The 57671-nt window shown below is 50.6% G+C and carries 53 protein-coding genes and 1 pseudogene (2 of these 54 running past the window's edge); 30 read left to right on the forward strand and 24 right to left on the reverse strand.

All coding sequences use genetic code 11. The features are described 5' to 3' along the window. Positions 1-505, reverse strand: partial view of a LacI family DNA-binding transcriptional regulator gene (locus tag OGV74_RS10525; RefSeq protein WP_003843961.1) — the 5' portion only. It extends 506 nt beyond the left edge of the window; 505 of the gene's 1011 nt are visible here — the first part of the coding sequence; the start codon lies at positions 503-505; its stop codon lies off the left edge, out of view. A 228-nt stretch (positions 506-733) separates the two neighbouring features. On the opposite strand from OGV74_RS10525, the gene pspE reads away from it, so the two are divergent. The 4 genes from pspE (at position 734) to tyrR (ending at position 5340) form a co-directional block, all read left to right on the forward strand. Next, positions 734-1051, forward strand: coding sequence for a thiosulfate sulfurtransferase PspE (gene pspE, locus OGV74_RS10530; protein ID WP_003020447.1), 318 nt, complete (start codon positions 734-736; stop codon positions 1049-1051). A gap of 142 nt (positions 1052-1193) precedes the next feature. Further along, positions 1194-2591, forward strand: a complete 1398-nt coding sequence (locus OGV74_RS10535; RefSeq protein ID WP_003020444.1) for a YcjX family GTP-binding protein — start codon at positions 1194-1196, stop codon at positions 2589-2591. Next, complete coding sequence (locus OGV74_RS10540; protein WP_008322369.1) at positions 2588-3649, forward strand: YcjF family protein; 1062 nt, start codon at positions 2588-2590, stop codon at positions 3647-3649. Before OGV74_RS10535 ends, OGV74_RS10540 begins: the two co-directional genes overlap by 4 nt. A gap of 146 nt (positions 3650-3795) precedes the next feature. Next, entirely contained in the window at positions 3796-5340 is a 1545-nt protein-coding gene (tyrR, locus tag OGV74_RS10545; protein ID WP_086504127.1) for a transcriptional regulator TyrR, read from the forward strand. A gap of 53 nt (positions 5341-5393) precedes the next feature. On the opposite strand, the gene tpx is transcribed toward tyrR, so the two are convergent. Further along, positions 5394-5900: a thiol peroxidase gene (gene tpx, locus OGV74_RS10550; RefSeq protein ID WP_003020437.1), complete on the reverse strand. Its 507-nt coding sequence runs from the start codon at positions 5898-5900 to the stop codon at positions 5394-5396. A 115-nt stretch (positions 5901-6015) separates the two neighbouring features. On the opposite strand from tpx, the gene ycjG reads away from it, so the two are divergent. After that, positions 6016-6981, forward strand: a complete 966-nt coding sequence (gene ycjG / locus OGV74_RS10555) for an L-Ala-D/L-Glu epimerase (RefSeq protein WP_003020435.1) — start codon at positions 6016-6018, stop codon at positions 6979-6981. Here ycjG and mpaA read toward each other — a convergent pair. Further along, positions 6956-7684 (reverse strand): murein tripeptide amidase MpaA, encoded by a 729-nt coding sequence (gene mpaA, locus OGV74_RS10560; protein WP_003840786.1) that lies wholly within the window; start codon positions 7682-7684, stop codon positions 6956-6958. The two genes, ycjG and mpaA, sit on opposite strands and share 26 nt — an antisense overlap. A gap of 184 nt (positions 7685-7868) precedes the next feature. On the opposite strand from mpaA, the gene mppA reads away from it, so the two are divergent. Further along, on the forward strand, positions 7869-9482 hold the full coding sequence (gene mppA / locus OGV74_RS10565; RefSeq protein ID WP_086504126.1) for a murein tripeptide ABC transporter substrate-binding protein MppA: 1614 nt from the start codon (positions 7869-7871) through the stop codon (positions 9480-9482). A gap of 37 nt (positions 9483-9519) precedes the next feature. On the opposite strand, the gene OGV74_RS10570 is transcribed toward mppA, so the two are convergent. Next, positions 9520-10083, reverse strand: coding sequence for a MarR family winged helix-turn-helix transcriptional regulator (locus OGV74_RS10570; RefSeq protein WP_286520782.1), 564 nt, complete (start codon positions 10081-10083; stop codon positions 9520-9522). A gap of 114 nt (positions 10084-10197) precedes the next feature. Between OGV74_RS10570 and OGV74_RS10575 the strand changes: the two genes are divergently transcribed. Both OGV74_RS10575 and OGV74_RS10580 read left to right on the forward strand, forming a co-directional pair. Further along, the gene (locus tag OGV74_RS10575; RefSeq protein ID WP_003020425.1) at positions 10198-10428 is read left to right on the forward strand and encodes a glutaredoxin family protein; all 231 of its coding nucleotides are present in this window, start codon (positions 10198-10200) and stop codon (positions 10426-10428) included. 66 nt (positions 10429-10494) lie between these two features. Further along, positions 10495-10779 carry a Rho-binding antiterminator gene (locus tag OGV74_RS10580; protein WP_003020422.1) on the forward strand — a complete coding sequence of 95 codons (285 nt, stop codon included), beginning with the start codon at positions 10495-10497 and terminating at the stop codon, positions 10777-10779. Here OGV74_RS10580 and OGV74_RS10585 read toward each other — a convergent pair. Further along, a complete protein-coding gene (locus tag OGV74_RS10585; RefSeq protein WP_048217816.1) occupies positions 10776-11546 on the reverse strand; it encodes a DeoR/GlpR family DNA-binding transcription regulator in 771 nt (256 codons plus the stop codon). The two genes, OGV74_RS10580 and OGV74_RS10585, sit on opposite strands and share 4 nt — an antisense overlap. 120 nt (positions 11547-11666) lie before the next feature. Here OGV74_RS10585 and OGV74_RS10590 point away from each other — a divergent pair, with 120 nt between their 5' ends. The 3 genes from OGV74_RS10590 (at position 11667) to OGV74_RS10600 (ending at position 13765) form a co-directional block, all read left to right on the forward strand. Beyond that, the gene (locus OGV74_RS10590; protein ID WP_086504125.1) at positions 11667-12050 is read left to right on the forward strand and encodes a VOC family protein; all 384 of its coding nucleotides are present in this window, start codon (positions 11667-11669) and stop codon (positions 12048-12050) included. Between the two features lie 211 nt (positions 12051-12261). Then, positions 12262-12669, forward strand: a complete 408-nt coding sequence (locus tag OGV74_RS10595) for a cupin domain-containing protein (RefSeq protein ID WP_199880208.1) — start codon at positions 12262-12264, stop codon at positions 12667-12669. A gap of 43 nt (positions 12670-12712) precedes the next feature. Beyond that, on the forward strand, positions 12713-13765 hold the full coding sequence (locus tag OGV74_RS10600) for an NAD(P)-dependent alcohol dehydrogenase (protein ID WP_286520783.1): 1053 nt from the start codon (positions 12713-12715) through the stop codon (positions 13763-13765). A 35-nt stretch (positions 13766-13800) separates the two neighbouring features. On the opposite strand, the gene OGV74_RS10605 is transcribed toward OGV74_RS10600, so the two are convergent. Further along, a complete protein-coding gene (locus OGV74_RS10605) occupies positions 13801-14832 on the reverse strand; it encodes a mechanosensitive ion channel family protein (protein WP_086504122.1) in 1032 nt (343 codons plus the stop codon). 244 nt (positions 14833-15076) lie between these two features. On the opposite strand from OGV74_RS10605, the gene OGV74_RS10610 reads away from it, so the two are divergent. Then, complete coding sequence (locus OGV74_RS10610) at positions 15077-15337, forward strand: DUF2534 family protein (RefSeq protein WP_003020403.1); 261 nt, start codon at positions 15077-15079, stop codon at positions 15335-15337. 48 nt (positions 15338-15385) lie between these two features. Here the strand turns inward: OGV74_RS10610 and uspE are convergent, their stop codons facing one another. From uspE to ogt, 3 genes are all read right to left on the reverse strand, one after another. Further along, positions 15386-16336, reverse strand: coding sequence for a universal stress protein UspE (uspE, locus tag OGV74_RS10615; RefSeq protein WP_003840808.1), 951 nt, complete (start codon positions 16334-16336; stop codon positions 15386-15388). A 151-nt stretch (positions 16337-16487) separates the two neighbouring features. Then, the gene (fnr, locus tag OGV74_RS10620) at positions 16488-17240 is read right to left on the reverse strand and encodes a fumarate/nitrate reduction transcriptional regulator Fnr (RefSeq protein WP_003020397.1); all 753 of its coding nucleotides are present in this window, start codon (positions 17238-17240) and stop codon (positions 16488-16490) included. A 194-nt stretch (positions 17241-17434) separates the two neighbouring features. Beyond that, entirely contained in the window at positions 17435-17950 is a 516-nt protein-coding gene (ogt, locus tag OGV74_RS10625) for a methylated-DNA--[protein]-cysteine S-methyltransferase (RefSeq protein ID WP_003020394.1), read from the reverse strand. Positions 17951-18175: 225 nt separating this feature from the next. Between ogt and smrA the strand changes: the two genes are divergently transcribed. Continuing rightward, complete coding sequence (smrA, locus tag OGV74_RS10630) at positions 18176-18739, forward strand: DNA endonuclease SmrA (protein WP_003020390.1); 564 nt, start codon at positions 18176-18178, stop codon at positions 18737-18739. 12 nt (positions 18740-18751) lie between these two features. Here smrA and OGV74_RS10635 read toward each other — a convergent pair whose 3' ends face one another. Both OGV74_RS10635 and OGV74_RS10640 read right to left on the reverse strand, forming a co-directional pair. Then, positions 18752-19984, reverse strand: coding sequence for a GGDEF domain-containing protein (locus OGV74_RS10635; RefSeq protein WP_086504121.1), 1233 nt, complete (start codon positions 19982-19984; stop codon positions 18752-18754). Positions 19985-20051: 67 nt separating this feature from the next. Next, positions 20052-22166 (reverse strand): putative bifunctional diguanylate cyclase/phosphodiesterase, encoded by a 2115-nt coding sequence (locus tag OGV74_RS10640; protein WP_286520784.1) that lies wholly within the window; start codon positions 22164-22166, stop codon positions 20052-20054. 411 nt (positions 22167-22577) lie between these two features. Between OGV74_RS10640 and OGV74_RS10645 the strand changes: the two genes are divergently transcribed. The 4 genes from OGV74_RS10645 to dbpA all read left to right on the forward strand — a co-directional run bounded on the left by OGV74_RS10645 (position 22578) and on the right by dbpA (position 26657). After that, positions 22578-23687, forward strand: coding sequence for a methyl-accepting chemotaxis protein (locus OGV74_RS10645; protein ID WP_016150306.1), 1110 nt, complete (start codon positions 22578-22580; stop codon positions 23685-23687). 153 nt (positions 23688-23840) lie between these two features. Then, positions 23841-24824, forward strand: coding sequence for a zinc transporter ZntB (zntB, locus tag OGV74_RS10650; RefSeq protein ID WP_086504119.1), 984 nt, complete (start codon positions 23841-23843; stop codon positions 24822-24824). 275 nt (positions 24825-25099) lie between these two features. Further along, positions 25100-25255 carry a proline-rich small protein YnaL gene (ynaL, locus tag OGV74_RS10655; protein ID WP_086504118.1) on the forward strand — a complete coding sequence of 52 codons (156 nt, stop codon included), beginning with the start codon at positions 25100-25102 and terminating at the stop codon, positions 25253-25255. Between the two features lie 28 nt (positions 25256-25283). Further along, positions 25284-26657, forward strand: coding sequence for an ATP-dependent RNA helicase DbpA (dbpA, locus tag OGV74_RS10660; protein ID WP_003843930.1), 1374 nt, complete (start codon positions 25284-25286; stop codon positions 26655-26657). Positions 26658-26750: 93 nt separating this feature from the next. On the opposite strand, the gene ttcA is transcribed toward dbpA, so the two are convergent. The 5 genes from ttcA to nifJ form a co-directional block, all read right to left on the reverse strand. Further along, positions 26751-27686 carry a tRNA 2-thiocytidine(32) synthetase TtcA gene (gene ttcA, locus OGV74_RS10665; protein ID WP_003833209.1) on the reverse strand — a complete coding sequence of 312 codons (936 nt, stop codon included), beginning with the start codon at positions 27684-27686 and terminating at the stop codon, positions 26751-26753. Between the two features lie 198 nt (positions 27687-27884). After that, positions 27885-28319, reverse strand: coding sequence for a universal stress protein UspF (gene uspF, locus OGV74_RS10670; RefSeq protein WP_003020369.1), 435 nt, complete (start codon positions 28317-28319; stop codon positions 27885-27887). Between the two features lie 81 nt (positions 28320-28400). Then, complete coding sequence (locus tag OGV74_RS10675) at positions 28401-28613, reverse strand: KTSC domain-containing protein (RefSeq protein WP_003020366.1); 213 nt, start codon at positions 28611-28613, stop codon at positions 28401-28403. Positions 28614-28759: 146 nt separating this feature from the next. After that, positions 28760-29884, reverse strand: coding sequence for a porin OmpC (gene ompC / locus OGV74_RS10680; protein WP_003020364.1), 1125 nt, complete (start codon positions 29882-29884; stop codon positions 28760-28762). Positions 29885-30250: 366 nt separating this feature from the next. Next, on the reverse strand, positions 30251-33775 hold the full coding sequence (gene nifJ / locus OGV74_RS10685) for a pyruvate:ferredoxin (flavodoxin) oxidoreductase (protein ID WP_061550118.1): 3525 nt from the start codon (positions 33773-33775) through the stop codon (positions 30251-30253). 274 nt (positions 33776-34049) lie between these two features. Here nifJ and OGV74_RS10690 point away from each other — a divergent pair, with 274 nt between their 5' ends. After that, positions 34050-34316, forward strand: coding sequence for a putative hemolysin (locus tag OGV74_RS10690; protein WP_003020360.1), 267 nt, complete (start codon positions 34050-34052; stop codon positions 34314-34316). Between the two features lie 13 nt (positions 34317-34329). Here the strand turns inward: OGV74_RS10690 and hslJ are convergent, their stop codons facing one another. Beyond that, positions 34330-34749 (reverse strand): heat shock protein HslJ, encoded by a 420-nt coding sequence (hslJ, locus tag OGV74_RS10695; RefSeq protein ID WP_003840829.1) that lies wholly within the window; start codon positions 34747-34749, stop codon positions 34330-34332. A gap of 112 nt (positions 34750-34861) precedes the next feature. Next, the gene (locus OGV74_RS10700) at positions 34862-35851 is read right to left on the reverse strand and encodes a 2-hydroxyacid dehydrogenase (RefSeq protein WP_003020354.1); all 990 of its coding nucleotides are present in this window, start codon (positions 35849-35851) and stop codon (positions 34862-34864) included. Between the two features lie 615 nt (positions 35852-36466). On the opposite strand from OGV74_RS10700, the gene OGV74_RS10705 reads away from it, so the two are divergent. The 4 genes from OGV74_RS10705 to OGV74_RS23290 all read left to right on the forward strand — a co-directional run bounded on the left by OGV74_RS10705 (position 36467) and on the right by OGV74_RS23290 (position 39942). After that, positions 36467-39106: a YdbH family protein gene (locus tag OGV74_RS10705; RefSeq protein ID WP_086504116.1), complete on the forward strand. Its 2640-nt coding sequence runs from the start codon at positions 36467-36469 to the stop codon at positions 39104-39106. Continuing rightward, positions 39103-39294 (forward strand): YnbE family lipoprotein, encoded by a 192-nt coding sequence (locus OGV74_RS10710; RefSeq protein ID WP_003020350.1) that lies wholly within the window; start codon positions 39103-39105, stop codon positions 39292-39294. Before OGV74_RS10705 ends, OGV74_RS10710 begins: the two co-directional genes overlap by 4 nt. Positions 39295-39301: 7 nt before the next feature. Next, positions 39302-39628, forward strand: a complete 327-nt coding sequence (locus tag OGV74_RS10715; RefSeq protein WP_003840834.1) for a YdbL family probable chaperone protein — start codon at positions 39302-39304, stop codon at positions 39626-39628. A gap of 122 nt (positions 39629-39750) precedes the next feature. Next, complete coding sequence (locus tag OGV74_RS23290; RefSeq protein WP_003020344.1) at positions 39751-39942, forward strand: hypothetical protein; 192 nt, start codon at positions 39751-39753, stop codon at positions 39940-39942. A 43-nt stretch (positions 39943-39985) separates the two neighbouring features. Here the strand turns inward: OGV74_RS23290 and azoR are convergent, their stop codons facing one another. Beyond that, positions 39986-40591, reverse strand: coding sequence for an FMN-dependent NADH-azoreductase (gene azoR / locus OGV74_RS10720; RefSeq protein WP_003020341.1), 606 nt, complete (start codon positions 40589-40591; stop codon positions 39986-39988). A 201-nt stretch (positions 40592-40792) separates the two neighbouring features. Here azoR and hrpA point away from each other — a divergent pair, with 201 nt between their 5' ends. From hrpA to aldA, 3 genes are all read left to right on the forward strand, one after another. Further along, on the forward strand, positions 40793-44695 hold the full coding sequence (hrpA, locus tag OGV74_RS10725; RefSeq protein ID WP_057064298.1) for an ATP-dependent RNA helicase HrpA: 3903 nt from the start codon (positions 40793-40795) through the stop codon (positions 44693-44695). 80 nt (positions 44696-44775) lie between these two features. Further along, positions 44776-45573, forward strand: a complete 798-nt coding sequence (locus OGV74_RS10730) for a YdcF family protein (protein ID WP_199880180.1) — start codon at positions 44776-44778, stop codon at positions 45571-45573. Between the two features lie 199 nt (positions 45574-45772). Next, the gene (gene aldA / locus OGV74_RS10735) at positions 45773-47212 is read left to right on the forward strand and encodes an aldehyde dehydrogenase (protein ID WP_057064302.1); all 1440 of its coding nucleotides are present in this window, start codon (positions 45773-45775) and stop codon (positions 47210-47212) included. Positions 47213-47253: 41 nt separating this feature from the next. Here aldA and OGV74_RS10740 read toward each other — a convergent pair whose 3' ends face one another. Continuing rightward, positions 47254-48180 (reverse strand): alpha/beta hydrolase, encoded by a 927-nt coding sequence (locus OGV74_RS10740; RefSeq protein ID WP_003840844.1) that lies wholly within the window; start codon positions 48178-48180, stop codon positions 47254-47256. Positions 48181-48306: 126 nt separating this feature from the next. Continuing rightward, positions 48307-49308, reverse strand: a complete 1002-nt coding sequence (gene gap / locus OGV74_RS10745; RefSeq protein ID WP_003020325.1) for a type I glyceraldehyde-3-phosphate dehydrogenase — start codon at positions 49306-49308, stop codon at positions 48307-48309. A gap of 189 nt (positions 49309-49497) precedes the next feature. Between gap and cybB the strand changes: the two genes are divergently transcribed. The 3 genes from cybB to OGV74_RS10760 all read left to right on the forward strand — a co-directional run bounded on the left by cybB (position 49498) and on the right by OGV74_RS10760 (position 51891). Further along, positions 49498-50028, forward strand: coding sequence for a cytochrome b561 (gene cybB / locus OGV74_RS10750; protein ID WP_003020322.1), 531 nt, complete (start codon positions 49498-49500; stop codon positions 50026-50028). 172 nt (positions 50029-50200) lie between these two features. Further along, positions 50201-50620: a translesion error-prone DNA polymerase V autoproteolytic subunit gene (locus OGV74_RS10755; protein ID WP_003020321.1), complete on the forward strand. Its 420-nt coding sequence runs from the start codon at positions 50201-50203 to the stop codon at positions 50618-50620. Positions 50621-50622: 2 nt separating this feature from the next. Continuing rightward, entirely contained in the window at positions 50623-51891 is a 1269-nt protein-coding gene (locus tag OGV74_RS10760; protein ID WP_057064304.1) for a Y-family DNA polymerase, read from the forward strand. A 122-nt stretch (positions 51892-52013) separates the two neighbouring features. Here OGV74_RS10760 and fdnI read toward each other — a convergent pair whose 3' ends face one another. Genes fdnI through fdnG form a run of 3 tightly spaced genes read right to left on the reverse strand, consistent with a single transcriptional unit; the run spans position 52014 to position 56610 of the window. Beyond that, the gene (gene fdnI, locus OGV74_RS10765; protein ID WP_003020312.1) at positions 52014-52667 is read right to left on the reverse strand and encodes a formate dehydrogenase-N subunit gamma; all 654 of its coding nucleotides are present in this window, start codon (positions 52665-52667) and stop codon (positions 52014-52016) included. Beyond that, positions 52660-53547: a formate dehydrogenase subunit beta gene (gene fdxH / locus OGV74_RS10770; protein ID WP_003836079.1), complete on the reverse strand. Its 888-nt coding sequence runs from the start codon at positions 53545-53547 to the stop codon at positions 52660-52662. Before fdxH ends, fdnI begins: the two co-directional genes overlap by 8 nt. 12 nt (positions 53548-53559) lie before the next feature. Continuing rightward, entirely contained in the window at positions 53560-56610 is a 3051-nt protein-coding gene (gene fdnG, locus OGV74_RS10775) for a formate dehydrogenase-N subunit alpha (RefSeq protein ID WP_286520785.1), read from the reverse strand. A gap of 175 nt (positions 56611-56785) precedes the next feature. Between fdnG and OGV74_RS10780 the strand changes: the two are divergent. Together OGV74_RS10780 and rclC are read left to right on the forward strand one after the other, a co-directional pair. Next, a pseudogene (locus OGV74_RS10780) lies at positions 56786-56961 on the forward strand (DUF4113 domain-containing protein); the annotation flags it as partial. Between the two features lie 175 nt (positions 56962-57136). Further along, positions 57137-57671, forward strand: partial view of a reactive chlorine resistance membrane protein RclC gene (gene rclC / locus OGV74_RS10785; protein ID WP_032932627.1) — the 5' portion only. It continues 65 nt past the right edge of the window; 535 of the gene's 600 nt are visible here — the first part of the coding sequence; it begins with the start codon at positions 57137-57139; its stop codon lies beyond the right edge, outside the window.

Consider the following 57671-nt stretch of genomic DNA (forward strand, 5'->3'; position numbering starts at 1 on the left):
GATAATTATCGGTGTCTACAGAATAGACATTAGTGTAGTCACCTTCAACCTTCCCGATAACCACAACCGGGACGTTGTATTTATCCAACCGAGCAAAAAATGATTCATCGGCAGGAGAGCTCAGCATAATGATCCCTTTGATCAACTTCTGCTTAATTTTGCTCTCACATTTTTGTAAATCATCTTCGGTGCTTCGCGACGTCTGCAATATGACATCAAAACCGACTTCTTCAGCCTTGGCAGTAATTGCATGCAATACTTCAGAGAAAAACGGATTACCGGCAGTTGTTTTTGCAGAACGGGTAGATATCACCATTATTGCATCAAACCCGGAAGAGGTAAGCGCGCGAGCAAGTTTATTAGGCTGATACTGTAACTCATCAATTGCGCGCAGCACCTTTTCAAGCGCCTCCGGCGAGATGTTGGTTTGCTTATTAAGCACGCGCGATACCGTGGATTTTGATACACCAGCGGCTCGTGCAATATCATAAATGGTAGGAGACATAGATCCCAAGCTCCGTCCGAGAGTCAATGGCGGACATATTATGGAGTTAAGTGGCGAATGACAACAATCTCGGAATGCGAGTAGAAAAATCAAAAGGCTAACCGCACTATGTGCGTGCTGAGGAACAATCATCCACGGGTGCGGACGATGATAATGCGGTCGCAATATTTTCTTAAGAACTGGCGTATAGTGTAGGGGTTAAATCCAACTATCAGTCAGGAAGATATTATGTTGAAGAAAAGCGTATTAGCGTTGGCACTGGTTATTGGCATGCCGGTTTATGCTGCCGAGCACTGGATTGATGTTCGCGTTCCTGAACAGTACCAACAACAGCATATTCAGGGGGCTGTCAACATCCCGTTAAAAGAGATCAAGGCGCGTATCGTAACTGAAGTTCCAGATAAGAACGATACCGTGAAACTCTATTGCAACTCCGGGCGTCAATCAGGGCAGGCGAAAGATATGCTGACTGAAATGGGCTACACGCAGGTGACCAACGAAGGTGGCATCAATCAGATAGCGCTTCCTAAAGTAGAGAATAAATAAACCGCTCGCATTCCTTCTGCTACAGGCGGTAAGAATTATACCGCCTGATACAGCTCAGGTAGTTGATAAGTAAGAATTGACCCCTATCTTTACTTCCTGTTTGTTATAATTTCTTCGGTTCCTTCAGCAAAACGGGATGGCGATGAAGCGACTTAAAAATGAATTCAATTCGCTGGTTAATCGTGGCGTAGACCGGCATTTACGCCTGGCTGTCACCGGACTTAGCCGGAGCGGTAAGACGGCGTTTATCACCGCAATGGTAAATCAGTTACTCAATATTCATGCCGGGGCGCGTTTGCCGTTGCTCAGTTGCGTGCGCGAAGAGCGTCTGCTTGGCGTGAAACGGGTTCCACAACGCGATTTTGGTATTCCGCGCTTTACCTATGATGAAGGACTGGCGCAGCTGTATGGCTCTCCGCCGACCTGGCCGACACCAACGCGCGGTGTGAGTGAAATTCGTCTGGCGCTGCGTTACAAGTCCAATGACTCTTTACTGCGCCACTTTAAAGACACCTCCACGCTGTACCTGGAAATCGTCGATTATCCGGGGGAGTGGCTGCTCGATTTACCGATGCTGGCCCAGGATTATTTGAGCTGGTCGCGGCAAATGACCGGATTATTACAGGGTCAGCGTGGCGAATGGTCTGCAAAATGGCGGCAGTTAAGCCACGGGCTGGATCCACTGGCACCTGCTGACGAAAACCGTCTGGCGGAAATCGCTGCTGCCTGGACGGAGTATCTGCATCAATGCAAGCAACAGGGACTGCACTTTATTCAGCCGGGCCGTTTTGTTCTGCCAGGAGATATGGCGGGCGCGCCTGCGTTGCAATTCTTCCCGTGGCCGGACGTTGATGCCTGGGGAGAATCGAAGCTGGCGCAGGCAGATAAACACACCAATGCGGGCATGCTGCGCGACAGGTTTAATTACTACTGTGAAAAAGTCGTGAAGGGATTTTATAAGAATCACTTCCTGCGCTTTGATCGTCAGATTGTGCTGGTCGATTGCCTGCAACCGCTCAACAGCGGGCCACAGGCGTTTAACGACATGCGTCTGGCGCTGACCCAACTGATGCAAAGTTTCCATTATGGACAGCGCACGCTGTTTCGTCGGCTGTTTTCTCCGGTGATCGACAAACTGCTGTTTGCCGCCACCAAAGCCGACCACGTCACCGTCGATCAGCACGCCAATATGGTGTCGCTATTGCAGCAGTTAATTCAGGATGCCTGGCAAAACGCTGCGTTCGAAGGTATCAGCATGGATTGTCTGGGGCTGGCATCGGTGCAGGCAACCACCAGCGGCCTGATCGATGTGAAAGGTGAAAAGATCCCCGCGCTGCGTGGTAATCGTCTGAGCGATGGCGAACCGCTAACCGTTTATCCGGGGGAAGTGCCCGCGCGTTTACCTGGACAGGCATTTTGGGACAACCAGGGCTTTCAGTTTGAGGCGTTTCGCCCGCAGGTGATGGATGTCGATAAGCCCTTACCGCATATCCGTCTTGATGCCGCGCTGGAGTTTTTGATAGGAGATAAATTGCGATGAGCGAGCCGTTAAAACCGCGTATCGATTTCTCAGGTCCGCTGGATGTGGAACAAAATGCGGCGTTTAAAGCGCAGCAGATGTTTAACGAAACGGAGGCGCAGACTTTTTCTCCGGCGACAGTGGATGAACCACTGGAAGACGAAGGTCAGGCAGAAGCCGTTATTGATGCGGCCCTTCGCCCTAAACGCAGTCTGTGGCGTAAGATGGTGATGGGTGGCCTGGCGCTGTTTGGCGTGAGCGTTGTCGCTCAGGGTGTGCAGTGGACTATGAATGCCTGGCAGACTCAGGACTGGGTCGCGCTGGGAGGATGTGCCGCAGGCGCATTGATTATCGGTGCAGGGGTTGGATCGGTGGCGACCGAATGGCGCCGGCTATGGCGATTGCGTCAGCGCGCGCACGAGCGCGATGAAGCGCGAGATCTGCTCCACAGCCATGGAACCGGAAAAGGTCGTGCATTTTGTGAAAAGCTGGCGCAGCAGGCGGGCATCGATCAGTCTCATCCGGCATTGCAGCGCTGGTATGCCTCAATTCATGAAACGCAGAACGATCGTGAAGTGGTTAGCCTGTATGCTCATCTGGTGCAGCCGGTACTGGATGCGCAGGCCCGACGTGAGATTAGTCGTTCAGCGGCAGAGTCCACGCTGATGATTGCCGTCAGCCCGCTGGCGCTGGTGGATATGGCGTTTATCGCATGGCGCAATCTGCGGCTGATTAATCGTATTGCTTCGCTGTATGGCATTGAGCTGGGTTATTACAGCCGCCTGCGTTTGTTCCGTCTGGTGCTGTTGAATATCGCTTTTGCCGGGGCCAGTGAACTGGTGCGGGAAGTAGGGATGGACTGGATGTCGCAGGATTTAGCCGCCCGCTTATCGACACGTGCAGCTCAGGGCATTGGCGCGGGGTTATTAACGGCGCGTCTGGGGATCAAAGCCATGGAACTATGCCGACCGCTACCGTGGATTGATGATGATAAGCCTCGGCTGGGTGATTTCCGCCGCCAACTGATTGGTCAGGTGAAAGAGACCTTACAAAAGAATAAATCTCCGCGCGAAAGTTAGCTATAAACAGGCGCCGATCGTTTAACTTTACGCCCCGGCGCCCAATTTTCCAGCTCGCTGTCAATATTTGTTGACAGAGTTCTTCCTGCAAACCAAATACTGGCTTATCATTTAACACATAATCCCTTGTCCAGGTGAAGGTTCCTATGCGTTTGGAAGTCTTTTGTGAAGACCGTCTTGGTCTGACCCGCGAACTGCTCGATTTACTGGTGCTGAGAAGCATTGATTTACGCGGTATCGAGATTGACCCCATCGGGCGAATTTACCTTAATTTTGCGGAGCTGGAGTTCACCAACTTCAGCAGTCTGATGGCTGAAATCCGCCGTATTTCAGGGGTTACGGATGTGCGTACCGTACCCTGGATGCCTTCCGAACGTGAACATCTGGCGCTTAGTGCGCTGCTTGAAGCGTTGCCAGAACCGGTCCTTTCTCTGGATATGAAAAGCAAAGTCGAGATGGCGAACCCTGCGAGCTGTCAGCTTTTCGCGCATACTCAGGATCGGATGCGCAATCATACCGCCGCCCAGCTAATCAATGGGTTTAACTTCCAGCGCTGGCTGGAAAGCAATCCGCAGGATTCCCAGAGCGAACATGTCGTAATTAACGGACAGAATTTCCTGATGGAAATTACGCCTGTCCATTTGCAGGGCGAAAATCAGGAGCAGATGCTGACCGGTGCGGTGGTGATGTTGCGCTCCACTATCCGAATGGGACGCCAGCTGCAAAATATGACTACGCAGGATCTCAGCGCGTTTAGCCAGATTATTGCCGTCAGCGCCAAAATGAAACACGTGGTGGAACAGGCGCGCAAGCTGGCGACGTTGAGCGCGCCGCTGCTGATTACCGGTAATACCGGCACCGGCAAAGATCTCTTTGCTCATGCCTGCCACCTGGCAAGTCCGCGTGCGTCAAAACCGTATCTGGCGCTGAACTGCGCGTCAATTCCTGAAGATGCGGTTGAAAGCGAGCTGTTTGGCCATGCGCCGGAAGGTAAAAAAGGCTTCTTTGAGCAGGCGAATGGCGGTTCGGTTCTGTTAGATGAAATTGGCGAAATGTCGCCACGTATGCAGACCAAATTGCTGCGTTTTCTCAATGACGGCACATTCCGTCGCGTGGGAGAAGATCACGAAGTTCATGTTGATGTTCGCGTGATTTGCGCAACGCAAAAGAACCTTGTGGAACTGGTGCAGAAAGGACTTTTCCGTGAAGACCTCTATTATCGTCTTAATGTACTAACGCTAAACCTGCCGCCGCTGCGCGATTGCCCACAAGATATTATGCCGCTTACTGAACTGTTTGTGGCGCGTTTTGCCGACGAGCAGGGCGTGCCGCGTCCGAAACTGTCTGCAGATCTCAGCACGGTACTAACTCGTTATGGTTGGCCGGGCAACGTGCGTCAGCTTAAAAATGCGATCTACCGGGCGCTGACCCAGCTAGAAGGCTATGAGCTACGACCACAGGATATTTTGCTGCCGGATTACGATGCGACAACGGTTGCTGTCGGAGAAGAGGTGATGGAAGGGTCGCTGGATGAAATCACCAGCCGCTTTGAACGCTCCGTGTTGACGCAGCTGTATATGAATTATCCCAGCACGCGCAAGCTGGCCAAGCGCCTCGGCGTTTCGCATACTGCGATTGCTAACAAATTGCGTGAGTATGGACTGAGCCAGCAGAAAAAAAGCGAAGAGTAATGCCGTAAATGAAAATGCCTCCATGCGGAGGCATTTTTGTATGCAGACGCAGCTTACGCTTTCAGTACGTCCAGCGCAGCAGTGTAGTCTGGTTCGTTGGTGATTTCATTGACCAGCTGGCTGAAAACAACGTTATCATTTTCGTCAATAACGACCACGGCACGTGCGGCCAGGCCTTTCAGCGGGCCTTCAGCGATTTCAACACCGTAGTTTTTCAGGAATTCTGCGTTGCGCAGGGTGGACAGCGTGATAACGTTGCTCAGACCTTCCGCGCCGCAAAAACGAGAGTGGGCGAATGGCAGGTCGGCTGAGATGCACAGTACGACGGTATTGTCGATTTCTGTCGCCAGTTGGTTAAACTTACGTACCGATGCCGCGCAAACGCCGGTATCGATGCTTGGGAAAATATTCAGCACTTTGCGCTTGCCTGCGAACTGGCCCAGCGTAACGTCAGACAGGTCTTTAGCCACAAGGGTAAAAGCCTGAGCTTTGCTTCCAGCTTGAGGAATAGAGCCGGCAACTGCAACCGGGTTGCCCTGGAAATGAACGGTTTGTGACATGGTTATCTTCCTGTTTACATATAGTTAACGTCGAGGCTAGTTTATGCCATCAGCAGTTAACACGGCAAACGCTATTTGCGGATATCCGCTTCAGGGACTGCATTAAGGAAAACAAATGAGAACAGTTAAGGTATATGAGGAAGCCTGGCCGCTGCACACTCCCTTTGTCATTGCCCGTGGGAGCCGGACCGAAGCGCATGTGGTGGTTGTCGAAGTGGAAGAAAACGGCGTCACAGGTATAGGCGAGTGCACACCGTACCCGCGCTACGGTGAAAGCGATGCCTCAGTGCTGGCGCAAATTATGAGCATTGCGCCACAACTGGAAAACGGAATGACGCGTGAAGAGCTGCAAAAGCAGCTGCCAGCGGGGGCAGCGCGTAATGCCGTGGATTGCGCGTTGTGGGATCTAAGCGCGCGTCAACAGCAGCAGTCGCTGGCGGAATTAGTGGGAAGTGAACTGGCGGAAGTGGTGACTACGGCGCAAACCGTAGTGATTGGCTCGCCGGAACAAATGGCTGCGAGCGCGGCTGCGCTGTGGGAAAATGGCGCGAAATTGCTGAAAGTTAAACTGGATGCTCGCTTGATTAGTGAGCGAATGGTTGCCATTCGTGCGGCTGTTCCTGACGCCACGATTATTGTCGACGCCAACGAATCCTGGCGGGCAGAAGGCCTTGCGGCACGCTGTCAGCTGCTGGCTGATTTAGGGGTTGCGATGCTGGAGCAGCCGCTGCCGGCGCAGGATGATGCCGCGCTTGAGAATTTTGTACATCCGCTGCCCATCTGCGCAGATGAAAGCTGCCACACCCGTAGCAGTCTGAAAGCACTGCACGGACGCTATGAAATGGTTAATATCAAACTGGACAAAACAGGCGGCCTGACGGAAGCGCTCGCGCTGGCAACCGAAGCACGCGAGCAGGGATTTGCGCTGATGCTGGGCTGCATGCTGTGTACCTCCCGGGCGATCGGCGCGGCGTTACCCCTTACGCCACTGGTTAGCTTTGCGGATCTTGATGGCCCAACGTGGCTTGCCACCGATGCGGCGCCAGCCCTGCATTTTACGACCGGGCAGCTCCATCTCTAGGGTGCCAGCGCAGGAGATTGGACATGGCTAGCAGGTATTTTTCGCTCGCTTCATCCGATGAAATGGGCGGAAATTCGGCTGTTATACAGTGTAAGTTTAGGTCTGCGCACCAGCTACCAAAAGAGCCGGGCGTTTCATAACCCACACTGGTGACTAGAGGCAATTCAAACGATTGTGCCAGCCACGCGCCCAGCTCGCTGCTTCTGGGATCTTCAATACAGGCCAGTGGATCGTGAAAAGAGACTACCCAGGCGGGATGAATTCGGTGAATAAGCTGACACAATGCCTGGGTTTCTGGTTCCGAGCCCGGATGATCGCCGGTCAACAACACTACATCACGCTCTTCTGCGCTACTGTTCCAGCGATACACCGTTTCGCCTGCTTTCCAGTTTGCGGCGGGAAAGTTACGATTAAGATCGATGCCGTTCGCATTTGCGCGCAGCCCAAGCTGGCAACCGTCAGGGTTTACGGCTAGCACCACATGATGGCGACGCAGGGAAGGGTTAAGCGTACGCAATGCGCAGGAAAGGGTAACGACTGAGGAGTTTTCGTCGCCGTGAGTTCCCGCCAGTATCAGGCCGCTTTCACGATCGGCTGCCAGTGCAGGAAACCAGATTAGCGGTGCGCCTAACAATGAACGTCCGTAATGTTCGGTTCCAGGTGGGAATGCGCCGCGCTCGGCACGGGGACGGGTAACGGTCATAGTCATCTCTGAATGCTTGGATTGTTACTCGCAGTGTTGTGCAAAATGTATGGATAATCAAATCGTTTTCACACACTTATCTTTTCAGGTGTAATATCACTTTCTTGTCGGAAGTTAATTGCATTTCCTGCTGGCGATACAAATAATTACACATTCACTTAGTAGCCGGAATCGAGGGTATCTTATGCAGCATTCTGTTTCAGTAACCTGTTGTGCGTTGTTGGTTAGCAGCATTTCTTTATCCTGGGCTGCTGATGTTCCCAGCGGAACGGTACTGGCAGAGAAACAAGAACTGGTGCGTCATATAAAAGACGAACCGGCGTCGCTTGATCCGGCAAAGGCCGTCGGGCTCCCTGAGATTCAGGTAATTCGTGATTTATTTGAAGGGCTGGTCAACCAGAATGAGAAGGGTGAGATCGTACCTGGCGTCGCTACCCAGTGGAAGAGTAACGATAACCGCATCTGGACGTTTACGCTGCGCGACAATGCGCAATGGGCGGATGGTACGCCCGTAACGGCGCAGGATTTTGTCTACAGCTGGCAGCGTCTGGTTGATCCAAAAACGCTGTCGCCGTTTGCCTGGTTTGCTGCGCTGGCGGGCATTAATAATGCTCAGGCTATTATCGATGGCAAAGCCACGCCTGATAAACTTGGCGTTAGTGCTGTCGATGCACGGACATTGAAAGTTCAACTGGATAAACCGCTGCCCTGGTTTGCCAATCTGACGGCGAGTTTTGCATTTTATCCGGTACAAAAAGCCAACGTTGAGAGCGGCAAAGAGTGGACCAAACCGGGCAACCTGATTGGTAACGGCGCCTATGTGCTAAAAAATCGCGTCGTGAACGAAAAACTGGAAGTTGTCCCGAACACGCATTATTGGGACAACGCCAAAACAGTGCTGCAAAAAGTCACATTCCTGCCAATTAACCAGGAATCGGCAGCGACCAAGCGCTATCTTGCTGGTGATATTGATATCACGGAATCCTTCCCGAAAAATCTGTACCAGAAACTGTTGAAGGATATCCCGGGTCAGGTTTACACTCCGCCGCAGCTTGGTACTTATTATTATGCCTTTAATACCCAGAAGGGACCGACTGCCGATTCACGCGTGCGTCTGGCGCTCAGCATGACTATCGATCGTCGCCTGATGGCGGAGAAGGTGTTGGGTACCGGTGAGAAGCCTGCATGGCATTTTACGCCGGATGTAACGGCAGGATTTGTGCCGGAACCTTCACCGTTTGAGCAAATGAGTCAGGAAGAATTGAACGCGCAGGCGAAAACGCTGCTGCGTGCGGCGGGCTATGGTCCACAGAAACCGCTTAAACTGACGCTGCTGTACAACACCTCAGAAAATCATCAGAAGATTGCTATCGCAGTGGCTTCTATGTGGAAGAAAAACCTCGGTGTTGACGTGAGACTGCAGAACCAGGAATGGAAAACGTATATCGACAGCCGTAATACCGGTAATTTTGATGTGATCCGTGCCTCCTGGGTGGGCGACTACAATGAGCCTTCTACGTTCCTGTCATTATTAACATCGACCCATACGGGCAATATCTCCCGCTTTAATAATCCGGCATACGATAAAGTGTTGACCCAGGCTACTCTGGAGAATACAGAAAAAGCGCGGAATGCTGATTATAACGCTGCGGAGAAGATTCTGATGGAACAGGCACCTATTGCGCCGATCTATCAGTACACTAATGGGCGTTTAATTAAACCATGGCTGAAAGGGTATCCGATTACTAACCCTGAAGATGTGGCCTATAGCCGCACAATGTATATCGTTAAGCACTGACAGAGATAATGGCTGGTGTGATTTTGCATCAGCCATTCTACGTTTCCGGCGGTTGATGCTCACGGCAAATCAGCAACGAATCTTCTTCAGTTAATCCCTCTTTCATCAGATTACAAAATCCCTGACCATCAATTTTTTGGTGGAACCGACAGCTATGGCAAAGACCAAAGCCAGGCACATTGTTGGTCTTCTGGATCCCGCGTAACAGTTCTAACAGCAGCTCTCTGAGTACGCTCGCCCGTTCACCCATTGCCGATTCACCCTCCACTAAAAACGTGGGGGGCAGCAGGGCTTCCAGTAAGGTATTGGCAGACTCACTTAAGTGGAGATGGACGCTACGTTTATCACGGTCATCCGGCTTGCGAACAATCAACCCTTTGTTTTCCAACAGCTTCAGCGATTGCGACACGGTACCTTTGGTGAGACCAAGGTAGTCTGTCACGCCAAGCGGCGTATTGGAATAACGATTACAACGGGCCAGATACATTAACGCACTAAGTTGTACTGGCTGAAGATCCACCAGTAAAGGATGCTGGCGAAACCACATCCGTGTCAGGCTGGAAAGCCGGTCAAGTACGTCGAAAAGTGACATGTCGGGCATAACAAATCCTCCTCGGCATATAGTATCGATTAAAAACTATATTGACAAAGAATAAAAGCAACGTACTATAAATTATAGTATCGAATCGATACTATAATTTATAGGAGATGTATCATGACTAAAGCTCGTTTCTATCATGCAGGTTGCCCGGTTTGTGTTTCCGCAGAACAAACTCTTCTCCAGCACTTGTCTGCGGATGTTGAAATCGATGTGGTTCATCTGGGAGAGCATCCTGATCGGGTTGCCGAGGCTGAAGTGGCTGGCGTGAAATCTGTTCCGGCGCTGGTGATTGACGGCAATGTGCTGCATATTAATTTTGGCGCTCCCATCGAAGCGTTGAAATAGCTGGATAGTTCGGGAAGTTGCGTTGGCGATTTCCCGAATATACAAGACGTTGGGGAAGGTAACGCGATGAACACGACCGAAGAGTATCACCCGATAGATTGCGATTTTCATGATTATCTGGAAATCGCCTGCATGTACCACTATTGGTTGCGCATTGAACTAACGGATGGCACATGTTTTGATGCTAAAGCGTTGACGACGTGTACCACCGTGGAAAAAGAAGAATTTCTGGTAGTGGGGCAATCTGAAAATCAGCAAAAAATCCGTCTGGATTGTCTGTCAGCTATCACCGCGCTGACGCCAGGAGCGACGTTTAGCACAGTAAGTTTTCAGAGAGCCTGCCGCGGTTAGACGGTATAAATCCGAATGTCGTGCGCCTGGAATGCCGTGGCGTACTCTTTGCTGATGTTGTCCTCTACAACAATTACATCAATATTGCTGCTTTCGGTAACGACATATCGGGCGATGGCTGGGATTTTTTCAGCGGTTAGCGCGACGATAGTTTCATTACATTGTTTGATCACCGCTTTTTTGAACTCACAATCCGCGTAATCAAACCCCGTTAAGCCGGATTCAGGCGACATCGCACAGCCGCCAATAAATCCCTGATCGAATAAAATGTCCTGCACTTGTGCGATGGCGGAAGCTCCCACACACCCGCCTGAAGATCTCTGTACCGCGCCGCCCAGCATAATGACCTCAAACAGCGGTTTTTTTAGCAAAACGGCGGCAATCTCCGGTGAATTTGTCACCACGGTTAACGCCAGTTCGGCGGGCAGAGCTTCTGCCATCGCCAGATTGGTGCTACCCGTGTCGATAAAAATACAGCTTCCGGATTTGACCAGTCTGGCACATCGCTGCGCGATGTTGCTCTTTTTGGCCACATTAATACCCTTGCGCACGGCAATGTCTTCGGATTCAGGGAGTGCAATTACCGCGCCACCATAGACCTTCTTGCATACGCCATCTTTGCTCAATTCATGCAAGTCACGACGAATTGTATGTTCAGAAACGCCTAATCGGTTCGCGAGTTCAGAACAAATGACTCTGCCGTTTTCTTGCAGGATCTGATAGATAAGCGCCTGGCGCTGTTCCGGGAATGCGGCGTAATCGAGCATAGATACTCCAGGTAAAATAAACATCGAGCAATAAAGTGCATGATCGTGCATTATGATTAACGATGTCAACATCCCTTACAGGGATCGTACTATTCTGGATACAACGGGAAGAGGTTCGCTATGAAGATTGCGCATATGGCGTTATGGACACAGAATCTCGAGCAGCAAGCTCGCTTCTGGGTTTCATTTTTTGACGGTAAGATCAACGAGAAATACTGCAGTAAAACCAACCCTGGGTTTGAATCTTATTTTGTCAAAATTGGCGAGGATATTGCAATTGAGTTAATGACCAAACCGGGTCTTGTCGGGCAGCAACCTGACAATAATCGTTGCGGATGGGTACACCTCGCCATTTCTGTTGGCGGCAATGAAAATGTTGATGCCGTTGCAATGCAAGCGCAGGAACAGGGGATATTAGTCTCAGGTCCGCGCACTACGGGCGATGGTTATTACGAAGCGGTGATACGCGATCCGGACGGTAACCTGATTGAAATTGTGGCGTAGGGCTTAAAGCAAGCGCCATGGGATAAATCGTACGCTTATTATTAATGAACATGATTCATAAGTTTGTCCTTCTTTCCACCTCTAATCACCAGCCTGTCGAGTCTCTATAATTTTTATAGTTTTCAGCATCCGGTGGCGCATGCCGCCACCGTTTTGGAGAATCGAAATGCAAAATCAACTGAATACCGCGCCCAGCGCCAGCGCGGAGATTATGAATCAACAATTTGATGGTAACAGCGTCTTTCCGCGAGGCGAGAAAAATGAAGCTTTTGCGAAGTATTTCACTGGTGATAGCTATCTGCCCATGCTCTCCATGGAAGGTGTGGTAATTGGCAATGTCGCATTTGAACCGGGTTGTCGTAACTTCTGGCATGTTCATCATGAGGGCGGACAAATATTGCTGGTGACCGGGGGCAGAGGCTGGTATCAGGAATGGAATCAACCGGCGCGCGAGCTGGAAACCGGTGATGTCGTGCATATTCCCGCGGGAATGAAACATTGGCATGGCGCTGCGCGTGATAGTTGGTTTGCCCATATCGCCGTGGAAATCCCGGCCCCTGGCGCGTCGAACGAATGGCTGGAACCGGTTAGCGACGCTGAGTACAACCTGCTGCCCTGAACTATGCTGGTTCTGGTAACACCTAATCCCTGAGGAGATCTCAATGGTCATGAACGTGAAGGGTTATGCTGCTCTGGCAGTGAAAGAAGATTTAGTCCCCCATAGTTTTGTTCGTCGTGACCCGCGTGAAGATGATGTGGTTATCGATATTTTATACAGCGGTGTTTGCCACTCGGATATCCACAACGCCTACAACGATTGGGGTGGTGCTAAATATCCGATGGTACCAGGGCATGAAATCATTGGCCGCGTGGTGCATGTTGGTAAATCGGTAACGAAATTCAACGTGGGCGATCTCGCAGGGGTAGGCTGCATGGTTGATTCATGTCAACACTGTAGCGCCTGTGAACAAGGGCTGGAACAATATTGCGAAGAAGGCAACACGCTAACGTATAACGATATCGACCGTCATGACGGTCTGCCCACTTTCGGCGGCTATTCTGACAAAATTGTCGTTACTGAAAAGTTTGTGGTGAAGGTTCCTGAAGGGATCGATTTACGCGGTGCGGCACCGCTGCTCTGCGCCGGGATCACGACATGGTCGCCTCTGCGCCACTGGCAGGTAGGCGAGGGCAGTAAAGTCGCGGTTGTTGGTCTGGGGGGACTTGGGCATATGGCAATCAAACTTGCAAATGCTCTGGGCGCGGAAGTTACGCTGTTTACGCGTTCACCGGGCAAAGAAGCTGATGCCAGACGTTTGGGTGCCAGTCATGTTGTGCTTTCCACTGACAGTGAGCAGATGAAAGCGACAGCGAATCAGTTTGATCTGATTATCGATACTGTGCCCTACGTTCATGACCTGAACCCGTATATCCCAACCATGGCACTAAGCGGTACGCTGGTGCTGGTTGGTTATCTCGGTGCGTTGGATCCGTTTCTGAATACGGTTCCCCTGATCCTTGGACGTAGGTCTGTGGCGGGTTCAGTTATTGGCGGTATTGCCGAAACGCAAGAGATGCTCGATTTTTGCGGTCAGCATGGTATTACCGCCGATGTCGAAGTGATCAATATTCAGGATATTAATCATGCCTGGCAGCGGATGTTGAAAAGCGATGCGAAATACCGCTTTGTAATTGATATTGCCTCATTGAAATAAGTACAAAAAAGACGCGGACTTCCGCGTCTTTTTTGTTAGTGTGTCGACGGCGATGCTTCAGGATTATCCATATACAGCGTCTGGCTGGGGAACGCAAAGTCGGCGCCATTTGCCTGGACTATCGTGATAATCTTTAAATAAACGTCTTGCTGTACCGCGAGCCATTCCTTCCAGACGGTGGTTTTCGTGAAGCAATACACCATGATATTCAACGATGAATCGGCAAATTCATTAAAATAGACCAACAGAGTTTGTTTCTGGTCTATTCCTGGGTGGTTTTGCAGCATTTCTCTGACCGACTCGACAACAGCACCGACTTTATCGGCATCCTCATATCGTAACCCGATCACCGTTTTAATACGCCGGTTGGTCATGCGCCCTGGATTTTCTACGCTGATGGAGGAGAAAATCGAGTTTGGCACATACAACGGACGATGGTCGAAGGTGTTTATTTTAGTCATTCGCCAGCCAATTTCGGCCACAGTGCCTTCAATATTGCGGTCCGGGGAGCGGATCCAGTCGCCGATGCTAAACGGTCTGTCGAAATAGAGCATAATGCCTGAGAAGAAGTTGCTCAGAATATCTTTCCCCGCCATACCCACAGCGATACCGCCAATGCCGCCAAAGGTTAACAGGCCGGATAAGCTCATACCGAAGTGTTCGCCATACAGTAAAATGATGGCAACCACGATAGTAATCTTGATGATACGCGACAGGATCCTCGCGCTGGTGATATCTCTGCCTTTATTAATCTGCGTCTTTTCAAACTGATTAATCACCAGAAAAAGCTTGATCGTCAGGATTAACGCAATCAATGAGGTGCAGATAAAGTCGACCACGCTGGGGGAGATAAATTTCAGGCTGTAACTTTCGATAACGTTATTAGCAATGCTGCCAAACGTCCCAATGATAATGGCATAGACAAAAAATTGTGCGGCATGAAATATGAATCCTTTGCAGCGACGCTCTCCACGATGATACCAGACGCTCATCAGGACCAGCGCGGCACAGCTGCTGAGAATTACCGTCAAATTAAACGCATTATTCATAAACAGTTCAGCGATCATGATTCTTCCTGGCAACTCCATGTTATCTAAATATCATCTGACATCTTAATCCCCAGATATTTTACTCAGTTAGGGCGGTCAGATCATTAATCAAAAGGAGAGATAAATAATGCAATCAGCGTTATTTTCAGCGAAATAATGCTGACGTCAACCCTGTATGCGGTTTATGTAGCAGACAGTCAGTTGATGTCATGGTATTGTTAGCGCAAAGTAACAAGGTTTTCATCTGCAAAAGGACAGTACTATGATCATGGCTAAGCTGAAAACAGCGAAGGGACGGAAGTTTCTGTTGTGCCTGCTTGGAGTGTTTATTATCGCAGCGTCGGTCGTGACGCGCGCGACGATCGGCGGCGTTATTGAACAGTATGACATTCCGCTATCCGACTGGACCGCTTCAATGTATGCCATTCAATCTGCAATGATTTGTGTCTACAGCATGGTGTTTACGATTCTGTTGGCTATCCCGCTTGGTATCTATTTCCTCGGCGGCGAGGAGCAACACTAGGCGTTTAAAATGCCGGATGATATCGCCATCCGGCATTTTATTATGTGGTTAATCGTCTTCTTCGTCGTCCAGTTCAACTGGCGTCTGATATTCATCTGGCTTGATGACCAGCAGGTCACAGCGTAGATGATCGATAACCTGTTCCGCGGTATTACCAAGGAACGCGGCAGAAATACCGGTACGTCCGACGGTCCCCAATACCACAATACCTGCCTGTAAGTGCTCAGCTAAATCAGGAATGACCTCTTCAGGTAAGCCTTTTTCAACGTGCGTCACTTTCTCATCAATACTGAATTTCTGGCGTAGCGCCTTCATGGCCAGCAGATGCTGTCCACGGATTGCGTCGTTATAAACGCTGGGATCAAATTCAGGCAGTTCAATCGCGATGTTGATTGGCGTAACAGGGTAGGCGCCTACCAGATGCACTTCGGTATGGTTAACCTGTTCTGCAAGCTGTAGCGTCTCTTTGACCAGTTTTTCATTGAGCGCGTTGTGATAAGCCTCTTCACTGGCGAGGTTTACTGCAACCAGTGCTTTACCCCCTTCAGGCCATGGCTGGTCTTTCACCATCCATACCGGACTTGGACATTTACGCAATAAATGCCAGTCGGTTGGTGTAAATATTACGGCTTCGAGGCGGTCGTGTTGGTGCGCCATCTTGAGGACCAGGTCATGCTTGGCGCTGATGACTTCCTGGATGATGGCTTCAAAGGGTCGGTTATGCCAGACCACTTTAATCTCCAGAGGGATCCCTGCTTCGATATAGTATTTCGCTTGTTCACGTATCCATGCAGTTCGCTGGCTGATAACCCCCTGACGCATTGCCGTACGCTCATCGGGCGACAGCAGGGTAGTCATCTCATAGGAAAAGTCATAGATCGGCAAAAAGGCTTTAATTTTGCCACCAATCCGTTGATGCAAATAAACAGCTCGCCGTAATGCTGGTTGATCGTCCTGGTTCGGGTCGATGACGACCAGCATATTTTTATACATAGCCATACAGGGTCTCCTTACAACTGTCATCGCAGTTTGTAACTAAAAGAGTAACCCAATAATGTGGTTTGAAACAGGGAATAACCTCCTGCCAGATCAATAAATCGGGATAATTTAGCGATTTGACAGAAGGATAACAGAGAGGCTTGCGGAAAGATTACGCAACGTTACGCGTGTGGCCGGCAAGAACCGCCAGCGCGTCGCTGTTCTCAATAGTGATGTACTTGCCTTTCACCGCCAGCATGCCGCTTTTCTGGAAACGACCCAGCAGGCGGCTGATGGTTTCAACCGTCAGACCGAGGTAGTTACCGATGTCGCCACGGGTCATGGTCAGGCGAAATTCACGAGGCGAGAATCCACGCTGGGCGAAGCGACGAGACAGATTATAGATAAAGGCCGCCAGGCGCTCTTCAGCGTTTTTCTTCGACAACAACAGGATCATATCCTGGTCGCCTTTGATTTCACCGCTCATCAGACGCATCATCTGCTGACGCAGGTTCGGCATCTTGCCGGACAGGTCATCCAGCGTTTCAAAAGGAATTTCGCATACCATTGAGGTTTCCAGCGCCTGAGCAAAGCTCGGGTGATGTCCGCTGCCAATCGCGTCAAAACCGACCAGATCGCCCGCCAGATGGAAGCCAGTAATCTGCTCATCGCCTTGTTCGGTAATGGTATAGCTTTTAATCGTTCCTGAGCGGATAGCATAGAGTGATTTAAGCTCATCACCTGCTTTAAAGAGCGTCTGCCCCTTTTGGATAGGCTTTTTGCGCTCGATGATGTTATCGAGCTGGTCAAGCTCATGCTCGTTAAGTGTGAACGGGATGCAAAGCTGGCTGATGCTGCAATCCTGGCAATGGATAGCACAACCGCCAGACTGAATGCGCCGTATAATTCGCTTTTCCGGGATCATAGGTCTGCTCAAGCCGTAATTGATATTTGTCAATTTTAACATCTTTTTGGTGAGCACGTAAGCCTGAGCTACTCCCAATAGAGAATAATTCAGGCATAACTGGAGTGAATGTTTGTATCTGCTTGATTAACCACAATTAATTTGTGGTCACATTATGCGGAAGTGTGATGGATAAGGCATTAATTGCCTGGAATCTAGAGTAGCAAATAACCTTCGTGACGCAATAACCACTCTTTTCGTTGTACGCCACCGGCATATCCGGTCATGGTGCCGTTACGTCCAATGACGCGATGACAGGGGACCACAATGCTTACTGGATTGGAGCCATTAGCTGCGCCGACGGCTCTTGCAGCACCGGGGCGTCCCAACTGTTCGGCCAGTTGACCATAATGCATGACCTGCCCGCAGGGGATAGTGCGTAACGCTTGCCAGACTTCACGCTGGAAAGGCGTCCCAGCGGTTGCCGTTTCCAGCGTGTCAATGATGCTGAGGTTTCCGGCAAAATACTCAGCGAGTTTGTCGCTTAATCCACCTGGGTTTTTGGCGGTAATGCGCTGATAACCTTCTGTGCGGTAATGAATATCCAGCAATTGTTCCATGCGATCGCTGTGCTGATCCCATTCCACTGCGCGCAGGCGAAATTGCTCATCACAAATAACCCACAGCGGGCCCAGCGGCGTGTCGATGGTGTCTTCCAGTAAGTTAAGCATCCGTTTCTCTCATTACAGCATTCAGGCGAGGCTACACATTATCACGCCAGTGACCGTCGCAGCTATACCTCTAAAAATGGATATCAACTTGTCGTGAGTAGATCGGTTCAGCGCGACGGATCCGGTTAATTATTGGAAATAACCGTAAACCGTTACCGGTATAGTTGTCGGTATAATAGTGCGCGGTTATGATAATGCCTGTCGCAATACGCTGGAGGATGAAACATGAACCTTGATGATGCATCGTTGTTTCTTGACGCTATGGGGGATGTTCAACCGCTGAAAAGCCATACCGATGTACACTGGCAGCCCATGCGCAATCTTCGCACTCCGGCGCGTATCGATACGCTTCAACTGGATAATTTTCTCTCGACAGGATTTCTCGATATTGTCCCGTTAAGTGTGCCGCTCGAGTTTCGTCGCGAAGGTTTACAGAACGGTGTGACTGACAAACTGCGAAACGGAAAATACCCGCAGCAGGCGAGTCTTAATCTTATTCGCCAACCTGTTGAAACATGTCGTCAGATGCTCTTTAGCTTTATTATGCAGGCGCAGCAAGAAGGGTTGCGTAACGTGCTGGTGATACACGGCAAGGGACGTGACGATAATTCTCATGCCAATATTATTCGCAGCTACGTAGCGCGCTGGTTGACGGAATTTGACGACGTGCAAGCATACTGCGCCGCACTGCCGCATCACGGCGGCAGCGGGGCATGCTATGTGGCATTGCGTAAAACCGCGCAGGCAAAACAGGATAACTGGGAGCGTCACGCTAAACGTAGTCGCTGAACGACGTAAACATCAGGCGGCCAGCACTCTGTTCCTGCCTTCGTTCTTGGCTTTGTACAACGCGTCGTCAACACGTTTGAATAACTCATCAATACTTTCATTTGTTTCGTGCCGTGCTACACCAATGCTGACGGTAAAGCGGGGAAGGCCAGGGAGAGTCACCTTTGCCACTGTCGCACGGATCACTTCTGCGAGATTGAGAGCGACATCCAGCGACGTTCGTGGCAGGAGCAGCACAAATTCTTCACCACCCCAGCGAAAAATAAGATCGTCTTTTCGCGCACAGGATTCCAGGGTACGTGCCAGAGCACACAGCACTTCGTCGCCTTTTAAATGGCCAAACAGATCGTTAATGCTTTTAAAACGATCCGTATCGATCAACAACAGGCTGTAGTCCTGCGTCAATGATATCGCATGCGTCTGTTCCGGTTCGGTTACCTGATAAAAATGTCGGCGGTTAAGTAATCCCGTTAAAACATCTCGCAGGGCCGCACGCTCCAGCTCCTGTTCCAGCCGCTTTTGTTCGGTAATGTCATGAATAATGCACAACATCAGTTTATTACCGTAAATTTCGATCGGTCCGGCGTAGGTTTGCACATGACGGGAAGTCCCATCAGCCAGTTTATGGACAAAATGCAAAGGTTTATGGCCGCCGGGCAGATGGGCGATTTCATGCATCACCGGAAGTATATGGCGGCCCAGCATATTGATTTCCCATGTATGTTTCTGACACATCACATCATGAGTGTATCCATAAAAATTGAGCGCACTGAGGTTTGCATCCACGATCAACCCATCGCGTGACGGATCAATAAGTAACATTGGCGCGGAATTAGTCTGGAAGAAGCGTGCATAAAATCCCTGCTTTTTCCGCTGATAGGTTGCTGAACGGCTCGCTTTCAGACCCTGTGCAGTAGGCGTCTCAATGCCTTCGAAAAGGATGACTTCACCCATGCCTGGTAGGGGTTTAATGGAAAGGCGACTTGCCATCGCAATCTCTTCACCTTCGCGGTAAACCGTGAGAATTTCCACTACATGGTGATGATTTCTCAAGTCGCTGAGATACATAGTTAAATCATTTTGAGCATGCGTTGAAAATGTTCCCTTGCGGAGCGGGGAAAAACAGAGACCCTGCATTAGCTCCCGTGCAACGTTATTAGCGAACACCAGCTCTTCGGTATGTGGCAAAACAATCCACACCGGAATGGTTAATAAATCCAGTGAATGCAGCTCGGTTGTGCTCATCGATAATCCCGTTATTTTTATCTGCTGTGTTGCCTGTTAAATGGCGAATATTTTTAGATATTACGTCTCACAATGTTATTGATTGTCGGTGAGACAAGGGGGGTACAACTGGCTTTTGCTTGATGCTGTTTTCTTGTTGTATCAGTTCATGAATCTTATGTGCTGGCAGCGGTTTTGCAAACAAGAAACCTTGCAGCATGCTACACCCCATCTGAGTAAGGAGTATTTCCTGTTCCTGGGTTTCTATTCCTTCTGCCACCACACGCATATTCATGGAGTGAGCTATGTCAATAATGGTAGACACAATTTTTGTGTTTTTGCTGTTCTCGCTGATATCTTTGACAAATATCCTGTCAATTTTTAATTCGCGCGCCGGAAGAGACTTCAGCATCAATATATTTGAATAACCTGTACCGAAATCATCAATAGATACGGTGATCCCCAAAGCAGAAAAAGCATTCAGGACTTCCACACTGCGTTTCAAATTTTTAAGGGCGGTGCTTTCAGTGAGTTCCAGCGTGAGGCAGGCAGGTGACAGTTGATACTGCGCCAGGGCATTACAAACAACATCAATAATATCATGCTGTTCAAACTGGGCGGGTGAGAGGTTAACGGCGAGCGTCCATTCTGTATTTCCCTGTAATTTCCATTGATGCAACTGCAGGCATGCCTGCTGGATAACCCATTTCCCAACGGGAATAATCAGGCCCGTATCTTCCAACGCAGAAAGAAATTCGGCTGGCAGCAGCATGCCGCGTTCCGGATGATGCCAGCGTAATAACGCTTCAAAACCGGTCAGGGAATGATCTCCAGCGGTATATTTAGGCTGATACCATAGCTCAAACTGGTTGCGTTCAAGCGCTTGCGACAATTCTTGTAAAAATGTCGGCGGTGTATCCGCGATAGCTTCCATTTCCGGATGATAAATAGCCCAGCCGTTTCTGCCCGCCTGTTTGACATGATACATCGCCATATCGGCCTTCACTTTTAGCTCATGTAACGTTGAGCCATGCTCAGGGTAAATACTGCTCCCCGCACTTAACGAAACCCGAATGGTATGTCCGAACAAGGTAAAGGGTTCACCGATCACATCGGCAATCCGCGTCAGCAGGGCGGAGATATCCTGCTGGTTGCAGTCTGGAACCAGTAGGATAAATTCATCGCCCCCCAGTCTTGCCAGCGTCATTGAGTCATCAAGGCAAGTGAAGATTCGCTGTGTACTGGCTATCAGTAGCTGATCGCCAATGTGATGTCCCCAGGTATCGTTAACGACTTTAAAACGATCGAGGTCGATAAATACCAACGCGAAATGCTGCTGATGCAGTTTAGAATGCCGCAGGCAGGCCAGTAAGCAGGTGTCTATTTGCGTACGATTAGCGAGACCGGTCAGCGCGTCGAAGTGAACCTGATGCTTAAGCTGGCAGTTCAACTGATGCAGATTGTCAGCCAGTCGGGAGGTACGGAGTTGCGAATCCACCATCGAAACCACCAGCATGATCCCCAAAATAACAAGCGTGACGGCGCAGACCCAGATAGAAAGTTCCAGCGTGCTGAGACCATCGTGCGCAGTGTGTCCAAAATGGGTGAACGTAGCTGCTCCCATACCGGTGTAATGCATAGAGGCTATTGCCAGCGCCATAATAAAGGCAGCAATAAGCCGATTTATTAGCGCTCGACGGCTATTTTGGCGTAAGTGAAAGGCCAGCCACAAACCCACGCCAGACGCAGCGACGGCAATAATCACGGAGAGCAGGATCAGCGAGCGATCCCAGGTAATAGCCACATGTTCGATAACGGCATACATACCAACGTAGTGCATTGTAACAACACCGGCACTTAATATGCTGGTAGCAATGAGCAGGCGTTTTGTTGATAGCGTATTACCAGAAATGGCGATATTGATGGCGACTGTCGCAGAAATGAGCGCAATAAAGAACGAAAACGCGGTGAGGGATAAATGGTAATTTATTGGCATACTCATTTTCATGGCCAGCATACCGATAAAATGCATCGACCAGATCCCCATACCCAGCGTAGCGCCGCCAGAGAGTCGCCAGAAGGTAGATTCACGTCTGCTGGAAATTGCCACTTTGCCCGCGCTGTCGAGAGCAATAAAGGAGGCAATAAACGCGACAATAAAGGAAATCCCAATCAATACAGGGTCCCACGACACGTGCAACATCTTACTACCTATCAAAAAAAAGACGTGATGATAAATTTAGCAGGTTTTGTCCAGTTAACCTGATAAAACCTGGGATGTTCTTGTGTTTTTACAATGACTATTAGGGGGAAGGGGCAAACATCGAAAATGATAGACCTTTACTTATACAAATATTCATCAAATTTATAATTCTGTGCATTTTATGTACACGACGTGCTTGCCATCACAATAATCTAACGACAAGCGCCAGCATCATCCTTTGCAGGATAAAGCACCTGGTTAATGTAAATTAATAGTGTGATTGCCTGTCTTAAGTGAAAGGATTGCAGACTCTCATTGAAAGTTCGTCTTTCGTCTCCGCGTTATGGAAATCTGCATTGCAGATGCTATAAAAAATAATATCCACGTTATTTCTTAGCGCACAGGACTAAAATGTTAAATGATATTAGCGTCAGAACCTTTATTATTTTATTTCTGCTCATTACGGCGGTCGCTCTCAATGTTTTTGAAATAATATTTTCCGCTCCCCCGGTAATTATCATTGGAACTAATTTGGTCAGTTTTACTTCTATATTATGTTTGTGGTGGTACATGACGAAATATTTAGTCGTGCCAATTAATACGGTTAAAAGAAGCATTGAGGAGGTAACCTCCGGGAATCTGGCGATTAGTATTCCAGAGTTTGGCAATAACTGTGCGGGAAGATTAATACCGGGCATTAATAGTTTATCAAGTAATATTTCAACACTCGTTAATGAGATCAGAACATCTTCACAAACGGCGATGGCGCTCTCTGAACAGCTCGCGGAACGCAGCGCTGAGTTATCAGTAAAAACAGAGCAGCAATCCGGAGCATTAATGCAAACGGCTGCCAACATGGATGAAATAGCGGTCAGCACGCGTAACAATGCAGAGAATACGCAAATGGCGAGTGCTAAGGCCAATATTGCAACACTATCTGCCCGGCAGGGCGGTGATTTAATGGTGCAGGTCGCAACCAATATGCAGTCGATCACCGAGTGCGCCCAGCAGATGACAGAAATTATTACCCTGATAGATGGTATAGCATTCCAGACAAATATTCTGGCATTGAATGCCGCCGTAGAAGCGGCGAGAGCGGGAGAACATGGCAAAGGTTTTTCCGTGGTGGCCGGAGAGGTACGAATGCTCGCGCACCGTAGCGCAGATGCCGCTAAGAATATTAAACATCTGATTGCCCAAACTCATGAAAACGTTCAGCAAGGCGCGGCTATTGTGCGTGAAGCTGAAAAAAATATGCAGGATATTGTTGGTGGCGCCGGGCAATTAAACCAACTGATGGGCGAGATATTAACCACTACGCAGGAGCAGGAGAAAGGGATCATCAGTATTACTCATGCGCTCGCGGAACTGGAAAACGTTACCCAGAGTAACGCCATTATGGTGGATGAGCTGTCTGACTCTTCGGATATTCTGAAAAATCAAGTGACTGACCTCCAGTCGCGAACGCACAAGTTTCGTTTAAGTCACGCTTTTGAATCTGAGAGACGCCAGCGGGCTTAACAGGGTGCCTCGTAACAAGCGCCACATTTGTCGGCGCTTTTTTGTTATCAGATACTTTTATGAGTCATTTCAGCACAATGGGACAATGAGATATTGCTTAACATATTCTGACGGCTAGACTAACGAAAAAAGCTGAATGTTTGTGGAGGCGCTGTGGAAGCCATTAAGGGAACGGATGTTAATGTGCCGGATGCCGTGTTTGCCTGGCTGTTGGATGGGCGTGGTGGGGTGAAACCACTGGAAGATAACGATGTTATCGACACTCAGCATCCCTGCTGGCTGCATCTTAATTATACTCATCCTGAAAGTGCGCAATGGCTGGCGACAACGCCCTTACTTCCCAATAACGTGCGTGATGCGCTGGCGGGTGAAAGCACGCGCCCGCGTGTCAGCAGGGTAGGAGAAGGTACGTTAATTACGCTGCGCTGTATCAACGGCAGCACCGACGAGCGGCCTGACCAACTGGTAGCGATGCGTTTATATATGGATGAACGTCTGATTGTCTCAACGCGTCAGCGCAAAGTGCTGGCACTGGATGACGTGGTCAGCGACCTCCAGGAAGGTACAGGGCCGGTTGATTGTGGCGGTTGGCTGGTGGATGTTTGTGATGCGCTGACCGATCATGCCAGCGAATTTATCGAACAGTTGCACGACAAAATTATCGATCTGGAAGATAACCTGCTCGATCAGCAGATCCCGCCGCGTGGCTTCCTGGCATTACTGCGTAAGCAGTTAATTGTGATGCGCCGTTATATGGCGCCACAGCGTGATGTCTATGCCCGCCTGGCGAGCGAACGGTTGTCCTGGATGACTGACGACCATCGGCGACGGATGCAGGATATCGCTGACAGGTTGGGGAGAGGACTGGATGAAATCGATGCCTGTATTGCCAGGACCGGTATCATGGCGGATGAAATTGCGCAGGTGATGCAGGAGTCTCTGGCTCGCCGAACGTATACAATGTCATTGATGGCAATGGTTTTTCTTCCCAGCACATTCTTAACCGGGCTTTTCGGCGTTAACCTCGGCGGTATCCCTGGCGGTGGTTGGCAGTTCGGTTTCTCACTTTTTTGTATTCTGTTAGTGGTCCTGATTGGTGGTGTTACTTTATGGTTGCATCGTAGTAAATGGTTGTAACAACAACGTTTTTTAGTGACTTTTGCGCATGAAAACGTCCTGAATTTTGAGCGAGGTCAATAAACCATCTACCTATTCGGGGCAATATCTCTCTCGCAGGTGAATGCAACGTCAAGCGATGGGCGTTGCGCTCCATATTGTCTTACTTCCTTTTTTGAATTACTGCATAGCACAATTGATTCGTACGACGCCGACTTAGATTAGTCGGCTTTTTTTTGCCTGCAGGAAATCAGCGTCTACCCTAAAAGAGTCAACCTGAATGACTGGAGGAGTATATGACCTGTCTGATTGCAACTGCGCACACGGATTCGCTCCCGACTGACCCGGTTCCCATTCCTCGCCCGCAGCCAATGCCGGATCCGCCGCCGGATGAAGAACCTATTAAATTGTCGCATCGTGGGCGTAGATCTGCGAGGATACGCGCCTGCTGAATGTGAGTTTTTACCGCGAGATTAAATTGTGACCGCTTTTTCAACCCTGAATGTTTTACCTGCTGCTCAACTCGAGAACCTTAACGAGCTGGGTTATCTTGAAATGACGCCTGTTCAGGCTGCTGCATTACCGGCAATCCTGGCGGGTAAAGATGTTCGCGTGCAGGCTAAAACCGGCAGTGGCAAAACGGCTGCTTTTGGTCTTGGGCTATTACAGCATATTGATGCCGCGCTGTTTCAGACGCAGTCTCTGGTGCTGTGCCCAACCCGAGAGCTTGCCGACCAGGTGGCGGGTGAACTGCGTCGTTTAGCGCGCTTTCTGCCAAACACCAAGATCTTAACGCTGTGCGGTGGGCAGCCCTTTGGCGCACAGCGTGACTCTCTGCAGCATGCGCCTCATATTATTGTCGCCACGCCGGGGCGTTTACTCGACCACCTGCAAAAAGGCACCGTTTCTCTGGAAGCCCTGAATACGCTGGTTATGGATGAAGCCGACCGCATGCTGGATATGGGCTTTAGCGATGCAATTGATGATGTCATTCGCTTTGCACCAGCTTCTCGCCAGACCTTGCTGTTTTCTGCGACCTGGCCGGAAGCCATTGCCGCTATCAGTGGCCGGGTGCAACAAAATCCATTAACCATTGAAATTGATACGGTCGATGCGTTACCGGCGATTGAACAGCAGTTTTTCGAAACCTCCAGCCACGGAAAAATTCCGCTGCTGCAAAAATTGCTCAGCCAGCATCAGCCTGCTTCATGCGTCGTTTTTTGCAACACCAAAAAAGACTGTCAGGCCGTGTGTGACGCATTGAATGCGGCGGGGCAAAGCGCACTTTCACTGCATGGCGATCTTGAACAGCGCGATCGCGACCAGACGCTGGTGCGTTTTGCCAACGGCAGCGCACGCGTTCTGGTTGCCACCGATGTGGCCGCACGTGGCCTGGATATTAAATCACTCGAACTGGTAGTTAACTTCGAACTGGCGTGGGATCCGGAGGTTCATGTCCATCGTATCGGACGTACCGCGCGAGCCGGTAACAGCGGTCTGGCGATTAGTTTCTGTGCGCCGGAAGAAGCACAGCGTGCCAATATTCTTTCTGAAATGCTGCAATTGAAGCTGAACTGGCTGCCAGCGCCAGCTAACGTGTCAATCCTGCCGCTGGAAGCAGAGATGGCGACATTATGCATTGATGGTGGCAAAAAGGCTAAAATGCGTCCTGGTGATGTTCTGGGGGCTCTGACCGGTGATATTGGCCTGGATGGCGCCGATATCGGCAAAATTGCCGTTCATCCAGCACACGTCTATGTCGCCGTTCGCCAGAACATAGCGCACAAGGCGTGGAAACAATTGCAAAACGGTAAGATTAAAGGCAAGACTTGCCGAGTTCGTTTATTGAAATAAATACCCATTGGAGTGCCTGATGGCGCTCCGCTTATCAGGCCTACAACGGGTATATGCTCGTTGTAGGCCTGATAGGGCGTTTACATAATCGACTTACTTCACTTCCACCACGTTCAGGCGTAACTCATCCAGTTGAGCATCATCTTCTTCTGGCTGCCAGCCCGCAGGCTGTAGCGGGATCTCTTCACGATCGAACGCTAAATCACCGCCGTCCACAACCTCTGAACCGTGCTTAATGCCTTTAAAATCGAACAGATTGATATCGCTCAGATGTGAAGGCACAACGTTCTGCATCGCACTGAACATGGTTTCAATCCGACCTGGATAGCGTTTGTCCCAGTCACGCAGCATGTCAGCAATGACCTGACGCTGCAGGTTAGGCTGTGAGCCGCACAGATTGCACGGAATAATCGGGAAACCTTTCGCTTCGGAGAAGCGCTCGATATCTTTCTCACGGCAGTAAGCCAGCGGGCGGATCACGATGTGCTTACCGTCATCACTCATCAGCTTCGGCGGCATACCTTTCATTTTTCCGCCGTAGAACATGTTTAAAAACAGCGTTTGCAGGATGTCGTCGCGATGGTGGCCGAGCGCAATCTTGGTGGCACCTAACTCGGTTGCCGTACGGTACAGAATACCGCGACGCAAGCGAGAGCAGAGCGAGCAGGTCGTTTTGCCTTCAGGGATTTTGTCTTTGACGATCCCGTAAGTGTTTTCTTCGACAATCTTGTACTCAACGCCCAGCTGTTCCAGATACTCCGGCAGAATGTGTTCTGGGAAGCCGGGTTGTTTTTGATCGAGGTTAACCGCAACCAAGGAAAAACTGATCGGGGCGCTTTGCTGCAAATTACGCAGGATCTCCAGCATGGTATAGCTGTCTTTCCCGCCGGAAAGACACACCATAATGCGATCGCCGTCTTCGATCATATTGAAGTCGGCAATGGCTTCGCCCACGTTACGACGCAGACGTTTTTGCAATTTGTTCAGGTTGTATTGTTCTTTCTTGCTAATATCTTGATTTTGCGACATTTAATAGAGGCTCAATTCATAGTGTGGCATCAGAAGAGTATGCATCACGCCGGATAGTCCGGCAAAAGAAGTCTGATATAAAAACTGTGGCGTGTATGGTACGGATAAGCGGGAAAAATGTCAGCACATTTAGGACAGGAATCGTGGGGTATAAGTGGTAGAAACAAAAAGCCCGCAGCGATGTGCGGGCCTGAAAGCTTAGCGGACTACCAGTACCGAACACTCCGCATGACGCACTACTGCTGCGGCGTTAGAGCCCAGCAGGTAGGTGGTGATGTCAGGTCGGTGTGAGGCAATAATGACCATATCAGCCGGTAATTTTTTGGCGATCTCCAGAATCTTATCTTTCGGCGCACCTTCTGCGACATGAATGTGCACTCTGTCCGTTGGGATATTGAACTTCTTGATAATCTCTTCCAGTTGAGATTTTGCTTCGGCTTTCAGATCGTCCATGGCCGGTAACTCTGCCGAGTAGGCCAGTCCCAGAGAAGCGTAATAGGGCAGTGACGGAATTACGGTCAGAAAATGGACCTGCGCATCGTCAATTTTGGCCTCTGCTTCAACATGGGCAATAACGCGTTGAGTTAATTCTGAGTCTGAAATATCGATGGGTACAAGAATCGTTCTGTTCATAAAACCTCCTGTTTAAGTATCCACCTAAAGCTTACCGCGTAATGGCACTTTATGTACAATGACAAAGATCACATTTTGGCATCACTTTATTTTGATTTCAGGAAACTTGCCTTTTATTACGCCGTCGTAAAATCGACCTTTCGAGACCACGCTCAGGAAATCACGAAAAATACGGGCAGGGACAGGCTGATATTGCAGGGTAGCCAATTGGTGAAAGCGAATTTCCAGCGTGTGAGAGGATTCGTCATAGCCGACGGATGCAATACGGGATGATTTTACAGGATGATGATTCATTGCAGGTATCCTCTACTACAGGTCTTAATGCAAGATATCATCTATCAAAGGCGTGTTTTAATACAATAGATATAATATTTCGATCTGGATAAAACAGATTGGTTATCAAAGAAAGAATAGCCCGCTGTTGCCAGCGGGCTGACGGATTAGAACTGGTAAACCAGACCTAATGCAACTACGTCATCAGTAGAGATGTTGTTACGAGTGTAGAAGCTGTCGTCTTCGTCCAGCAGGTTGATTTTGTAATCAACATAGGTGGACATGTTTTTGTTGAAGTAGTAGGTAGCGCCGATATCAGCATATTTAACCAGGTCTTTGTCACCGTCGGTAGCGTTCAGATCTTTACCTTTAGACATCAGGAAAGACACAGCCGGACGCAGACCGAAATCGAACTGGTACTGTGCAGTGACTTCGAAGTTCTGAGTTTTGTTCGCCACGCCGCTGTCGCCGTACGGAGTCATGTTACGGGTTTCGGAGTACATGGTTGCCAGGTAGATGTTGTTTGCATCGTATTTCAGGCCGGTAGTCCATGCGTCAGCTGTATCACCGCCGGCAACGTTGCCGCCAGCTTTACCAGCGTTAACCTGATCGTTAGTACGGTCAGAAGTCGAGTAAGCCGCACCGAAGCTTACACCCATACCCAGATCGTAGGTAGAGGAGATACCGAAACCGTCGCCGTTAGAGTTCTGCACGTTACGATCGCTGCCGTTACCGGTACCTTCCTGCTCATCACCCGCTTGCTCGTTCGCGCCCTGATACTGCAGTGCAAAGTTCAGACCGTTCACCAGACCGAAGAAGTCAGTGTTACGGTAGGTCGCTACGCCGTTAGCACGGCCGGTCATAAAGTTATCAGCATAGGTGTAGGAGTCACCGCCGAACTCAGGCAGCATATCTGTCCAGCCTTCTACGTCGTACAGTACGCCGTAGTTACGGCCGTAGTCGAATGAGCCGTAGTCGCCGAATTTCAGACCGGCAAAGGCCAGACGAGTGAAATTATTGTTGCGGTTGCCTTCAGTGGTGTTGGCATTGACCTGATATTCCCACTGACCGTAACCGGTGAGCATATCGTTGATCTGAGTTTCGCCTTTGAAGCCGCCACGAACATAAGTCTGATCGCCATCTTTGTTGGCATCATCAGAGAAATAACGCAGGCCGTCTACTTTACCGTAGAGATCTAATTTGTTGCCGTCTTTATTATAAACTTCAGCAGCGTGAGCAGCGCCTGCAGCCAGCAGGGCAGGAATTACGAGAGCCAGTACTTTTCTGTTCATTGAAATAATCCTTTAGTTTTTTTATTAACCTGTGACTACCCATGTAGGGAGTAAAAGCATGCTAAAGGAGAAGTTCCGTAAAGAGATAAATATGAATTGTTACGCCTTAAGTAAAACCTTAAATAAATAATTCTACGGAAATGATGATAATTGCGATGAATGTGTTGCGTGAAAATATATAAAATAAAAATTATACAATTGAATTTTGTTGGGCTATTCTGCGCGTGTTATATGCCTTTATTGTCACGTTTTATTTTTCGTTGGTATATTGATGGTAATTATTAATTAGCCAGCGAATAAATTGACAAGCCCGAACAACTGTTCGGGCTTTTTTTTTGGTTCCAGGCAAATACTGAGATAAATGTATTACTCGGCACCGCTCTTTTCTGCTTTACCTGCCAGTTGGGCCAGGAAGTCGTAGCGTTTTTGCAGATCGGCGGCGGCGTCTTTCCACAGCTGCTCAGCAACTTCTGGCTGTTGGGCATTCAGGCGGCGGAAGCGCTGCTCGTTAAGCAATGTTTCGGCCAGCGCGTCTGACGGTGGGCGAGAGTCCAGCGCCAGCGGCAATTTACCTTCATCTGCACGACGCGGATCAAAGCGGTACAGCGGCCAGAATCCGGTCGCCGTCAGCTGGCGCATCTGATCGTGGCTTAGCGCGAGATCGTAACCGTGCTCCTCACATGGGCTATAGGCGATAATCAGCGACGGACCCGGATAGGCTTCTGCTTCCTGAATCGCTTTCACCGTCTGGTTCAACTGTGCGCCCAGAGAGATCTGCGCGACATAAACATGCCCGTACATCATCATACTGACGCCAAGATCTTTACGCGCCTTGCGCTTGCCGTGTTCGCCAAATTTGGTGACAGCCCCGAGCGGCGTGGCTTTCGACGCTTGTCCACCCGTGTTGGAGTAACATTGAGTATCCAGCACCAGAATATTGACGTTCTCGGTCAGACTCAGGACGTGATCCAGGCCGCCAAAGCCAATATCGTAAGCCCAGCCATCGCCGCCAATCAGCCAGATGGATTTCTCGACCAGCGCGTCGGCATCGGTTAACAGCTGCTGTGCGCCTTCGACATCTTTCAGGTGCTGGCGCAACGCGGCAACTTGTTCACGGCGTACTTCTGGCGTCGCTTCAGCGTGCAGGGCGTCATTCAGTTCAGCCGGAATGTTATCGGCAAACTGTTCCAATAAACGCATAACGCGCACACGGTGCTGATCTACCGTCAGACGGAAGCCCAGACCGAACTCGGCGTTATCCTCAAACAGTGAGTTTGCCCACGCTGGCCCACGACCGTTGGCGTCGGTGGTATACGGTGTTGAGGGCAGGTTACCGCCATAAATCGATGAACAGCCAGTCGCATTGGCGATCAGCATGCGGTCGCCGTACAGCTGCGTAAGCAGTTTGATATACGGCGTTTCACCACAGCCCGAGCAGGCGCCGGAATATTCAAACAGCGGCGTTATCAACTGCGAGGTACGAATATCAATGCGTTCCAGTTTAGTGCGGTCTATTTCCGGCAGATTGAGGAAGAAGTCATAGTTAACTTTTTCTTCTTCAACATGCTCAAGGCGCGACATCATATTGATGGCCTTGATCTCCGGGTTCTGCCTGTCTTTCGCCGGACACACTTCGACGCACAGATTACAACCGGTGCAATCCTCAGGCGCAACCTGCAGGACATATTTCTGACCGCGCATATCGCGTGATTTCACATCCAGAGAATGCAGGCTGGCAGGGGCGTTTTCCATCGCTTCTGGTGAAACCACTTTGGCGCGGATTGCCGAGTGCGGGCAAGCGGCAACGCAGTGGTTACACTGGGTACACAGCTCTTCCTTCCAGATGGGGATCTCTTCGGCGATATTGCGTTTTTCCCAACGCGTGGTGCCCATTGGCCAGGTGCCGTCTGGCGGCAGCGCGGATACGGGAAGAGCATCACCCAGACCGGCGAGCATTGCCGCGGTAACGGTTTTCACGAAATCCGGCGCGGCATCAGAAACCACCGGTGGGCGGTTAGCGCTGTGCGGGTCAACTGGCTGGAGTGCCACTTCGGCGACGGATTCACGCGCCAGAGCCAACGCCTGCCAGTTACGTTCAACCAGATCCTGACCTTTACTGCTATAGCTTTTCGCAATCGCACCCTGCAATTCAACCAACGCGCTGTCGCCGGGTAAGATTTGCGTCAAATGGAAGAATGCCATTTGCATAACGGTGTTAATACGCGCTGCCAGACCGCATTCGCGAGCGATTTTGGCCGCATTAATCACGTAGAAACGGGCCTTCTTCTGATTCAGTACTGCCTGAACTTCCTGCGGCAAACGCGCCCAGACTTCATCCACGTTGTAAGGCGTATTAAGCAGGAAGATCCCGCCTGGTTTCAGGCGCTCGGCCATCTGATACTTATCGATAAATTGCAGTTGGTGACAGCCAACAAAATCGGCTTGTGAAACCAGATACGCTGATCGAATAGGCTGCTCGCTGACGCGCAGATGAGAAACCGTCAGACCGCCTGCTTTTTTCGAGTCATACACGAAATAACCCTGCGCATACCACGGCGTCGAGTTACCGATAATCTTGATATTATTTTTGGTGGCCGACACGCTGCCGTCACTGCCCAGACCGTAGAACAGCGCTTCGAGCTTCGCGGTACCGGGCAGGGTGTTTTCCGGTAGCGGTAGTGACAGGTTGGTGACATCATCATAGATACCAACCGTAAAGCGAGGTTTCGGCTTCGCGCTACTCAGCTCAGTAAAGACCGCCATGACGCAGTCCGGGCCAAACTCTTTGGAAGAAAGGCCATAACGCCCGCCAATTACGCGTGGTAGGGTTTCCCGCTCTCCGCAGTTAAAGGCTTCCGCCAGCGCGGTCATTACATCCAGATACAGCGGTTCTGCCTGGGCACCCGGCTCTTTAGTGCGATCCAGAACGGCGATGCTGCGTACGGTTTCCGGCAGGGCGCGCAGTAAATGTTTGGCAGAGAATGGGCGGAACAGCCGAACTTTCAGGACGCCAACTTTCTCTCCACGAGCAAGCAACTCTTCGACGACTTCTTCGCAGGTACCAATTGCAGAACCCATCAAGATAATGACACGTTCCGCCTGTGGATGACCGTAATACTCAAAGGGTTGATACTGGCGGCCCGTCGCCGCGGCGAAGTCGTTCATCGCCTGTTCGACGTTTTCGTAAACCGCGTTGTACCAGGGGTTTGTCGCTTCACGCGACTGGAAGTAGGTATCCGGGTTCGCAGATGTCCCGCGAATAACGGGATGTTCAGGGTTCAGCGCGCGGGCACGATGCGCATCAATTTCAGCTTGCGGCATCAGGCTGAGGATCGTGTCATCGGCCAGCGGCACAATTTTATTGATTTCATGCGATGTGCGGAAACCATCAAAGAAATGAATAAACGGAACCCGACTTTTCAGAGTGGCCATTTGTGAAATGAGCGCAAAGTCCTGTGCTTCCTGCACGCTGCTGGCACACAGCATCGCGCACCCTGTCTGGCGCACTGCCATTACGTCGGAATGGTCACCGAAGATAGACAGCGCATGAGTAGCAATGGTACGCGCGGCAACGTGCAGCACAAATGGCGTCAACTGACCGGCCAGTTTGTACAGCGTTGGGATCATCAGCAACAGACCCTGCGATGAGGTAAACGACGTAGAGAGCGCACCGGTCTGCAATGCACCGTGAACGGTCGCGATTGCGCCGCCTTCTGACTGCATTTCTACGACGCGAGGGGTATCTCCCCAGACGTTTTTAAGCCCGTTTCCAGCCCAGGCATCTGCCTGTTCAGCCATCGTCGAACTGGGCGTAATCGGGTAGATGGCGATAACTTCGCTGGTACGAAATGCGACTGAAGCAACCGCACCATTACCGTCAATTGTGATCATACTGACACCCTTACATTGCGCAAAAAGAGGGACCCGCGTAACCGCGGCGGATCCTGTAGTTATCTTTCTATTTTAGCAAAAGCGCTAAAGACAGATTTTCGCTTTTGTGTCCTGGGAATAATCAGAATGAATGGTTTGATCAAAGGAGTAGCCAAAAAATTGCCAGAAAATGTAAACAGCACGCATAAATGCGCATTTTGCCTCTCGACGGCAATGTTTCCGCTGCCTATTATTTATGGCTGTGTCGTTTGGTTAATTTTCAGAGGGGAGTAAGATGCGCGCAGCGTTTTGGGTAGGGTGTGCCGCGTTATTATTATCGGCGTGCAGCAGTGAACCTGTTCAGCAGGCAACCGCCGCTCATGTCGCACCGGGGATGAAGGCCGCAATGTCCAGTTCTGGAGAGGCAAATTGCGCCATGATTGGAGGTTCGCTCTCCGTGGCACGCCAACTGGATGGTTCTGCCATCGGCATGTGTGCATTACCTAACGGCAAACGCTGTAGTGAGCAGTCGCTTGCCGCCGGAAGCTGTGGGAATTATTGAGCCACTGCTTTTACTACATTAAATCTGCCAGTTTAAACGTCAACGTTTGTTCTGCCGTAGCCAGTGTTAACTGGTCAGCAGTCAGATCAACCTGTGCGCCTTGCTTAAACATCTCGCTGACGATGCCGTCGAGCGCGTTAAGCTGTGGATCGGCGCACATCATGCGCGTCATTGCCATGTCTTTCACTTTTAATTCACCGTCGGACAGCTTGCCCTGACCATGGAACTGATTACACATTTTTCCCGACACTGTCATATTTTCACCGAAACTTAATTCAGGTGGGTTATTGGCGACGGTTACCGGCTTGCCATTGACGCTCTGCAAAACGAAGCGGTGATGCTGCAACTGTTCGCGATTGACGGACACTTTTCCATTGCTCACACAGCCAGCCATCAGCATGCTGAGCGCAATCAACGTGACAACTTTCTTCATTCTATTTCTCTGGGTTTGTGACGGGAATACATTCAATATAATAATGATACTGAGTGTTTTATCATCGGTGATTGTCTGAAAATGCTCCCCTGAATCCAGGGGAGCACGGAAATCAGAAGAGGGCGTTTGGACAGGTTTCGCCTTTGGAGATTTGTGCCAGATTCTGTAGCGTAGTCTCAGAAATGCTGGTTAACGCTTCGGCGGTCAGGAACGCCTGATGCCCGGTAAACAGCACGTTATGACAGGCCGACAGGCGACGGAACACATCATCCTGAATCACGTCATTGGATTTATCTTCAAAGAACAGATCGCGTTCGTTTTCATACACGTCCATACCCAGAGAACCAATTTTCTGGTTTTTCAGCGCATCGATAGCGGCTTGCGAATCGATCAACGCCCCGCGGCTGGTGTTAATCACCATCACGCCGTTTTTCATTTGCTCAAAGGCTTCGTGATTGAGCAGATGATAATTCTCCGGTGTTAACGGGCAGTGCAGAGAGATGACATCGGACTCGGCAAATAGCGTTTTAAGATCGACATATTCAACACCTAACTCCAGCGCAGCAGCGCTTGGGTAGGGATCAAACGCCAGCAGGCGCATACCAAAACCTTTCAGGATCCGCAGGGCCGCAATACCGATTTTACCGGTACCGATCACCCCAGCCGTTTTGCCATACATGGTAAAGCCGGTCAGCCCTTCAAGAGAGAAGTTGGCATCACGGGTACGCTGATAAGCGCGGTGAATGCGGCGATTCAGCGTCATCATCATGCCAATCGCATGCTCAGCGACGGCTTCCGGTGAATAGGCTGGCACACGTACGACCTGCATACCCAGCTCTTTTGCAGCGTCGAGATCGACGTTGTTGAACCCGGCACAACGTAGCGCGATATATTTCACGCCATGCTTTTTCAGCTCTTCCAGAACAGGGCGGCTACCATCGTCGTTGACGAAAATGCACACGGCTTCGCAGCCATGGGCGGTTTTGGCTGTTTTTTCCGTCAACAGAAAGTCAAAGAATTCAAGTTCAAAACCAAAAGCCTCGTTAACCTGCTGCAGATACTTCTTGTCGTACTGTTTTGTACTATAGATGGCGAGTTTCATAAGACTTTCTCCAGTGATTTTGACGTCACATTAATCCAATTCAAATTATTTTACAAAATATAAAAAGTTATTGATAGTCATGGACGTAATGAATAATTCCAACGTATATCTGGTTAGTGTGGGCAGATTACGCGTTTTCAACAACTGGATAATTTTCATTCAGCTCATGCCGGTAAAGACAACGTGGTTAAAAAGCCAGCCGAATCACATCCTGACAGCTACGCTTATACAGGTAGCAAATATCGGGAGGAGTCATGTTAACTCACTCTGAAGCAAAACGATGGGCCACCTTAATGCTGAAGGCGGCATTATGCGATGGTATGAAACCTGATGAGATTTCCCGGCAGGTACATCTGGTCTGCGATCATCATGGTAGGGAGTGCCTCGAAGAACTCATTGAAGAAATTCTGATAGAAGCAGGTCGTATAGGACCTAAACATAGCGATGGACAACTGAGGCCCCATTGAGTCTGAATCTTAATATCCCCGACGGCACGTGTAACAGCGTGCCTATAAAACGGTTATCTATCCTTAATGTGGGCATATCCAGTTAAACATGCCACAATACGGGCCTAAACCGGCTTAAATTTTTGCTAAATCAGGATATTAACTACCCATGAAGGGTAAATATAAAGCCGTTCTGGCACTCCTCTTATTATTGATTCTCGTGCCGCTGACGCTAGTGATGACGCTTGGCCTGTGGGTGCCTACGTTGGTGGGTATCTGGTTACCCGTTGGAACACGCATCGCGCTGGACGAGAGCCCGCGGCTGACACGGCATGGGTTACATATACCTGAACTCCGCTATCTGGTTGAAGATTGTCCGCTAGCGCGCATTACTCAGGCGGATCTGTCTCACCCCAGCCGCTGGTTGCTGAATGTCGGGACCATCGAGCTGGACTCAGCTTGCCTGGCCAAATTGCCGCAGACCGAGCCGTCGCCAGTAGCGCCCAAAACGCTGGCTGAATGGCAGTCAATGCTGCCTAATACCTGGATTAACATCGACAAACTTATTCTCTCTCCATGGCAGGAATGGCAGGGAAAACTGTCACTCTCGCTCACTCCCTCCACTCAACAGCTGCGTTACCAGGGGGAAAAAGTTAAATTCCAGGGGCGTTTGCACGGGCAAAACCTCACAGTAACTGAGCTGGATGTTGCGGCATTTGAAGGCCAGCCGCCGGTAAGACTGGTCGGTGAATTTACTATGCCACTGGTGCCCGATGGACTGCCGGTAAGCGGTCATGCGGTTGCGACGTTAAGTATGCCGCAAGAACCTACGCTTGTGGACGCCGAACTGGAGTGGCAACAAAACAGCGGACAACTGATCGTCATGGCGCGGGATAATGCCGATCCTCTGCTTGACCTTCCGTGGGAAATAACACGCCAGCAACTGACCATCAGCGACGGACGCTGGAACTGGCCTTATCAGGGATTCCCGTTAAGTGGCCGGCTGGGCATGAAAGTTGAAAACTGGCAGGGAGGACTGGAAAACGCGGTGGTGAGTGGGCGTCTGAACGTTCTGACGCATGGCGACGCCGGTAAAGGAAATGCCGTATTAACGCTGGGGCCGGGTAAGCTTGGCATGGATAGTAGCGAGATGCCGCTACAGTTGACCGGTGAAGCGAAACAGGGCGATCTGATCTTCTACGCGAAATTACCCGCGAGACTCACCGGAAGTCTGAACGATCCGCAATTGGCTTTCGAGCCAGGGGCGCTGCTGCGCTCACGTGGGCGGGTGATTGATTCGCTGGATATTGACGAGATTCGCTGGCCGCTGGCAGGGGTAAAAGTCACGCAACGCGGTGTCGATGGGCGTCTGCAGGCTATTTTACGTGCGCATGAAAACCAGATGGGGGGCTTTGAACTGCATCTGGATGGCCTGGCAAATGATTTTCTTCCTGATGCTGGTCGTTGGCAGTGGCGATATTGGGGTGAAGGCAGCTTTACGCCAATGCATGCCCGTTGGGACGTAGCGGGTAAGGGGGAATGGCATGACAATACCCTGAAGCTATTTGATCTTTCCACCGGATTTGATCATCTGCAATACGGCACGATGAAGGTGGAAAACCCACGTCTGGTGATGGACGAACCGATAGTCTGGGTGCGGGATGCAACCAAACCGACATTTAGCGGCGCGCTATCGCTGGACGCAGGTAACACCACCTTCACCGGGGGAAGCGTGTTACCACCATCGACGCTGAAGTTTAGCGTCGATGGTAGCGATCCGACAATCTTCCAGTTCAAAGGCCAGCTTCACGCTGGGGCGATTGGGCCCGTACAGTTGAATGGTCGTTGGGACGGTATCCGCCTGCGCGGACAGGCCTGGTGGCCAAAACAATCGCTCACCGTATTCCAACCTCTGATCCCACCTGACTGGAAAATGAAGCTACGAGAAGGTGAGCTGTATGCGCAGGTCGCGTTTTCGGCAGCCCCGGAGCAGGGCTTTGAAGCGGGCGGTCATGGAGTGTTAAAAGGCGGTAGCGCCTGGATGCCCGATAACCAAATCAACGGTGTCGATTTTGTATTGCCTTTCCGGTTTAGTGAAGGTGCATGGCAACTGGGTACGCGTGGACCTATTTCACTGCGTATTGCGGAAGTGGTGAATCAGGTGACGGTGAAAAATATCGCCGCCGATCTGCAGGGGGCGTACCCCTGGAGTGAAAACAACCCGTTATTGTTGAGCGATGTCAGCGCTGATCTGCTGGGGGGTAAAATCATCATGCAGCAACTGCGGATGCCGCAGCACGATCCGGCCTTATTGCGAGTGCAGAATATCTCTTCCAGCGAGCTTATCAGTGCGGTTAACCCCAAACAGTTCGCCATGTCTGGCCCGGTCAGTGGCGCGTTGCCATTATGGCTGGATAACGAAAAATGGATAATCAAAGACGGCTGGTTGACTAATCCGGGGCCGATGACGTTGCGTATTGATAAGGACACCGCGGATGCGGTCGTCAAAGATAACATGGCGGCGGGGGCGGCCATTAACTGGCTGCGTTATATGGAAATAAGCCATTCGTGGACGAAAATAAATCTGGATAACCTCGGTGTCTTAACCATGCAGTCAACCGTGACTGGCAATAGTCGGGTGGATGGCAAAGTAGGTACAGTTAATTTGAATTATACCCACGAGGAAAACGTCTTTACGCTATGGCGCAGCTTGCGTTTTGGCGACAATTTACAGGCATGGCTTGAACAAAATGCAGCGCTGCCGGAAACCCATTGCCCGGAAGGCAAGGAATGTGAGGAACAACAATGAAAACGATAGCTGCCATGCTGGGTCTGCTGGCTTCATCTCTGCTGGTAGGGTGCACTCCCAGAATCGAAGTGGCTGCGCCAAAAGAGCCCATCACTATTAATATGAACGTCAAAATCGAGCATGAGATCCATATCAAAGTTGATAAAGACGTCGAAAGCTTATTGAAATCGCGCAGCGATTTGTTCTGAGGTCATGATGAGAAAACAGTTTGCAGTGGCGCTGGTCGTCCTGAGTTTACTCAGTAGCAATGCGTGGGCATTGACCCTGAATGAAGCCAGAGCTCAGGGTCGAGTAGGAGAAACGCTCAATGGCTATCTGGTTGCATTGCAAACCGATGCCGAAACGCAGGCACTGGTGAGTGAGATTAATAAAGCGCGCAACGCCAGCTATCAGCAACTGGCAGAGAGCAATAATATTCCGCCAGATGAAGTAGCAAAAATGGCCGGGCAAAAGCTGGTTGCTCGCGCTAAACCGGGTGAATATGTCCAGGGTATAAATGGTAAGTGGTTGCGGAAAGAATAAATCTCTTTGTACACAACCCCCGGTCACGACGCTGACTTACTCATCGACATCGCAATAGTTGCCACACGGCATAAAATGGATGCTGATATAGTCCAACACCGGTCGCGTTGTGGGGTGAAATCATGTGGCTTCTCAAGTGGTATGTCTGGAATCGTTGGGTATTCAAACTGTTAAGCCGGGATGTCGCGGAGCCTGAACAATTTTTGCTTCATTGCTGGGAAGAGAATCTGGCGAAATGCAGGGATTATGCAACCATTTGGCGTGATATTAATCGCATTCACGGCAAACAGATACGGGTACAGGTAAAGAAGTAAGTGCCGGAGAAACCCTCTCACCGGACGGTGAGAGGGGGAATTATCAGGCAGCGACTACGCTGTCGATAGCGGCTTTCGCGTCGGATTGTGCTTTAGACGCCACTTCCGGGCCGTAAGCAATACCTTCAGCAAAGACGACATTCACGTCGGTGATGCCGATAAAGCCCAGGAATACGTTCAGGTACGGCGTGATCAGGTCGGTTGGTGTATCTTTATGGATACCACCACGGCTGGTCAGCACCACAGCGCGTTTACCCGTCACCAGACCTTCCGGGCCTTTCTCGGTATAACGGAAAGTCACACCAGCGCGGGCAATCAGGTCAAAGTAGTTTTTCAACTGCGTTGGGATGTTGAAGTTGTACATCGGCGCGGCGATAACAATCACATCATGCGCTTTCAGCTCAGCAATCAGCTCATCGGACAGCGCCAGCGCTTCCTGCTGACGCGGCGTCAGCGGTGTATCGCTCGGGCGCATCGCACCCACCAGTTCGCCATCCAGTACCGGTACAGGATTTGCAGCCAGGTCACGGACAGTGATTTCATCAGCAGAGTGCTTTTCACGCCACTGTTCAACAAAATAATCAGACAACTGACCAGACTGAGAGTACCCTGCCAGAATACTGGATTTAAGAACTAATACCTTGCTCATGGGTGTTTCCTTTTATGTGTTTGAAGGGGGAGAGCCCCGTTGCTTGTTGACACTTTATTCACAATCCTGTCGCAGTGATAGCGCAATATATCGAATCCTATGTTCGAAATTATTGAACAACACATGAAAAGCGCCGATGTGGTACTCTATACCCATCATCTAAAAGAGATTTAACCCGGCAGAGCACTGCCTTTTAACGCTATGACAGAACAACAAAAATTAACCTTCACCATGTTGCAGCAACAGCTGGATTCATTGATGCTGCGTGACAGACAGCGTTTTGCCCGCCGCCTGCACGGTGTGAAGAAGGTTAAAAATCCTGATGCACAACAGGCCATTTACCAGGAGATGGCGAAAGAGATTGAGCAGGCAGCCGGTAAAGTTGTGCTGCGTGAAGCGGCGCGTCCGGAAATCAGCTATCCGGAAAACCTGCCCGTCAGCCAGAAAAAACAGGATATTCTGGACGCAATTCGCGATCATCAGGTGGTGATTGTTGCTGGCGAGACCGGCTCGGGGAAAACCACCCAGTTACCCAAAATCTGTATGGAACTGGGGCGCGGGGTAAAAGGGCTGATCGGCCATACCCAGCCGCGTCGTCTGGCGGCGCGCACCGTGGCGAACCGTATTGCGGAAGAGCTGCAGACCGAGCCGGGCGGCTGTATTGGTTATAAAGTTCGTTTCAGCGATCATGTCAGTGATAACACCATGGTCAAGCTGATGACGGATGGTATCCTGCTGGCGGAAATCCAACAGGATCGGCTGCTAATGCAGTACGACACTATCATCATCGATGAAGCGCATGAACGCAGTCTGAATATCGACTTTCTGCTCGGCTATCTGAAAGAACTTCTGCCGCGTCGCCCGGATCTAAAAATTATCATCACTTCGGCGACCATCGATCCTGAACGCTTTTCAAAGCATTTCAATAACGCGCCGATTATCGAAGTCTCCGGCCGAACGTATCCGGTGGAAGTGCGCTATCGCCCGATTGTTGAAGATGCAGATGACACCGAGCGTGACCAACTGCAGGCGATTTTTGATGCCGTAGATGAGTTAGGCCGTGAAAGTCAGGGCGACATTCTGATCTTCATGAGCGGCGAACGTGAAATCCGTGATACCGCCGATGCCCTGAATAAACTGGATTTACGCCACACCGAAGTGTTGCCGCTGTATGCGCGTCTTTCAAACAGTGAGCAGAACCGTGTATTCCAGTCGCACAGTGGTCGCCGTATCGTGCTGGCGACCAACGTGGCAGAAACGTCGCTGACCGTTCCGGGAATCAAATACGTCATTGATCCGGGCACCGCGCGTATCAGTCGCTACAGTTACCGCACCAAAGTTCAGCGCTTGCCGATTGAACCGGTGTCGCAGGCTTCTGCCAACCAGCGTAAAGGCCGCTGCGGTCGTGTGTCGGAAGGGATCTGTATTCGTCTGTATTCCGAAGACGATTTCCTGTCGCGTCCGGAGTTTACCGACCCGGAGATCCTGCGTACCAACCTGGCATCCGTTATTTTGCAGATGACCGCGTTGGGGCTGGGCGATATCGCGGCGTTCCCGTTTGTTGAAGCGCCGGATAAGCGCAATATTCAGGACGGTGTACGCCTGCTCGAAGAGCTGGGGGCGATAACCACCGACGAACAGGCAACCGCTTACAAGTTAACGCCGTTGGGCCGTCAACTGTCGCAACTGCCGGTGGATCCGCGTCTGGCGCGCATGGTGCTGGAAGCGCAAAAACATGGCTGCGTACGTGAGGCGATGATCATTACCTCGGCATTGTCCATTCAAGATCCGCGCGAGCGTCCAATGGACAAGCAGCAGGCTTCCGACGAGAAGCACCGCCGTTTCCACGATAAAGAGTCTGATTTCCTCGCGTTTGTGAACCTGTGGAACTATCTCGGCGAGCAGCAAAAAGCGTTGTCGTCAAACCAGTTTCGTCGCCAGTGCAAAGTCGACTTTCTGAACTATCTGCGCGTGCGAGAGTGGCAGGATATCTACACGCAACTGCGCCAGGTGGTGAAAGAGTTGGGTATTCCGGTTAACAGCGAACCTGCTGAATATCGGGAGATCCACGTCGCGTTGCTGACCGGTTTACTGTCTCATATCGGGATGAAAGATACCGATAAACAGGAGTTTACCGGGGCGCGTAACGCTCGCTTCTCGATCTTCCCGGGGTCAGGTTTATTCAAAAAACCGCCGAAGTGGACGATGGTAGCGGAGTTGGTGGAAACCAGCCGCTTGTGGGGACGCATTGCCGCGCGTATCGATCCTGAATGGGTGGAGCCGGTAGCCCAGCATCTGATCAAACGTTCATACAGTGAGCCGCACTGGGAACGCGCGCAGGGTGCTGTGATGGCGACAGAAAAAGTCACTGTCTACGGCTTACCGATTGTTGCGGCCCGTAAGGTGAATTACAGCCAGATTGACCCTGCGTTATCGCGTGAACTGTTCATTCGTCATGCGCTGGTGGAAGGTGACTGGCAAACGCGCCATGCGTTTTTCCGCGATAACCTGAAACTACGAGCGGAGGTGGAAGAGTTAGAGCACAAATCACGCCGCCGTGACATTCTCGTCGATGACGAAACGATGTTTGAGTTCTACGACCAACGTATCAGCCATGAGGTGGTTTCTGCTCGTCACTTTGATAGCTGGTGGAAAAAGGTCAGCCGTGAAACACCGGATCTGCTCAACTTTGAAAAGAGCATGCTCATCAAAGAGGGCGCGGAGAAAATCAGTAAGCTGGATTATCCGAACTTCTGGCATCAGGGTAATCTTAAGCTGCGCCTGAGCTACCAGTTCGAACCCGGAGCCGATGCGGACGGTGTGACCGTACATATTCCACTCCCGCTGCTCAACCAGATCGACGAGAGCGGTTTTGAATGGCAAATTCCAGGGCTGCGCCGCGAACTGGTGATCGCCCTGATTAAGTCGTTACCAAAACCGGTACGACGCAACTTTGTACCCGCACCGAACTATGCGGAAGCGTTTTTAGGCCGCGTCACGCCGCTGGAACTGCCGCTGCTGGACTCGCTGGAGCGTGAACTGCGCCGCATGACTGGCGTCACCGTTGACCGTGAAGACTGGCACTGGGATCAGGTGCCCGATCACCTAAAAATCACCTTCCGGGTGGTGGATGATAAGAACAAGAAGCTGCAGGAAGGGCGTTCGCTACAGGATTTGAAAGATGCGCTGAAGGGCAAAGTTCAGGAAACATTGTCTGCGGTGGCCGATGACGGTATCGAACAGAGTGGATTGCACATCTGGAGCTTCGGCCGACTTCCGGAAAGTTACGAACAAAAACGCGGTAACTATAAGGTGAAAGCGTGGCCGGCGCTGGTCGATGAGCGTGACAGCGTTGCCATCAAACTGTTTGATAATCCGCTGGAACAACAGCAGGCGATGTGGTGCGGTTTACGCCGCCTGTTGCTGCTGAATATTCCTTCGCCAATCAAATATTTGCACGAGAAGCTGCCCAATAAAGCCAAGCTGGGACTGTACTTTAACCCGTACGGTAAAGTTCTGGATTTGATAGACGACTGTATCTCCTGCGGTGTGGATCAGTTAATTGACGCCAACGGTGGTCCGGTGTGGACCGAAGAAGGCTTTGCGGCGTTGCATGAAAAAGTGCGGGCTGAACTGAACGATACGGTGGTGGAGATTGCGAAGCAGGTCGAACAGATCCTGACCGCAGTGTTTAATATCAACAAACGTCTGAAAGGGCGCGTGGATATGACCATGGCGCTGGGGCTTGCGGATATCAAAGCGCAAATGGGCGGACTGGTGTATCGCGGATTTGTTACCGGCAACGGTTTCAAACGTCTGGGCGATACGTTGCGTTATTTGCAGGCGATTGAAAAACGGCTGGAGAAACTGGCCATCGATCCGCACCGCGATCGCGCGCAGATGCTGAAAGTGGACAGCGTGCAGCAGTCCTGGCAGCAGTGGTTCAATAAACTGCCGCCCGCGCGCCGCGAAGATGACGATGTCAAAGAGATCCGCTGGATGATAGAAGAGCTACGCGTCAGCTACTTTGCCCAGCAGCTTGGCACGCCGTATCCGATTTCGGATAAGCGTATCCTGCAGGCAATGGATCAGATTACGGGTTAACGAAGTGCTGGACCGTAGACCGGATAAGGCGTAGCCGCCATCCGGCATCTGTATCCGGTAAAGAACAAACTCCAGGAGTCATGAACATGAGACAGTTTCCGCCACTTTCCGCCACCACCCTTGCGGCGATTAACACCGTGGGGCAATGGCTGGCGCAAAATGATTTCGCTGAAAATATCACGGTGTGGACAGATTGCGTGATTCTGGCCGGGAACGCAGTGATCCCGACCATCGATGCAGCCTGTCGGGTAGCGAAAGAGCAACAGGTTCCCTTACTGATTAGCGGTGGTATCGGTCACTCAACGACCTTTCTGTATGCTGCCATCGCAGAGCATCCACGCTACCACACGATTCGTACCACCGGTCGCGCGGAAGCGGCGATCCTTGCCGATATCGCGCACCAGTTCTGGCACATTCCCGGTGAGAAAATTTGGGTGGAGGATCAGTCCACCAACAGTGGGGAAAACGCCCGGTTCAGTTGTGCGTTACTGCGTCAGGCGGCCCAAACCATGGAGACCGTCATTGTAGTGCAGGACCCTACTATGCAGCGCCGCACCATGGCGACATTTGAACGCGTCACGCGTGACGACCCGCAGGCCCCACGCTGGATCAGTTTCCCCGGTTTTGTCCCCGAGTTGGCTGAGCAGGGCGACGGCGTGGATTTTGCCCCGACCGCCGAAGGTCTGTGGTCGGTGGATCGTTACCTGTCTCTCATTACCGGTGAGCTTCCGCGCCTGCGTGATGATGCAACCGGTTATGGGCCCCGTGGCCGCGATTTTATCGCCCATGTTGATATTCCTCAGGAGGTTGAGCAAGCCTGGCAGCAGCTAAAAAATGATACCGCGCTGACCGACTTACTTGAGAGCCGTTCGCTGTAATCCCTTCTGCCCGTTTGTCGGCGTTTTACGGCAAACGGGCAGAAAGCCCACCCGTTTTTTCTCTTCATCATCACTTTTCCAGACGCTTTTATGAAGCAGTTCACAGAACCGCCACTCCAGCGATAATGCGCCATGCATGATTGATATTAATTAACAATAGTTTTACTTGTTAAAAACAAATCAATCACAGGAGAGCCGCATGTCAGTACCCGTACAACATCCTATGTATATCGATGGGCAGTTTGTGACCTGGCACGATGACGCCTGGATTGATGTCGTCAATCCGGCCACGGAAGAGATTATCTCGCGTATTCCCGATGGGCGTGCCGAAGACGCGCGTAAAGCGATCGATGCCGCGGATCGCGCTCAGCCGCAATGGGAAGCGTTGCCTGCTATTGAACGGGCAAACTGGTTACGCAAAATTTCTGCGGGTATCCGCCAGCGAGCCGATGAAATCAGCGCGTTGATTGTGGCGGAAGGTGGAAAAATTCAACAACTGGCTGACGTTGAAGTCGCGTTTACTGCCTACTATATCGATTACATGGCTGAGTGGGCGCGTCGCTATGAAGGCGAGATCCTGCAAAGTGATCGCCCGGGTGAGAATATCCTGCTGTTTAAGCGTGCACTGGGCGTGACGACGGGTATTCTGCCGTGGAACTTCCCGTTTTTCCTGATTGCCCGCAAACTGGCTCCCGCCTTGCTGACGGGGAATACCATTGTCATTAAGCCGAGTGAATTCACACCGAATAACGCCATCGCCTTTGCCAAAATTGTTGATGACATTGGTTTACCGCGCGGGGTCTTTAATCTGGTGCTGGGACGCGGTGAAACGGTCGGTCAGGAGCTGGCCGGAAACCCGAAGGTGGCGATGGTGAGTATGACCGGCAGCGTCGGCGCGGGCGAAAAAATTATGGCCGCAGCGGCCAAAAACATCACTAAAGTTTGTCTTGAGTTGGGTGGTAAAGCTCCGGCTATCGTGATGGACGATGCTGACCTTGAGCTGGCGGTGAAGGCCATTGTTGACTCGCGGGTGATCAATACCGGACAGGTATGCAACTGTGCTGAGCGCGTATACGTTCAGAAAGGTATCTATGACCAGTTCGTTAATCGTTTGGGTGAGGCGATGAAAGCCGTGCAGTTTGGCAATCCGGCCGAACGCAATGACATTGCGATGGGGCCGCTGATTAACGCCGCTGCGCTGGATCGTGTGGAGCAGAAAGTCGCACGAGCGGTGCAGGAAGGGGCCAGAGTGGTGCTGGGCGGTAAGGCTGTTGTCGGCAAAGGTTATTACTACCCGCCGACGTTACTGTTAGACGTGCGCCAGGAGATGGCGATTATGCACGAGGAGACGTTTGGTCCGGTGCTGCCAGTGGTAGCGTTTGATACGCTGGAACAGGCGTTGACAATGGCCAATGACAGCGACTACGGTCTGACCTCATCGATCTATACGCAGAATCTGAATACGGCAATGAAGGCGATTAAGGGGCTGAAGTTTGGCGAAACCTATATTAATCGTGAAAACTTCGAGGCGATGCAGGGCTTCCACGCTGGCTGGCGTAAGTCCGGGATTGGCGGGGCTGATGGTAAACATGGTCTGAACGAATACCTGCAAACGCAAGTGGTGTATCTGCAGTCCTAAGTTTTTCGCCGGGTGAGTCTGTACGCCACCCGGCGCAATCTTCACACTTTAGTGGCTACCCAGTTCATCATCATTTCCGGCCAGATTGCCAGCGGTAACCCTTGCGCATCACGAATACCAAATCCGTGCTTACCGCGTTCAAACAGATGCATTTCGACCGGAACGCCCTGCTCACGTAGCGCATTAAAGAAGACCAGGCTGTTTTCTACCTTCACCGCCGGATCGTCAATGGCGTGTAGCAGGAATGTCGGCGGCGTTGTGCTATCCACGCGTTCTTCCAGAGAATAGTGGCGCAGATCTTCCTTTTCTGGCTTAGCGCCAACCAGCTCAAGACGAGATCCCGGGTGACCGATGTCTTCGCGCAGAGTGACAACCGGGTACACCAGTGCCATAAACGCAGGGCGCGCAGGTTGCTCGTCTACGTTATCTATCGGCGTATAAACCGTTTCGGCAAACCGGGTTCCCAGACTGGCGGCCACGTGACCACCGGAAGAGAAGCCCAACACACCGATACGATCAGGGTTAATTTTCCATTCATGGGCGTTGGCGCGAATGTAGCGCATGGCGCGCTGGGCATCGGCCAGCGGCGCGTTTGCGCCTTCCTCATGGCCATCACCCGGCATGCGGTAGGTCATCACAAACAGGGTATAACCGCGAGCGTTAAAGAACGGTGCCAGTACGCTGCCTTCTTTATCCATCACCACGCGACGATAAGAGCCGCCTGGCGTGACAAGGATCCCTATGCCGTTAGGTTTTGCGGGGGCATAAACGGTAATTTCCGGGGCGCGAATACCGGTGACCGCACGATCATACTGAGATGTTCCTGTATGTCGGGGTTCAGGCGTAAACACCGCATCGCTGTTTTTTGCTCCGGGGGCTTCACCCTGCGGCCAGAATGAGACGGTGGTGGCCTTAGCAACGGCTTGCTCCATCATGTTTTCTAACGTTTCACGACTCAGTGCTTCCATTACTATGCTCCCTCAGTGGCAAAGGTTAGCTATAGCACAGTCAGTGAATCGAAAACGGGGAGAGACTCACAACGTATTGAATTCGCGGGAAATGAAAGAGGGCGGAGGCGAGCCTCCGCCAGAACATTAGAGCTTGATAAATTTATCCAGTGTACGAATAAGTTGGGTGACAAAACCGTATTCGTTATCGTACCAGGCGACTGTTTTTACCAGTTGCAGATCGCCCACTTCGGTAATTTCGGTTTGTGTCGCATCAAATACCGAACCGAAATGCGAGCCAATGACATCTGACGAGACGATTTCCTCATCGGTATAACCAAATGACTCATTGTCTTGCGTGGCTTTTTTCAGCGCGTTGTTGACCTCTTCAGCAGTGACTTTTTTCCCCAATACCGATACCAGTTCCGTGACGGATCCTGTTTTCACCGGAACACGCTGGGCGTGGCCTTTTAATTTTCCGCTCAATGCCGGAATGACCAGACCAATGGCTTTGGCGGCTCCGGTGGTATGGGGAATGATATTCTCCGCTGCTGCCCGTGAGGCGCGCAGATCTTTCCCGCGAGGTCCATCAACCAGCGACTGCGTTCCCGTGTAGGCGTGGATGGTGGTCATGGTGCCAAGCTGAATACCGAAGCTGTCGTGCAGGGCTTTCGCCATCGGTGCGAGGCAGTTAGTGGTGCACGATGCGACCGAGATAATCCGATCGTTCGCATCCATTGTATCGTCGTTGACGTTAAAGACGATGGTTTTCATATCGCCAGCCGGGGCGGATATCAGCACTTTTTTGGCCCCTGCATCCAGGTGCGCGTTGGCTTTTTCTGTCGAGGTATAAAAACCGGTGCATTCGATGATTATCTCAGCGCCAGTCGTTTTCCACGGAATATTTTTGGCCTCTTTTTCTGCGTAAACCGCGATTTTTTTACCGTCGACAATCAGCGCGTCTTCGGTAAAGTCGATGCTCCAGGGAAACGGGCCGTAGTTTGAATCGTGCTTTAACAGATAGGCGAGAATTTTGGGCGAGGTGAGGTCATTAATGGCCACAACCTCCACGTTGCTTTTGACTTCCAGTAGTCGACGCAATACCAGACGACCGATACGACCAAAACCGTTAATGCCAATTTTACTCATGGTTTTCTCCTGTCAGAATGAGGCGGTACGACATATTTTCCCTACCAGGCTTAGTCCAGACAGGCATCCTCGGCAATAGCGGTTCTTGCGGTTAAGCGTAAGCGACTGAAAATGGGTGAACAAAAGTTAATGAATTTTTAACAAAAGCCCGTTATGTTGACGCATTATTGTTTTTATTCAGGAAGTGTTATGGGGAATAAGTATTCTGGCCTGCAAATCGGTATTCACTGGCTGGTCTTTTTGTTGGTTATTGTGGCGTACAGCGCCATGGAGTTTCGCGGATTTTTCCCGCGCAGCTATCGCCCCTTGTTCAACATGGTGCACGTATCCTGCGGTATCACTATTTTAACGCTGATGGTGGCGCGTCTGCTGGTCAGGCTGAAATACCCGGCTCCGCCGATTGTGCCAAAACCGAAGCCGATGATGACCGGAATGGCGCATCTGGGGCATCTGGTTATCTATCTGTTGTTTATTGTCCTGCCGATTATTGGGCTGGTGATGATGTACAACCGGGGTAACCCGTGGATTGCATTCGGCATCGTTATGCCGCATGCGGCAGAGGCCAACTTTGATTTAGTGGATATGCTGAAGTCCTGGCACGTGACGCTGGCAAACCTGGGTTATTTTGTTATTGCTCTGCATGCTGCTGCTGCCCTGATGCATCACTATTTCTGGAAGGACAATACGTTGTTGCGCATGATGCCGCGAAAACGCTCCTGAGGTAATGCCCCGCAAATGTGGGGCATTTTTTTAGCCGATTATTTTTCCAGACATCATAAAAGCTTATCGACAAGATGGTTAAACAACGCTCAATTCGCCACACTTGTCACTTGATCACTGTCTTCATTAAAACTACTGTATATAAATACAGTTATATGAGAGGCAGATTATTATGTTGTTTTTCCAGCCAGTTGAACACCGCGAAATCAAACACTTCCCGCTATTTAGCGATCTCGTGCCCTGCGGTTTTCCCTCTCCTGCGCAGGATTACGTTGAGAAACGTATCGATCTCAACGATCTGTTGGTGCAGCATCCCAGTGCAACCTATTTTGTTAAATCGTCTGGCGACTCCATGATGGGGGCAGGGATCGGTGCTGGCGACTTGCTGGTAGTCGACAGTGCCAGAAAAGCGGCCCACGGAGACATTGTGGTTGCTGCTATTGAAGGCGAATTCACCGTTAAGCGCCTGCAATTGCATCCGGTGGTGATGTTGAAGCCAGAGAACAGCGCCTACGCGCCGATCATGATCGGCAGCGAGGACACGCTGGATATATTTGGCGTAGTGACATTCATCATTAAATCTGCGGGCTGATTATGTTTGCGCTGGTGGATGTTAATTCATTTTATGCCAGCTGTGAGTCGGCATTCCGGCCCGATCTGAAGGGTAAACCCGTTGTCGTTCTTTCAAATAACGATGGCTGTGTCATTGCCAGTAGCGCGGAGGCAAAAGCGCTTGGCGTTAATATGGGCGCACCATATTTCAAACAGAAAGATCTGTTCAGGCGCTATGGCGTGTTCTGTTTTAGTTCGAACTACGAATTGTATGCGGATATGAGCAGCAGGGTGATGTCGATTCTGGAGGAGCTGTCGCCGCGCGTGGAGATGTACAGTATTGATGAAGCCTTTTGCGATTTAACGGGCGTGCGAAACTGCCGGGATCTGACGGATTTTGGTCGGGAAATCAGAGCAACCATTTTACAAAAAACACGCCTCAAGGTTGGGGTCGGTATCGCTCAGACCAAAACCCTGGCCAAGCTGGCTAACCATGCTGCCAAAAAGTGGCAGGAACAGACTGGCGGGGTGGTGGATCTCTCGAATATTGAGCGCCAGCGTAAGCTGATGACTGCGCTCCCGGTTGATGAAGTCTGGGGTGTTGGACGCCGTATCAGTAAAAAACTTGACGCTATGGGCATTAAAACGGTCTGCGACCTAGCAGATACCGATATTCGCTTTATCCGCAAACATTTCAACGTTGTGCTTGAGCGCACTGTGCGGGAATTGCGCGGTGAACCTTGCCTGGAGCTGGAGGAGTTTGCGCCAGTTAAGCAGGAAATTATCTGCTCAAGATCGTTTGGTGAAAAACTCACGGATTACAACGCGATGCGAGAGGCAATTTGTACCTATGCTTCACGTGCTGCGGAAAAGCTGCGCAGAGAGCACCAGTTCTGCCGGTTTATCTCTACGTTTATCAAAACCAGCCCATTTTCCCTGAATGAACCGTATTACGGTAACAGCGCATCGATAAAACTGCTGACACCAACCCAGGATAGTCGGGAAATTATAAGGGCGGCCACATGTAGCCTGGACGCAATATGGCGAGAGGGGCTACGTTATCAAAAAGCAGGGGTCATGCTGGGCGATTTTTTTAGCTCAGGTGTTGCACAGTTGAATCTTTTTGATGACAACGCTCCACGGCATAACAGCGATAAGCTGATGGCCGTTCTGGATACGCTCAATGCTGAAAAGGGTAAAGGAACGCTCTATTTTGCCGGACAAGGTATACAACAACCGTGGGCGATGAAGCGAGATATACTCTCACCGCGTTATACCACGAGATACAGTGATTTGCTGCGGGTTGGGTAGGGTTTGTTCATCATTGAATGGAGGGCCTTTTATTCGCCTGATAATCAGGTCTCGCAGCGCCGCAGCATATCACTGGGCCATTGAGAGAATAAGACCGCTGAATAACAGCGGCCTTATTGCTTTTATTTAGACTCTAATTCCGGTGCTTTTTCTTCAGTAAGTTCAACCTCACGATACCAGCGAGGATGGTGTTTCTTCGCCCAGCGTCGACTCACTTTCCCTTCGATCATCCCTTTAATTGAACCTTTTACCCAAAACGCCATGTACATATGGATCAGAATGGCGTGGATCAGCACAATGGCTGCTGTCGCGTGGATTAACAAACTCCAACGAACAATGTTAATTGAGAAATAATGGGCAAAGTAGGGCCTCCAGATAATAACGCCGGTAATCAGTAATACCAGAATTAGACTCATGATGCTCCAGAACATCATTTTCTGCCCTGCGTTGTATTTCCCCACATCAGCGACTTTATGCTCATTGCCTTTAAGTACCTCAACGATCCCTTTAATCCAGGGAAGGTCCTGTTTATCGGGAATGTTGTGGTGTACAAAACGGACGAACATAAACATCAGCACGATGAAAATCATCACCCCGAAAAACGGATGTAGAATTCGCCCCATTTGCGGTGTACCGAAAGTTTCGGTGAGCCATTGCAACGTCGGGAAGAACAGCGCAATACCGGAAAGCGACACCAGGAAGAAGCTTATTACCACCGTCCAGTGACAAGCACGGTCGATGAATTTGGTGCGCAGAATCATTTTGCTTTTACTCATGACCGTTCTCCTCTTCATCATCATCCGTCTCTTTGTTTGGGCCGACTCCCACGTAGTGGTAAATCAGCCCGGCAAAGGTGGCGATAAATCCGGCGGCGGAGAGTGGTTTTAAAATCCCCTTCCAGAAGTTCACTGGTGCGGCGATTTTTGGCTCATCCGGCAGATTGTGGTACAGCGATGGTTGATCCGCGTGATGAAGTACATACATCACGTGGGTACCGCCGACCCCTTGCGGGTTGTAGATGCCCGCATTGGCATAGCCGCGTTTTTTCAACTGCGCCACGCGAGTTTCCGCTACATTGAGCATCTCTTTTTTGGTGCCAAACTGGATAGCGCCGGTCGGACAAGTTTTCACGCAGGCCGGTTCCTGGCCCACGCTGACCCGGTCAACGCACAGCGTACATTTGTAGACCCGGTTATCTTCGGGATTAAGTCGCGGAATATTGAACGGGCAGCCAGCAATGCAGTAGCCACAGCCAATACAGTGCTCGGACTGAAAGTCGACAATCCCGTTGGCATACTGAATGATTGCTCCAGCGGATGGACAGGCTTTCAAACAGCCGGGATCGGCGCAGTGCATGCAGCCGTCTTTGCGGATCAGCCATTCCAGCTTGTCGTTCTGGGTGGTTTCGCTAAAGCGCATCACCGTCCAGGACTTAGCGCTGAGATCGGTCGGGTTGTCGTAGACGCCGTTGCAGTAGCCCACTTCATCGCGAATATCGTTCCACTCTGAGCAGGCGACCTGACAGCCTTTACAGCCAATACAGGTAGTGACATCAATTAATTTTGCCACTTCTGCACGGTAATCCCGCGCCTGGGGCGGTGGCGTGATGCTGTTCGTCGCCGAGCGTTTAATAATATCTTGTGATTGCATAGCCATGAGTTCCCTTCCTTACGCTCGCTCGATGTTGACCAGAAACGCTTTATACTCCGGTGTTTGCGAGTTCGCGTCACCCACCGATGGCGTTAACGTATTGGCGAGGAACCCTTTGCGTGTGGCGCCTTCAAAGCCCCAGTGACAAGGGATACCGATAGTATCGACCGGCTTACCATCGATCGTCAGCGTTTGCAGACGTTTGGTGACCACCGCCTTCGCTTTGATAAAGCCGCGTTTCGACATCACTTTCACCGTATCACCTGCCGCAATGCCTTTTTTGCTCGCCAGCGCCTCACCGATTTCGATGAATTGATCGGGTTGAGCAATGGCGTTGAGCAGCGCATGTTTGGTCCAGTGGCGGAACAGTTCGGTAATGGAGTAAGTTGTGGCGACGTACGGGAAGGCATCCGCTTTACCAATATTGGCGATATCGTCATGGTAGATACGCGCAACCGGGCTGGATACAACATTCGGGTGCAGCGGGTTGGTACCAATAGGCGACTCAATGGGTTCGTAATGTTCCGGGAATGGCCCGTCGTTCATTTTGTCGATGGAGAACAGACGCGCTACGCCTTCCGGATTCATGATAAACGGACCAACGTTGCTGCCCGGTGCGGCCTGGCCGTAGTCGGCTACGTCCATACCGGCCCACTTTTTGCCATTCCAATGCAGCAGGGTTCGTTTGGGATCCCACGGTTTTCCTGATGGATCGGCCGAAGCGCGATTGTAGAGAATACGGCGGTTGGCAGGCCATGACCACGCCCAGCCCGGTGTGCAGCCCAGACCATACGGATCGCTGTTGTCGCGATTGGCCATCTGGTTGCCTTGTTCTGTCCAGCTTCCGCAGTAGACCCAGCAGAAACTGCTGGTCGAGCCGTCATCGCGCAACTGTGCAAAGCTGCTGAGCTGCTGGCCTTTTTTGGCTATAAGCTGGCCTTTGTCATCATAAAGGTCTTCAAGCGCCTGGCCATTTGCTTCACGCGCAATCTCTTCTGGGTGTGGGTCGTATGGATCTTTATAATTCCAGGCAATATTCAACAAGGGTTGCGGATTCGCTCCACCTTCCTGTTGATACAACTCGCGCAGCCGCATAAACAGGCGACCGAGGATCTTCCCGTCATGTAAGGCTTCACCTGGTGGTTCTGCCGCAGCCCAGTGCCATTGCAACCAACGCCCGGAGTTAGCGATTGAACCATTTTCTTCAGCAAAGCAGGAAGAGGGCAGACGGAAAACTTCGGTCTGAATATCTGCCGGGTTTACATCGTTCATCTCGCCATGATTTTGCCAAAAATTGGACGACTCAGTGACCAGCGGATCGATAACCACCATATATTTCAGTTTTGAAAGCGCGCGAGTTGATTTGTTTTTATCCGGAAACGCCGCCAGCGGATTGAAGCCCTGAACGATGTAACCATTAATCTTCCCTTCGAGCATCAATTCAGCCTGGGTCATTACGTCATACAGGCGATCCCATTTAGGTAGCCAGTCGTAGCCCCAGTTATTTTCCACTGTTGCATTGTCGCCCCAGAAACTTTTCATCATGCTAACAAAGAACTTCGGCGTATTTTGCCAGTAATTGACCTCATTCACGCCTAGCGCAGGCGGCGTGATTTGCGAAATATAGGTCTGGTAGTCTGTCTGTTTTTCCGACGGCAGCGGCATATAGCCCGGCAGGTTCGTCGACAACAAGCCAAGATCGGTATAGCCCTGAATATTGGAGTGGCCACGTAAGGCGTTAACGCCACCGCCCGCCATGCCTATATTGCCCAGTAGCAACTGGAGCATAGCGGCGGCGCGGATAATCTGTGCCCCGGCGGAGTGGTGTGTCCAACCCAGCGCATACAGAATAGTAGCGGTGCGGTCAGGCACGCTGGTGCTGGCGAGAATTTCGCAGATACGATTGAAATCTGCCACTGAGGTCCCACACAACCGGTTAACCATTTCTGGCGTATAGCGGTCGACGTGGGCTTTCAGCAAATTCCACACGCAGCGTGGGTGAGACAATGTTTCATCACGCAGGGCATTACCCTGTTCGTCAAGCTGATAGAACCAGCTCGATTTATCGTACTGGCGTTTTTTGTCGTCATAGCCACTGAACAAGCCGTCGTCGAACTGATAGTCATCACGGATAATCAGGCTGGCGTTGGTGTAATGGCGCACATAGTCGTGCTGCACCTGGTTATTTTCCAGCAGATAACGGATTACACCGAGCAGGAATGCGGTGTCGGAACCAGCGCGTATTGGCGCATACAGATCGGCGACGGCGGCGCTACGGTTAAAACGCGGGTCGACTACCACCACGGTGGCGTCGTTTTTAGTTTGCGCTTCGACTACCCATTTAAAGCCTACCGGATGTGCCTCAGCGGCATTACCGCCCATAATAAGCACTACGTTGGCATTTTTAATATCGACCCAGTTGTTGGTCATCGCACCACGTCCAAACGTTGGTGCAAGAGCAGCAACGGTGGGGCCATGACATAACCGTGCCTGACAGTCGATAGCGACCATACCTAGTCCGCGAGCAAATTTACCGTCGAGGATCCCGGTTTCATTACTTGCCGCTGAGGAGCATAGCATGCCCGTGGTGGACCATCGGTTGACGGTAACGCCCTGGGCATTTTTCTCAATAAAGTTGGCATCGCGGTCATCTTTCATAAGTCGGGCAATACGATTAATCGCATCATCCCAGCTAATACGCTGCCATTTATCCGAACCCGGTGCACGATATTCGGGATACTGCAGACGGGTTTCACTATGAATATAATCCAGCACGCCAGCGCCTTTAGGGCACAACGATCCACGGCTCACCGGATGATCCGGATCGCCCTCAATATGGTAGATACTTTCTTTGACGTTTTTGGCTGTATCGCCAAGGCTGTACATCAGCATGCCGCAGCCTACTGAGCAGTACGTACAGTTATTACGTGTCTCTTTTGCTTTTAAGAGTTTGTATTGACGGGTTTCCGCGTGAACGGAAAAAGATGATAAGAATCCGAGAGATGCAACAGTTGTTCCTGCCATACCGCCCGCGCAGATTCGAAAGAACTGCCTCCGGCTGAGCTCCATTTTTTTCTCCAGCTTAAACTTAAGACATGAAAAAGTATGGTTATTGTAAGGTTAAATTGTTTTATAAACCATTAACTTTTAGTGGTTATTGACGTGAGAGAATATTAATGCTGTAAGCCTGGGTTATGGATTGGTAAAAATTGATCATGTCAGGTTGGTTGCCGATACGTACGGCGAACTGAATCTTTTTGACGACAACCTAACGCCGCGGGGTAACAGCGATAAACTGATGGAGGTATCTGGGAAAAGGGTAAAGGAACGCTCTACTTTGCCGGACAAGGGATACAGCAACCGTGGGCGATGAAGAGAGACATGCTTTCACCACGTTATACAACGATTTGCTACGAGTAGTTTGATAGCCAAAACGAAAACAAGGAGTTCATTCCACTCAACCGAACTTATCCATAGTCTATATTTTGACCTTTACAGACGATCAAACAAAAATTATAGATTCCTGAACATATAGGCATATAAATAACAAGGTTATAAAGGTCGTGATTTCTACAACACAGGACCTCTGGATATGATGGATAAACTATACCAATATGTTTCAACGAAAGAAAACGTGGGAATAAATCTTTGTCGCATTTCTATTGCCATTGTATTTATGTGGATAGGATTGTTGAAGTTCATTCCCTATGAAGCAGATAGCATCGTTCCTTTTGTAGCTAATAGCCCATTTATGTCTTTCTTTTATAACGATCCGAGTAATTATACTCAGTTCATGAACCATGAAGGCGAATTAATAGAGGCTAACCGCGCATGGCATCATGCGAATAATACTTATGGGTACTCTACCGGACTTGGTGTTGTTGAAGTCATTTTTTCATTATTGATTCTTGCTCATTATGTATCACCAAAAATCGGTTTTTGGGGGGCAACACTTGCCTTCTTAACTCCTTTTGTCACTCTGACATTCCTGATATTTACACCAGAAACATGGGTAAGTGGCCAGGATTCTCACACCGGGTTTCCCTATCTTTCTGGCGCCGGGCGACTGGTCTTAAAAGACACGATAATGATGGCTGCGGGTCTTATTGCGATGGTGCATTCTGCCAAAT

Source organism: Citrobacter sp. Cf116 (assembly GCF_030336505.1).
GTDB classification, from domain to species: Bacteria; Pseudomonadota; Gammaproteobacteria; order Enterobacterales; family Enterobacteriaceae; genus Citrobacter; species Citrobacter freundii.

What these genes read in the sequence shown, in the direction of transcription:
- pspE (WP_003020447.1), top strand. Translation starts at nt 734, where the DNA reads ATGTTGAAGAAAAGCGTATTAGCGTTGGCACTGGTTATTGGCATGCCG.
- OGV74_RS10535 (WP_003020444.1), top strand. Translation starts at nt 1,194, where the DNA reads ATGAAGCGACTTAAAAATGAATTCAATTCGCTGGTTAATCGTGGCGTA.
- OGV74_RS10540 (WP_008322369.1), top strand. Translation starts at nt 2,588, where the DNA reads ATGAGCGAGCCGTTAAAACCGCGTATCGATTTCTCAGGTCCGCTGGAT.
- tyrR (WP_086504127.1), top strand. Translation starts at nt 3,796, where the DNA reads ATGCGTTTGGAAGTCTTTTGTGAAGACCGTCTTGGTCTGACCCGCGAA.
- tpx (WP_003020437.1), bottom strand. Translation starts at nt 5,900, where the DNA reads ATGTCACAAACCGTTCATTTCCAGGGCAACCCGGTTGCAGTTGCCGGC.
- ycjG (WP_003020435.1), top strand. Translation starts at nt 6,016, where the DNA reads ATGAGAACAGTTAAGGTATATGAGGAAGCCTGGCCGCTGCACACTCCC.
- mpaA (WP_003840786.1), bottom strand. Translation starts at nt 7,684, where the DNA reads ATGACCGTTACCCGTCCCCGTGCCGAGCGCGGCGCATTCCCACCTGGA.
- mppA (WP_086504126.1), top strand. Translation starts at nt 7,869, where the DNA reads ATGCAGCATTCTGTTTCAGTAACCTGTTGTGCGTTGTTGGTTAGCAGC.
- OGV74_RS10570 (WP_286520782.1), bottom strand. Translation starts at nt 10,083, where the DNA reads ATGCCCGACATGTCACTTTTCGACGTACTTGACCGGCTTTCCAGCCTG.
- OGV74_RS10575 (WP_003020425.1), top strand. Translation starts at nt 10,198, where the DNA reads ATGACTAAAGCTCGTTTCTATCATGCAGGTTGCCCGGTTTGTGTTTCC.
- OGV74_RS10580 (WP_003020422.1), top strand. Translation starts at nt 10,495, where the DNA reads ATGAACACGACCGAAGAGTATCACCCGATAGATTGCGATTTTCATGAT.
- OGV74_RS10585 (WP_048217816.1), bottom strand. Translation starts at nt 11,546, where the DNA reads ATGCTCGATTACGCCGCATTCCCGGAACAGCGCCAGGCGCTTATCTAT.
- OGV74_RS10590 (WP_086504125.1), top strand. Translation starts at nt 11,667, where the DNA reads ATGAAGATTGCGCATATGGCGTTATGGACACAGAATCTCGAGCAGCAA.
- OGV74_RS10595 (WP_199880208.1), top strand. Translation starts at nt 12,262, where the DNA reads ATGAATCAACAATTTGATGGTAACAGCGTCTTTCCGCGAGGCGAGAAA.
- OGV74_RS10600 (WP_286520783.1), top strand. Translation starts at nt 12,713, where the DNA reads ATGGTCATGAACGTGAAGGGTTATGCTGCTCTGGCAGTGAAAGAAGAT.
- OGV74_RS10605 (WP_086504122.1), bottom strand. Translation starts at nt 14,832, where the DNA reads ATGATCGCTGAACTGTTTATGAATAATGCGTTTAATTTGACGGTAATT.
- OGV74_RS10610 (WP_003020403.1), top strand. Translation starts at nt 15,077, where the DNA reads ATGATCATGGCTAAGCTGAAAACAGCGAAGGGACGGAAGTTTCTGTTG.
- uspE (WP_003840808.1), bottom strand. Translation starts at nt 16,336, where the DNA reads ATGGCTATGTATAAAAATATGCTGGTCGTCATCGACCCGAACCAGGAC.
- fnr (WP_003020397.1), bottom strand. Translation starts at nt 17,240, where the DNA reads ATGATCCCGGAAAAGCGAATTATACGGCGCATTCAGTCTGGCGGTTGT.
- ogt (WP_003020394.1), bottom strand. Translation starts at nt 17,950, where the DNA reads ATGCTTAACTTACTGGAAGACACCATCGACACGCCGCTGGGCCCGCTG.
- smrA (WP_003020390.1), top strand. Translation starts at nt 18,176, where the DNA reads ATGAACCTTGATGATGCATCGTTGTTTCTTGACGCTATGGGGGATGTT.
- OGV74_RS10635 (WP_086504121.1), bottom strand. Translation starts at nt 19,984, where the DNA reads ATGAGCACAACCGAGCTGCATTCACTGGATTTATTAACCATTCCGGTG.
- OGV74_RS10640 (WP_286520784.1), bottom strand. Translation starts at nt 22,166, where the DNA reads ATGTTGCACGTGTCGTGGGACCCTGTATTGATTGGGATTTCCTTTATT.
- OGV74_RS10645 (WP_016150306.1), top strand. Translation starts at nt 22,578, where the DNA reads ATGTTAAATGATATTAGCGTCAGAACCTTTATTATTTTATTTCTGCTC.
- ynaL (WP_086504118.1), top strand. Translation starts at nt 25,100, where the DNA reads ATGACCTGTCTGATTGCAACTGCGCACACGGATTCGCTCCCGACTGAC.
- ttcA (WP_003833209.1), bottom strand. Translation starts at nt 27,686, where the DNA reads ATGTCGCAAAATCAAGATATTAGCAAGAAAGAACAATACAACCTGAAC.
- uspF (WP_003020369.1), bottom strand. Translation starts at nt 28,319, where the DNA reads ATGAACAGAACGATTCTTGTACCCATCGATATTTCAGACTCAGAATTA.
- OGV74_RS10675 (WP_003020366.1), bottom strand. Translation starts at nt 28,613, where the DNA reads ATGAATCATCATCCTGTAAAATCATCCCGTATTGCATCCGTCGGCTAT.
- ompC (WP_003020364.1), bottom strand. Translation starts at nt 29,884, where the DNA reads ATGAACAGAAAAGTACTGGCTCTCGTAATTCCTGCCCTGCTGGCTGCA.
- nifJ (WP_061550118.1), bottom strand. Translation starts at nt 33,775, where the DNA reads ATGATCACAATTGACGGTAATGGTGCGGTTGCTTCAGTCGCATTTCGT.
- OGV74_RS10690 (WP_003020360.1), top strand. Translation starts at nt 34,050, where the DNA reads ATGCGCGCAGCGTTTTGGGTAGGGTGTGCCGCGTTATTATTATCGGCG.
- hslJ (WP_003840829.1), bottom strand. Translation starts at nt 34,749, where the DNA reads ATGAAGAAAGTTGTCACGTTGATTGCGCTCAGCATGCTGATGGCTGGC.
- OGV74_RS10700 (WP_003020354.1), bottom strand. Translation starts at nt 35,851, where the DNA reads ATGAAACTCGCCATCTATAGTACAAAACAGTACGACAAGAAGTATCTG.
- OGV74_RS10705 (WP_086504116.1), top strand. Translation starts at nt 36,467, where the DNA reads ATGAAGGGTAAATATAAAGCCGTTCTGGCACTCCTCTTATTATTGATT.
- OGV74_RS10710 (WP_003020350.1), top strand. Translation starts at nt 39,103, where the DNA reads ATGAAAACGATAGCTGCCATGCTGGGTCTGCTGGCTTCATCTCTGCTG.
- OGV74_RS10715 (WP_003840834.1), top strand. Translation starts at nt 39,302, where the DNA reads ATGAGAAAACAGTTTGCAGTGGCGCTGGTCGTCCTGAGTTTACTCAGT.
- OGV74_RS23290 (WP_003020344.1), top strand. Translation starts at nt 39,751, where the DNA reads ATGTGGCTTCTCAAGTGGTATGTCTGGAATCGTTGGGTATTCAAACTG.
- azoR (WP_003020341.1), bottom strand. Translation starts at nt 40,591, where the DNA reads ATGAGCAAGGTATTAGTTCTTAAATCCAGTATTCTGGCAGGGTACTCT.
- hrpA (WP_057064298.1), top strand. Translation starts at nt 40,793, where the DNA reads ATGACAGAACAACAAAAATTAACCTTCACCATGTTGCAGCAACAGCTG.
- OGV74_RS10730 (WP_199880180.1), top strand. Translation starts at nt 44,776, where the DNA reads ATGAACATGAGACAGTTTCCGCCACTTTCCGCCACCACCCTTGCGGCG.
- aldA (WP_057064302.1), top strand. Translation starts at nt 45,773, where the DNA reads ATGTCAGTACCCGTACAACATCCTATGTATATCGATGGGCAGTTTGTG.
- OGV74_RS10740 (WP_003840844.1), bottom strand. Translation starts at nt 48,180, where the DNA reads ATGGAAGCACTGAGTCGTGAAACGTTAGAAAACATGATGGAGCAAGCC.
- gap (WP_003020325.1), bottom strand. Translation starts at nt 49,308, where the DNA reads ATGAGTAAAATTGGCATTAACGGTTTTGGTCGTATCGGTCGTCTGGTA.
- cybB (WP_003020322.1), top strand. Translation starts at nt 49,498, where the DNA reads ATGGGGAATAAGTATTCTGGCCTGCAAATCGGTATTCACTGGCTGGTC.
- OGV74_RS10755 (WP_003020321.1), top strand. Translation starts at nt 50,201, where the DNA reads ATGTTGTTTTTCCAGCCAGTTGAACACCGCGAAATCAAACACTTCCCG.
- OGV74_RS10760 (WP_057064304.1), top strand. Translation starts at nt 50,623, where the DNA reads ATGTTTGCGCTGGTGGATGTTAATTCATTTTATGCCAGCTGTGAGTCG.
- fdnI (WP_003020312.1), bottom strand. Translation starts at nt 52,667, where the DNA reads ATGAGTAAAAGCAAAATGATTCTGCGCACCAAATTCATCGACCGTGCT.
- fdxH (WP_003836079.1), bottom strand. Translation starts at nt 53,547, where the DNA reads ATGGCTATGCAATCACAAGATATTATTAAACGCTCGGCGACGAACAGC.
- fdnG (WP_286520785.1), bottom strand. Translation starts at nt 56,610, where the DNA reads ATGGAGCTCAGCCGGAGGCAGTTCTTTCGAATCTGCGCGGGCGGTATG.